Origin of the sequence: Paenibacillus spongiae (genome assembly GCF_024734895.1) — a bacterium.
Taxonomy (GTDB): domain Bacteria; phylum Bacillota; class Bacilli; order Paenibacillales; family Paenibacillaceae; genus Paenibacillus_Z; species Paenibacillus_Z spongiae.
This window is the reverse complement of sequence record NZ_CP091430.1, coordinates 6497886-6555556: the sequence shown is the minus strand read 5'-3', so window position 1 is coordinate 6555556 and position 57671 is coordinate 6497886. Positions and strand designations below refer to the sequence as shown.

The following is a 57671-nucleotide window of genomic DNA, read 5'->3' as shown; positions in this document are numbered from 1 at the left end:
TTTTGCATCCTGCACGAAATAAGTGCGATGTCAGACCGTTCTCTTCCGCAGCGGGCGGTTTATACTTCGATGTCTTCTGCTATGCGGATGTGAGGCAGCTCCTCGAGGAGTTCGCGTCCAGCGGCATCGAGATTGCGGATGGACCGCATCTGAATGATTTCTTTAGCGAGTTTACGATACAAGATCCGGACGGATACCGAATTTCATTCGGGGGATAGTGCATGCCCCACCCTGCTCCGCAACACCAGGTTGCAAAAATCGACTAACCCTCATCAACTTTAACTCGATATTGGTTTATTGAAGGGTGTGCTACGATAACGGTGAACTTAGCGTAGTAAGGAGGGGCATGGATGCTGGATAATAAGCAGATCGGCAAGCGTATTCTGATTCAGCGGAAAGGATTGAAGCTGACGCAAGCGGAGCTTGCGGATCAATTGAGCGTTAGTCATCAAGCCGTATCCAAATGGGAGAACGGCGAATGTCTTCCCGATATTGAGCTGCTGCTGCGGATGGCCCGGATGTTTCGCCTGACGGTTGAAGAGCTGCTGTTGGATGAACGTCTTTCCGGCGAGCCTGCTGTTAAAGGCGGGGGCTGTCAAGAAGACGGGAGTCTTCTATGGACGGAAGTCCTGGAAAACATAAAGAAGCAGCTGTCGACGCCAAGCTATAATACATGGTTCAGACATACATCTGCCGAATTTGACGGGGACTCTCTAATCGTGTACAGTCCCACTATTTTCGTAACAGAGTGGCTGTACAGCAGATACGCATCGCTTATTATAAACACGATCGAACAGCTGCGGGGAGAATCGGAACTGCAAATACGATTTCAAACGTCACCAGCAGCATACAGCCATTCACTGCATGGAGGCATAGACTCCAGGCGGGCAATACTAGAATAACGGTTGTTCTTATGAATCAATGCTGACAGAAGAACTGAAGCAAGTCGGCGTGCATCAGGAACGAGGCCGGGAATAGATCAGATATCAAGGAAGGACATCCCTTTCATCATGTAATTGCGGTTTCGCCACCGGCAATTAATGATGGATAGATGTCCTTCTTTATTTTCGCATATGGAGGAAGTCGTGAAGTCAATCGTTCTTCTCCGGCAGGTAAGATAGAATGATGACCCCCGATCGGGTCGTTCTGGTCTCGATCAGCTTCAGCGCCCGCGTCTCGGCTCCGTCCTGGAAGAGCCGCCTGCCGCTGCCCAGAATGACAGGATGGACCAGCAGATGATACTCGTCGATGAGGTTATACTGCTTGAGCGTGTGTATAAGGTCGCCGCTGCCGTAGATTAAGAGGCTATGTCCTGGATGTTGCTTCAGACGGGTTACTTCATCTACGATATTATCCCTGACGAGGCTGGCATTCCACTGCGCTTCCTCCAAGGTTGTCGTCGCTACGAATTTGGGCATGCTGTTCATCCTGTCCGCAAAACCTTCTTCATCGGTCATTACCGGCCATGCAGCCGCAAAGCCTTCATACGTCACTCGGCCCAGCAGAAGAGCATCGCTCGCAAACAGCAGGTCGAACTGAAAATTCGTTACTTCATCATTCAAGTATGGCCTTGTCCAGGAGGGCTCCTCCATGACGCCATCCAACGACAGATCCATCGATACGATTACTTTTCTCATAGGGGATCTCCTCTCGCGCGTCAGTCTTCTTGATTCTATCATGCACGTTGGAATGTGATTTCTTATCGATTGCGGTCATTATCATCGGCTCTAAGGAAACTGAAATAAATGAAAAGGCGGAGAACGATATGGAACGAATGAAATGGAGTTCGATTCGGGAATTTCTGAAAATTCCAGAAGAGCTTACAGGGAAAAATGTGAATATTGCCGTTATCGACGCGAGTTTTGCGGCGCATCCCGATATTGCGTCGAACGGGCGGCGGTGCACCTACCTCGTCAAGACGTCAGATCCTAACGCGGAGCCTCGCCCAGTTGAAATCAAAGAAGGGCCTTGGAACAAAGGGTCGCATGGATTATGGTGCGCTGCTTCTGCGGCCGGATCGGGACATCTGTCGAGCGGTCTTTATACAGGTGCCGCGCCAGACGCTAATCTCTACTTATTGGAGACGGGCCCATTCCGCACCGCTTGCGATATCGAAGAAAAGTTTTCTGTCGCTCTGGAGTGGTTAAAGGCAAATTGGCGGGCCTGTCGGATCCGGGGCGTCGTCTTAACCGTCACCGCCTCGCGTGACACGGGGCTGCTGCCTTGGCAGGCGGATCCCGTTCGAATTCTTTGCGAGGAGCTCGCTGAGGAGGGTCTCTTGGTCGTATCGTCCTCAGGCAATACAACCGACTTGACCTGTAATGGACCTTCGGCATCGCCCTCAGTACTGTCTGTTGGCGGTGTTATCGTGCCAATGGATGGGGACTCGCGCCATGCGACGGCCTATCACGGGTGCAGGGGAATGACGTTTGAGAAGAAAGGGGTACCGGAAATTCTCGCTCCTGCGGAAAATATCGTTATCCCGTATCCATTTCAATCCGAACAAGAGCGTTTGAACCATTATACGGCCCCCTTCGATGGATTGCCGGAAGGTTATGCGAGAACGGAAGGAACGTCGTATGCCGGTCCGATTCTGCTGGGCGCGGCGGCATGTATTTGGGAAGCGCATCCTTCGTGGACGGCTAACCAAGTGAAATCGGCTATGCTTAGCAGCAGCTTCGTCACGGAACAAGTGTGGGAGGAGTTGCGTTCCGGGCTGGTGGATGTGTCCGCTGCCGTGAATATGCTGCCGGAACAACCGCAGGCTTCACCAGAAAGTCCATATTCACGCTGGCAGAGCTGGAGAAGCAAAGATATTGCGGAGCGGATCACGTCCATGACAGGTCCGGATGAGGAGGACGTACTGGCGGCGTTGTTATCTCTCTTCCCTGAAAAGCCGTCCTTGGACGTCGCGAATCATATTCGTCCCTTATTGAAGCATGCTTCTTATCCGATCCGGGCCGCATCCATCATTCTATTGTCCGGCATTCCTGAATATGTAACGAAAGACATGCTTCAGCCATTATTCAAAGATAATAGCAGCTATGTACGGATGGGCGCTCTCTACGCGCTCAGTCAGTTTCCGGACATATGGAAGGGGTGCGCGGCGGAGCTGACCGAGCTTATGGTTGACCGTGAGTTCCCCGATATTAGCTGCTGCGCCATCACTCTTGCAGGGAGGACGAGGGATTCCGTCTATGTGAGGCCTCTAATCGAAGGGCTGCGGGAGGATGCGCTTCATCAGCGGGTCTCTAATTTCAGCGAACGCTGCATGGCATTGGAACAGATTACAGGCATGCAGTTTGAGCCGCATCCGGAATGGCGTGACGGACAGTGCTTCTATTCAGAAAGGACGACCGAATCCAGGCTGGATTTAGCGCGTCAATGGATAAGCTGGGGGCAAGGGAGAGGGATTCTGTGTCATACAGACTGATCAACGCGGTTCACTCCACGCTTGGAGAAACATTTGCGTTCACGAAGCCCGGCAGAGGAAATGTCCGACATACGAAATATTATGATACGGGATCCTGGCAGAATAACGAATAAGATGATCCATAAATTTCGGCTCTATCGTTGTATTTGTCTTTTTTGTAAAGTCGGCTGTTTGCATTGTATTTCTATTCAATTTTGCTATGATGAAATCCGTAGATTCAAGAAAACGATGAAACGGAGGCCAAGTATGGCACACCACCTGAAGCTTCGGGAAGACGGTTCTTTCACGATCGTGCAATTTACAGATGTGCATTGGCAGAACGGCGAAGAAGCCGACCTGCAAAGCGAGGAATTGATGAAACGCATATTGAACGATGAGCGCCCCGATCTCATTATGTTTACAGGAGATATGATTCATGCCAATAGGTGCGCGGATCCCCGCGAGTCCATTCGAGGCGTCGTGCGTGCGGCAGAAGCCGCAGAGATTCCTTGGGCGGCCGTCTTCGGCAACCATGACGACGAGTCGGACGTTACCCGGCATGATTTGATGGCGGTCATGCAAGAGCATTCATTCTGTATATCCGAGCCGGGACCGCAGGAAATTCACGGCGTCGGTAATTTCGTGCTGGACATTATCAATCCTGCTGACGGTTTGCCCGCCGCTTCGTTGTACGGCTTCGATTCCGGGGCCTATGCGCCTGCCCGTGCCGGAGGATACGACTGGATCCGCCGCAGCCAGATCGACTGGTATGCCGAACATTCTTCCGCCCGGGCGGAGAAAGCGGGATTCGCGCTCCCATCGCTCGCTTTCTTCCATATTCCGATTCCGGAGTATAAAGACTTATGGGATTTCCATACCTGCTACGGCTCCAAATTCGAGTCCGTCGGAAGCCCTAAAATAAACAGCGGGTTATTCACCGCCTTCGTCGAGATGAACGATGTCATCGGCACGTTTTGCGGTCATGATCACATCAACGACTATTGGGGCGATCTTCTTGGCATCCGGCTATGCTACGGCAGGGCGTCGGGATACAACACTTACGGCCGGGAAGGCTTTCCGCTAGGCGCGAGAATCATCCGGTTCGAGCCCCTTAAGCGCAGCTTCGATAGCTGGATACGGCTTGTCGACGGCACCGTCATTGGACGGCAAGAGGAGCATTCTCCCGTGTATTCGGACCGGGAACCATACATCGAAGTTTGAGATCCGATAAGAAATCGAAGATTAACGGTAAATGTCAAAGCACGTCCATGCCGGCACCGACCATTCCAACTTGCAGGTCTCGGGGCTGAACATATATTCTCCGGGAATGCGGGAAGGGCAGCTCGCTTGAATGCGGACTATGCTGTAAGCAACCGGTGCAGGCATGTAAATCTATTCGGGAGTTTCAAGATCCGGTACCGTTATGAGACTGCTGGATCTTTTTTATACGCTAGAAAAATAAGGCCCGAATCCGAGGATTCGAGCTTTTTTTTTGTCCATTACGGATTGTGAGATATACCTTACGGCAGGCGCTCATTGCGAGCTTGAGCTGTCGCACTTAGCTTGACAATCCGCCTAAAAAAATTATTCCAAATTTATGCAAAATGTGATAACATAAATAAGAACAAGTGTTCTTTATTTGGGGGGGGTAGGAAGGATGACGCAACGATATTCGGAAATTGATGAAGTAATCGCCTACATTCATCGGCATATATATGATCCGCTGCCGTTGTCCCGATTGGCGAATCATGTCGCCTACAGCCCCTATCATTTCTCACGCCTATTTAAGGAAAGAATGGGGCTCTCCCCCCTCTATTATGTCTCTTCATTACGATTACAGAAGGCGAAGGACCTGCTGCTGCAAACGAATTTAAGTGTTCGCGACATCGGATTGGAGATCGGGCAGCAAAGTCTGGGAACCTTCACGACCCGTTTCACCGAGAGGGTCGGTGTAACACCGTCAGAATTCCGTAACTCGTCCCAGCATGCCAGCAGCCAACTGCTTTCTTTGAAGCGGCTTACCGACTGGCACGCGCCGCAGTATATTTCCAATTCGCATGCCATCATACAAGGGACCGTCAGCACGGTGATCCCTTTCGAAGGCGTCATTCTGATCGGCCTCTTCGCCAAGCCGATCCCGGAAGGGCTTCCTTTGCACGGAACATTGATTTCATCGTCGGGCGATTTCTGTTTCACGGGCGTTAAACCCGGAATCTACTACCTGATGGCAACATCGGTCTCTTGGGAGATGCAGGCTGCCGATTTTATGCTTCCGCATAATACGCTGCGTACACGATCGCATGAACCGATCATCGTCGGATCCCAATCCTATGTCCCGCATCAACAAGTCATGCTGTATCCGGCCCGTATCGACGACCCTCCCATCTTGATTTCTCTTCCCCTGTTAATGAACAATTTTCTTAATCGGGTTCACCAGAGCTCGATGAAAGGCGGCTAATGCTTAGATTAAGCTTATTCGTTCATGCAGGAAAGCGATGAGACGCGGTCTCGAATGATATGTCCTGCATCAAGCTGGATTTCAGTGAAACCGGCCATTGCCCGCGGTTGGAAGTCAATGCTCTTGTCGTTGCCCATAATAATGATATTTCGTATGTCGGACATCTCCTCCGCCGGGAGCGCGAAGACCTTCGTGAACGCGAACGTTTCTCCGAGCGTGGTGTGAATCGCGTTGATCCGTCTATCGTTCTTGATTCTGCCCATCAGATTGATGAGGATCGATCCTTGGGGACGAAGCTTCTCCTTGGCTATTGCATAGAACTCCAACGTCGTCAGATGGAGCGGCGATCCCTTCTTGGTGAAAGCATCTACAATTATATAGTCATACAATCGCGGCTCTTCGTGCATGAGGAGCTGGCGTCCATCTCCGACGGCGATATTATTCTGTCGGTAATGAAACCAGATTCTGCTTAGCTCCACGACCTTCTCGTCGATTTCTGCGACGGTAAACCGCTTGTCCGAATAATGGCCGGCGATCGCGCCGATCCCATGCCCGATGACAAACACATGCTCGAACGTCGAATGATTATGCTCCATCAGATGAATCATTGCCCTTGGGTATTCAAGCACAACACGCTTCGGGTCATTCAAGTCCATTGCGCCTTGAACGGCATCATCGGAAAACTGCATGCAGCGGTATTTGCCGAGCTTGCCATCCAACTGTCCTGCCTCATATATCGTAATCTCGTTATATTTACTCGATTCCCTGGCTAGCACATGCAATTCAATAATCTCCTTTGGCCCATTGTTGATTATTATTATACCTAACTGGAGGATGGTTTTGCATGGCATGGTCTGAGGCACAACACTCCAAACAAGAACGAACGCGATGGATGCGCCGCCGCAGCATTCCTCCGGCAGATACATCCATCGCGTTGCATATTGACTCTATATCGCTTTACCGCCAATCGTGAACGGACCAAATGCGGGTCACCCAATCTTCGTAGAAGGACGGTTCGTGGGAGACGAGCAGAATCGTTCCCTTGTAGTCCTGCAGCGCTTGCTTGAGCGCTTCTTTCGCATGAATATCCAGGTGATTCGTAGGCTCATCGAGGACAAGCAGGTTGCCCGGCGTGAGCATCAGCTCCGTAAGCCGGACTTTGGCCTGTTCCCCGCCGCTTAGCGAGTCGAGCGGTTTGCCGATATGCTCTGCGGTTAAGCCGGGCATGGCGAGCGCTTGCCGGATGTCCTTCTGCAATAGGTCGGGCCGGAATGCCCATACTTTCGCGAGCGGAGTTTCGCTTGAGACTGCAGCCTCCTGTTCATAATAAGCGGCCTTCACGCTTTCCGAGATCGTTAATGTGCCGCTTATGGGCCGATGATCGCCAAGCAATGTGCGTATGAGCGTCGACTTCCCGGCACCGTTCTCACCGATGATCGCGATTTTATCGCCGCTGCGGACTTGCAATGAAACGGGCTTAAACAAAGGTTGACGATAACCGACCTCCAGCCGTTTCGCTTCCAATATCACCGCATCCGTGCCGCTCCCTTGAGCCGTAAACTTGAAGCGCGGCCGGGGGGCATTCTCCGGCATTTCCACACGAATGATTTTATCGAGCATTTTTTGCCGGCTTTTGGCTTGCTTCGCCTTGCGATTGCGGTTCTTGTCAATGAAGGTCTCGAGCTTCTTGATTTCATGGCTTTGCTTGGTATACGCCGACTGCAGCTGGATTTTGCTCAGGTCATACGCCTTCTTGAATTGCACATAGTTGCCGGTATAGCGCTTGATGGTTTGGTGAGCGAGATGAAAGATCACGGATGTGACCTGGTTTAGAAAATGTTCATCATGCGAGACGACGAGAAACGCATGCTCGTATTGCCGCAGGTAATCCGTCAGCCATTCGATATGCGCAGCATCCAAATAGTTCGTCGGCTCATCCAGCAGCAGCACATGTGGTTCCTCCAATAGCAGCTTGGCAAGAAGGAGCTTCGTGCGCTGGCCGCCGCTCAGCTTGCTAACATCCTTCGATAGCCCGATCTCAACCAGTCCGAGCCCAAGCGCCACGTTCTCGATCTTGGCCTGAAGCTGGTAGAAGCCTGCTTGCTCGAGGCTCGTCTGCAGCTCCCCGTATCTCCTCAAGAGGGCGTCCAGCTCATCTCCTGCATGAGCCATTCGCTCCGCGAGCCTGTTCATTTCGCTCTCCATCTCGTATAGCGCCAGGAAGGCCCGCTGCAAATACTGCTGGACGGTTATACCAGGCTGCAGCTCTATATGCTGTTCAAGAAAGCCGACCTGAATATTGGAGGCCCACTGGATCTGGCCTTGATCGGGCAGCAGGCTGCCGGTAAGCAGGGCGAATAAGGTGGATTTTCCGGCGCCGTTAATACCGACCAATCCAGCGTGTTCCCCTTTCAGTAAGCGGAAGGCTAGGTTGTGAAACGTGATCTGATCGCCGTACATATGCGTAAGATTCGTAACGTCTAGAACACTCATGGTATCGTTCTCTCCTTATGGTTTCATGTTGAAGCCATCAGAGAGAACAGCAGAATGATAGCTATCCAATTGTACAAGAAGAAACGGCAGGCGCCGTTCTAGGCGGCCAATGGAGTTCTTCTCTTTGAACGACAGGACGTACCGTCTTATCGTTCAAATAAAAAGTGGGTAAGGCGAATTCACCTTACCCACTTGCAGCATCAGAGTAAGAAAGGATTCGGAATCATATCGACTGTTCTCGAGATGGCTAGTTAAAAAAGGGCAGACTTCTCCCGTCTTAAGCCAATTCTCTTCTAAGAACAGTTGATAAAATTTCCATTACCTTTCCACCTCATCGTCAAATTTATCGTTACCCCCAAATTATAAGAAGTCGATTGCGCATTGTCAATCAGGCATGTGGTGGCATAATTGACTATAGTTAAAGTTAACCGGATTGAATCCAAATGCCTGTGATAACATGGATAATACATTGGAATCGTATATATTTGGGAGGGCAAGAATTAGAAATGGACGTTATGGGCGGCATGCTAGAGCTGACAAGGATTACTGAAGCTGATGTGGAATTCATATGCAAAGTGGAATGCGATGCGGACTTATGGTTTTTCGAAGAAGAAGTAGAGACCGATAAACATGCGGTACGAGAGAAATATTTGCATCGGATCAAAGAAGATGCGGAGCAAAGCCACTATGATTTCATCGTTACCTTAAAAACGGACCAAAGTATAACGCCGATTGGATTGGCGCAGGTTTGGAGCTACATCGAATTTCGGAAGAGCTGGGAGATCGGCTTCGCGATTCTTCCCGAATATTCGGGTCATGGTTATGGCCGCGAAGCCGCCAGGAGGTTGTTGAAATTTGCATTCGACGAGCTGCAGGCACATAAAGTCATTGGCATGTGCAATGCCATGAATAAACGTTCGGCAGCCTTGATGGAGCGAATCGGCATGAGGAAAGAAGGCGTGTTTAAAGAAGAGTTATTTTGGCGGGAGCAATGGACCGATCAGAACTATTATTCGATTTTGGACAACGAATTTTTGCACCGGAATAACGATAAGACGGCATAACGAAATACAAAAAACACCCCTCATATGGGGGCTGCGGCCCATGACCATGCGAAGAGGTGCGTTCGGTTCGGATGATTGCCGTTCATTATGGCGAGAAGCCTACCCGCGGCCGTTGACGTTCCTTGGTTTCGATCGATACCGATCGAATGGAGGAAATCGGGATGTAAAGCACCTGAAATTCGTCGCGGTACTTCACGAAATTGGCATCGGCCTCCTCGAGCGTACCGCTGCGGGCGCTCGTGCCATCCAGAAAATGAATGGTTACTTCTTGACCTCGTAAGCTGCTAAGCATCGCGTGATCCCACTCCTTTACCACATATTGATGTGCATGTGCCATCTTGTTAATCATACCATAATTCGGAACAGCGACAGCGGGCATCTATGTTTCCCGGATTTCCAGACTGCGCAGTGGTCTGTGTTGTACATTATATAAACGAACCGGTTCCGTGAAAGGATACGGCGATCTGTGCCGAACAGGTAATAAAAAACTTGGACAGGTCCGCCAGCTGGTATACACTGGAAAAGCATAGAGGTTTTCTTAGTTTCGAATAAGTCGAGAGGATGAGATCAATGAGTGCAGTTACACCAATTCGTCAGGTCATGCTGGAGGAGCTCGCGCATGGCGTGGCCTCCACCCAAAGGTTAATACAGTTAATTAAGGCCAACGACTGGGAGTTCCAGCCCAAAGCTAATATGCGCACCGCTGCGGAGCTTGTTTATCACCTGGTTTCCATTCCTGCAACCGATTTGGCGATCCTTCAAGAAAAGTCCGAAGCTGAAGTAAGCCAAATCGAGGACGAAATCAAAGGCATCAAGGATGCCGCGCAGCTGTGTGCGATTATGCAAAAAAACTATGAACAGCTCGAATCCTATATGATCTCGCTCAGTGACGACGATTTCTTGAACAAAGCGACCAAGGCTTTCTACTCGGACCATGCCGCGCTGCAAGTCAAGTGGCTGATGGAAATTACGACGCATACCTATCATCACCGGGCACAGCTGTACAACTATCTCAAAGAATTGGAGTATGATATTAACTTCTTCATCCTCTATTAAGACGGGCTTAAGCAGGCCTATTGTTATTATCTTCTGAACCTGACTCGAACTAAGACCGCCGGTAAGGAGGCGGTCTTTCTTCAACCTTATCGACTTTATAGGTTTCACAGAAATGAATTTCGCTCCCAGAGGGCGACGATAATCGTTTCTTCTTGTGTGGAGCAATAATTCTATGGCTGTTATTCATAGGAGGTGTATATTTGAAGCCGTTAGATGAGAATTTCATTCGCTTGCTATTCGGCGCTATCAAAGTTTATGAGACGCTAACGAACCAATGCGAGTTATATCAGAATGCGCTTCTCAACCATGAGCCGGGCTTCGAACAGTTGAAGATGATTTTTGCTCAGAGGCACTATTGTCATCCCGGCCATCCTGAAATAAGTCGACTGATAGATGAAATTCCGGGTAAGTGCATAAGTGATACCCAGCGGGTAAAATGGATCTTTCAATGGAGTCTGGCAAATTTGCATTACGGCAGAATGAGGCATCCTTTGTTCCCATTGGTCAGAACGGATATTGACGCGCAGCTGCGTTATCCGTCTTCCGGTACGCGGGTAACCGCGCGAATGACCGCATCCGGATACAGCTGGCGAAGCCGCATGGCTGCATCATCCACATTGTCAGCCTTCACATTTGCATAATACAACACACCGTAGCGGTCTTCATACTCGACGGTATACTCCGTTTGCTCCGTATTCATTAGCTTCACCTCATCGTATATTTATGTCCGTAATCCACGCGATATTTCCGGGCCAAGAATGCAAATTCATTCTCCCTGGCTTCTACAATTGTTGGCGGATAGACGACAAACTCCTGCTCTATGCCCGTTGAAGAACCATGCTCGCGGGAAAGCCCCATTTCTTTGAGCCGCGCAACGACCTGTTCGTCGATGACGAGGGCATCTATTTCATCTTCAGGTGCAATGAGCAGAGGGAGCTCTTGAACGAATGTCTGACCCTTCTCTCCGAAGATTAAAGAGACCCTAATCGCCCATTCTCCGCAAGGAACGGCCTCTTGCGTGCAGATTTCAATGAGGAGGTCGTTCACCTTGGACAGATCGAGTACAATGTTTCCGGATTCGTCTTCCGCATACCCGTTGAGGTTGGGTGACCGGTAAAGGCCGTCAGGGAGCTCCACCCGAATGGCAGCCTTGGCTGTCCGGGAAGGGAGGACGGCAGGAAGCTGGATCCACAGATGATTCATACCCTCTTCATTCTCCATGACCGACTTCGCGAATTTCATAATGAACCTCATTGACCATCCTCCTGTAAAACACGGGATACCGATTCGATCACTTTCTGTCTGGTCTCGGCCGATATTTTGGGACTGATCGTAAGAAGGACGTCCTCGCTAATCCGGAGGATTTCGTTCTCCAGAACCCGGCCGGGCCGGTAGAGGTGAAGCTGGTCTCCGATCTTGACGATTTCTTCCATAGATAGCGCCTGCAGCCGCTCTTGAATGGAGGCTAAGGTTTCGCCGGTTCTGGACAAGGTGAGTATGGCGCGCAAATAGTGCAGGTGTTGAGCTGTATAGACCCTCTTGTTCCCCGAGAGCGCAAGCGGCGGGAGCATGCCGATTTGGGTGTAGTATCGGATGGTTCTTAAATTGATTTTGGAATCGTCGTGCTGCAGGATGTCGGCCAATTGCTTCGCGGTATAATGATTCAACTCATTCCAGCCCTTCCGGTTTCGCGTTAACGCTATAGTTACAGTCTAGTGTATTGGTTACAGTTTACTGTAACATTAGGGCGGTGTCAATAATAACCAGGAAGCCTTGAATATCTTCTTTCGCGCTCGAACTTTCGCGGCAGCATAGATCAGCAGACGACCCTATGCTAAGATATGGTTACACAAGCCGAGAGTGAGGTTTCTTGGAATGAAGCATACAGCAGACATTATGGGAATACCTTTTCCAAAAATAACGATGGATCAAAGTGTTCAAATACTCAGCGAGGTCGTAGAGAAAGCGAATAAAGAGCTGTTCCATGTCGTAACCGGGAACCCGGAAATCGTCATGTCCTGTCAGCATGATAAACAATTGCGTTCCATTGTGGATGAGGCGGGGCTGGTAACCGCCGATGGCATCGGAATCGTCATGGTATCCCGCCTTCGAGGCGGCGATTTGCCGGAGCGAGTAACGGGATGCGATCTGCTCTATAAACTGCTGGAGACCGGGAATCGGAAACGGTGGTCATTCTACTTTCTGGGCGCGGACGAGCTGACGAGCCAAAGATGCGCAGAGGTGATTCGCAGCGATTATCCCAACTTAACGATAGCGGGGCGGCATAACGGTTATTTTAATGAAGCTGAAGAAGGCAGGATTATCGAAGAAATCCGTTCGGCGGCGCCGGATTTTCTCATTGTGGCACTTGGCGCGCCGTATGCGGAACGGTGGATCTATAAGCACAAAGACATTCTTAATGCGAAAATTGCGATGGGTGTCGGCGGAAGTTTGGATATTATCGCGGGTACGGTAAAGCGCGCGCCGAAGGCGTGGCAGAAATATCATGTGGAGTGGCTGTTCAGGCTAATTAATCAACCATCCCGGTGGAAGCGGCAATTAATATTGCCCCGATTCGCTGTAAAAGCGTTATTGTACAGGGAACGTAACGTATAGTCGCGCTATATAAATTATGGAGGTGGATCGATTGGCTTCCCTTCATCGAATTCAATGGCTGGATGATCGCATACGAAGAGGGCTTTACCCGAATGTCAATCAGATGATCGAGCGGTTCGAAATATCGAGGCGCCAGGCACTTCGGGACGTGGAGTATCTGCGCGATTCGCTCGGAGCGCCATTGGATTATTGCCCGAAACAGAAGGGCTACCGGTATACCCATGATGCATTCGCTGTACCGGGACAGCTCATGACCGAGGATCAGCAGGAATTGCTCTCTTGTCTGGCTGCGCATTATGAGGTGCTGGCCAGCCATCATTCGAGGTCCTCCAAGACGCTCTCTGAATTGGCATTATTGCTGCTTCGCTTGTCCGGGAGACAGAGCTCCACGGCCCAGTTCCAATCATTGCATCGAGCGGGATTGACGCCATTTCAGGCGATTTTGCAGCATACATCCGTTAGACCCGCTTCTGGCAGCGTCCCTTCCTCACTGCAGCCCTTCTATCGGGGGCGCGATGAGCATGACCAGGAAATCTATGAATTCTATGACTCTTATGAATTCCTTCCGGCGCTGCTGGCCTCCGGACGGACCTATTCAGTCGTGCATCCCAAGTGGCTGAGGCAGAAACTCGTTCAGTATTTAGATCGCATGCATTACGTGAACAGGATATAAAAGCGGATGAAGCGACGGGAGTGACATTATATGTCACTCCCTATTTGTTAGGATAAGAATATGAAAGCAAGCTCATCAACGGGAGGTATGGAAGTGACGAAATCATCCTATAAGACAGGATCGACATTGGCGAGATACGGAGGAGCCTGGACAACGTATCTGGGGTCTGCACACGGCGTGTTGACCGCCGCCCAGATGACAGATTTATCGTTAACGGAGATGGCGGGCATGACAGGAATGGCGTTTCAGCTCTACATGCATAAGCACTGCGATGCGGCATCGGTGACCGTATACGATTGGGTCAGCCGTCATCTGAATGTGCTCGACCGGATTGGAATTCTGTCGGAGGTCTACCATTATGAGCCGGGTACGCGGACGTATGAAGCGGCAAGAAAGCACGCCGTCACGAACATTCAAGCGTCTATCGATCGCGGCGTAGGCGTAGTGGCGTGGGCGATCGACGGCGGCGAGTTCGGCATTATTCACGGTTATGACGATGAAGATGGCGTATATCTGGTCGATGGCGTGGCGAAATTTAACCGTGCGTTCGGCAGCGATCCGGTGTTATACGAGAATATCGGATTGACGTTCCCGCCGGCGCCATTCCTGCATTATCAGATCCCGATCGCGTCTGTGGCATACAATCGCGAGCAGACGTACGTGGATTCCTTGAAATTCTATGTGCATGAAATGGAGAAGCAATATCATATGTCACCGGATTTTCATAGCGGATTCTTGGCGTATGACAATTGGATTCATGCATTAAGCAGCGCTTCCTACAACGCGTTCGGACTCCGATACAGCACCTCCGTATATGCGGAAGCCAAGATGTGGGCCGCTGAATATGTCCGCCTGTTGGCCAATTCATGGGGGGAGATGCCCCGCTTGTCCGACATCGCGGATCGATTCGAAGAAATAGCGAAGCTATACAGCAAGATGATGCTGGATATTCTGGCCCAGGATTGGGACGGGGCGAAGCATCTTGGCAAGCCGGTTACGACGGAGCAGGCCAATCAGCTTATTCCTTGCCTGAAGAAGGCGAAGGTACTCGAAGCCGAGGCTGTCTGTATCCTTAAAGAAGCTCTATAGCTTTGCATGGACCCATGCCGCCGCTGCAGAAAGGAGGGAGCTCCGACTGCCGCTGCGGCTTTTGTCACGTACCCATACGGAGGAACGGCCATTTAACCGACGGTTGAATTTCTGTTCAACTGTATTCGAGAACGGCTCCATTATCATGAACGGCTGCCAATGCTATGATGAATCCATCAGCTAATCGTTAATGAGAAGGATGAAGGAGATGGGACGATGAAGTTAAGCATAGGCGCCAAGATCGCGGAGCTGCGGAAGGAAAACAATATTACGCAAGAACAGCTTGCGAATGCGCTGGGCGTATCCATTGCGGCCGTTTCCAAATGGGAATGTGCCAGCACATATCCGGATATTACGCTGCTTCCTGCGATATCTTCTTATTTCAAGGTGTCGATTGACGCATTGCTTGATCACAAAGTCGACTATCAGAGCGTTCAGGACTACCGGGATAAGGTCAAAGAGCTGGCCAGGGTATCGGACTACAGAGCCGGTTTACCGATTGCAGAAGAGGCGTTGAAGAAATATCCGAATGACTTTGATCTTCTTATGGGTATGGCGACTCTTACATTAGGTGCAGGTACTTCGGGAAGATCGCCGGACAATAGCAGCGTGATCCGGGCGATCGATTATTACAGCCGGGCATTGGCTGTGCATGCTCCGAATTCTCCTACTAAGAAAGAAACGATTATGCAGAATATGTCGTTTGCTTACGGTACGATAGGCGAGTATGACAAAGCGATTGCGATGCTTGAAGAAATCAATATATACGGTTGTTTCGATCTGCAAATTGCCTATAACATGCTGAAGAGCGGCAAAAGGAGTGAAGCGAAGTCAAAGCTGCAAGGTCACTTGTTTCATATCGCATTCGGCTTTGGCACGCTAATCGATAATTTAGCAGAATGCTTTCAAGCGGAGAATAATATGCAGTATGTTGTAGACTTAAAGAAGCTTTATACGGTCTTTCTGGAAAGCTTCACCCATGATACCCCTAACTATTGTGATCTTCTATGCTCGATGGGGTATTACGAGCTTGCCAAGTGTCAAGAAGAAATGGGGGACACGGACTCCATGTGGATCAGCTTGGAGAAGTGCGTCTACCATGCGGTTCGGTTTGATAAGAACCCTTCATATGCAATGATTGCGGTCAAATTTATGGATGATCAACAAGGCAGCGTATCCAATAACTCTTCACAGAACGCCTGCCGCGGGACCCTGAACAGTCTTAAGTCCGATTTCCCGCAATATGCAGCCGATGCGAGAATGGCCGGATTCATCCAAGAGCTTGAAGCGGCGGCAACCGATAAGCGAGAGTCCGGGATTTGGAGATAAGCGGCTCCGCTTCTACCGTTACAGCGTTCGATTAGCCTTCATCCCCCCGAAAACAGGGCAGTTAAGGCCCAAAAACGGCGTTACAGCTGGGATCATCTACCGTTACAGCGCCTGCGTGCAACCGAGCCAGGCAAGCTGCCAGGGCTCAGTGGCCGCAATCTTATGGCGGGGGATGATAAATGCGCTGCGTGTCTCTTTCAAACTCTTAGAGGTCGGGCGGCTACGGCCTGCCCCCATACACGCTGGCTGGCAGCACATCGCGCTATGCGCGCTGCGAGCGCATTATCTATAGCGGCGGTTAGCCGAAAGAAAATTTATCGCAATCATGCAAAGGCCGAGCAGAATGAACGTTCTGCTCGGCCTTTTTTTTACTATCCGCTTCGTTAACAGATTCTCATTATAGTGAAGTAATCGCATAATGTTGTTAGTCATGTATAATATAGTTCATGTACTTTCTTGAATAAAAGGAATTTGTAAGGAAGTAAGGCGAAGTAAAAATAATACACTTAATCCAAAAATAAAAACATTATATAACTTCCGTTACTTCTGTAATATTGGTGTAACACTTCGTAGCTTAATGATTTGACGATTAATTAAGGAGGGCATACCCCGTGATAAAACTCATGGTAGTCGATGACGAGCATTGGATTCGGGAAGGTTTGAAACGGACCATTGATTGGAGCTCGCACGGAATCCAGTTCATCGGTGACGCCGAAGACGGTTATAAGGCGTTGGAGTTAATCGAAGCCCATGTTCCGGAAATCATTATTTCGGATATCAAGATGCCCGCTATGGACGGAATGGAATTAATTGAAGAAATTAAGAAGCGCGGAATCGATACGAAGGTTATTTTTATTAGCGGCTTCAGTGATTTTGCCTATGCTCAGAAGGCGGTCAAGCTGGGGGCGTTTGATTATATTCTCAAGCCGATCGAGGAACCGATTTTACTTGAAATTATTGAGCGCTGCAAGAGCGAAATCAAACAGAAGCAAGAAATGAACTTACGCCTGGAAGAATTGTCGGGCCGCGTGAGAGAGAGCTTGCCGCTCGCCAGACAGAAGCACTTGGAGATGTGTTTATCCCAGCCCTTGACAGAGCATGAGCTGAGGACCAAATGGGAAGCCCTTCGGATTGATCTGGATCCCAGCCGGCTGATCGTCATGTCGATGGTTGTCCACGAGTGGGGAGACCGGGAGATGGATGAGGGTGGATGTTCGCTCATGAGGTACGCGCTGGGTAACCTCGTGGAGGAAGTTTTATCTCAGGAGGATATACGCTGCTTGGCATGTCCTGTACAAGAGAATAACTTTGCGGACGTTGCGATTATCGCCTCCTTGCGGGAGCAGGAGACGGCAAGCGGCTACGAAGACTTATACCGCCATATGAATGGCGTTATTCGTGATGCGCATCAAGTGCTAGGCATTCGAATCAGCATTGGGATGAGCAGCTTAAAAAATCGGACGCAACTTTCGACCTCCTTTAGGGAAGCGCTTACAATAAGTATGAACTATTTGATTCATGGACCTGGGCAGGTTCATGCGGCTTGGCTGAGCGGCAGTTCGGCTGACAGTGAATCTGCGCTTAACGCTGCGTCACAGCTGGATTACCGTACAGCTGCATACATGGAACAACTGGCGGCAGGCGTTCCCCTTACGGCTAACAAAGCGGATTCCCTTGACTCGGCGTTGTCGAACCGGATTCTGCATGCAATGAAGCTGATGGATGCGGGCAGGCTGTCCGAATTGCTCGATGAACAGACGGGGCTGCTTCAAGAGCTCATCAAGCAAACGCCGGCGATTGCCGTCCGGTACGAGATGAACATGCACATCGGCATTCTTCTATCCAAGTGGCAGGAGCTGTGCCAGGCGAAGGATAAATCCAAGCACTCTCCCATTACGCATCAACGAAAGCTTCAGCTTTACCGGTGTTCGGTTAGTGATTGGAAGAAAGTGGTTATGAACACCTTCCTTATGAAGGATACCGATGCCCCTTCATTTGCGCATAAACGTACGATCGAAACCGCGCTGCGTTATATTCACGAAAACTATCATCTGGGGATCAGCCTTCATAACGTTGCCGAGAAGATCTATATGAATCCCTCTTATTTCAGCAGGGTGTTTCACGAAGAGGTTGGCGAAACACTCAGCCGCTATCTCATTCGAATTCGAATCTCGAAGGCGAAGGAATTGCTCGAACAGACCCCTCTGAAAATATATGAAGTCGCAGATCGCGTCGGTTATCGTGATTTTCGGCATTTCGTGAAAACCTTCAAGGAATGGGAGGGGATGACACCCGCCCAATATCGTAATTACGGAGCATAGAAGAGAGGGACATCATGAGATTGCAGTTCATCGAAAGAATCAAGTTCAATTCGGTTGGAATGAAGGTGTTCGGATTATATGTGGCCAGCATGATCGTTATTATTACGGTGATGGGATATCTCTCCTATGACAAAACCGCTCATATGATGGAGAGCAAGATCGGCGGAATGGCGCTCCAGAATGTTCAGCAAATGAGCAAGCGGCTCGATATCCTTCTGGAAGGATACGAGGATCGCTCCCTTCTTGTGGTGGGCAATAAGGAGATTCAGAAGCAGCTCATGGGAGAGTTCAGTGACGAGAAAGAACGGATTCAGAATAATAGTGCGAATACCGCCTTTCTATCGAATTTGGTGAATTCAAGAAATGATATGAATAATATTTACTTGCTCAGCGAGAAAGGTTTCTCTTACCGCTATTCTCCCAAGGAAAGCTTCCCGGTGTATAATCCTTACGCATACGGGCATTTCACGGAGGCCTGGTATAAAGAAATTCGTAAGGCTGACGGCAAGCCCGTCTATTTCGGCATTGTTCCTTCATTAATAAACGGCCCCGGCTCCGATCCCGTATTCACCTTCGGCCGAACCCAGAAAAATCTAAACGGACGCGGAGAAATCATCGGCGTGGTGCTATATGAAATCGATCCGGCGGAGGTCCAGGAGATTCTGGCGGAAATTGATTACGACGGGTCGGGTATAAACGTCATTACCGATGATACAGGTAATATCATTGGCGATAAGGATGGACTTCTCTTATCCGGCAATTTGGGCGTTCCCTTTAAAGAGGAACATCAAGGAACGTTCAGCTACGCCATAGACGGGGAAGAGATGCTGGTTGTCTACAACCATCTGGAGACGAACCATTGGAGGCTTGTCGGCATGCTGCGCAACACGGATTTAATGAAGGAAGCGAAGGATATCCGTTGGTACATGCTGTCGTTGGGCATTATTTTCTCCTGCATCGGTATTTTACTCTCGGTTATTATTGCTTCTACCGTCCACCGGCCGCTTCAGAAGATGACGCATGCGATGCGTAAAGCCCGGAACGGCGATTTCGACATTCGGATCAAAGATAAGCGCGAGGATGAATTCGGCTATCTGTTCACCCATTTTAACCAGATGGTCGCCCATATTAAGGAATTAATCAATGAACTCTATGTGCAGAAGCTGCTGGAACGGGATCTTCAGCTGAAGATGCTGGGATCTCAAATTAATGCCCACTTTCTGTACAATACCCTTGATTCCGTCCATTGGATTGCCCGGATTCATAAAGTTGACGATATCAGTACGATGATATTCGGGCTATCCAAGTATTTGCGGTTAAGTCTGAGCGAGGGCAGAGACGAAGTGCTCATCAGCCAGGTTGTACACTTAATCGACAGCTATATCATGATTCAGAAGGTCCGGTATCAGGACAAATTTACGCTTTATGTGAAAGCGGACGAATCGCTTATGGATTATAAAGTGCTCAAATTTATTTTTCAGCCGATCGTGGAGAATGCGATCTATCACGGATTGGAGCGCAAGTCAGGCAAGGGGCGGTTGGATATCGCCTTTATCCGGGAAGGCGATTGTTTGAAATTCGTCGTTACGGACGACGGTGCGGGGATTGCGCCGGATAAGCTGGCCGAATTGAAGTATATTCTGCGCGGCGAGCAGCCGAAGGAGGAAAGCAGCTTCGCGCTGCGGAATATTAATTCACAAATAAAAATTGCATATGGCGCCCAGTATGGGATCGAGATTGAGAGCAGCTATGGGGAAGGAACCAAAGTGACCATGACGATCCCGCTCACGAAGAGAAGTCCTGCCCAGCAAGTCAGTTGAACGTACTTCATGTGTCAACATGCCTAGATGATTACAAGAGAATGTTAAAGGGGGGGAGGTAACGATGAAAGTGTTTTTGAGTCGTCGAACGATGCCTGTTCTTTTCAAACTTGTTCTCCTTATCGCCGTAATCATGGTAGTGAACGCTTGTGTCAGCAAGGGAGCCATATTTAACGTTAACTCCGGGTCAGCGGGTAAAAATGCAGCGAGTAATGTGAAGAAAAACAGCGGCCCTGTCACGATAAGCTTCTGGTATTCGTGGGTTGGAGGGTTTCAGGACGAATTCTACGATACGGTCGTGAAGCCGTTCGAGGAGGCCAACCCGGATATTAAGGTTCAGATGACCTTCATCGAGAATTCGGACAATTCGCAAGGCTCGGACAAGCTATTGACGGCGATTGCAGGAGGCAAAGCGCCGGATGTAGCGATGATCGACCGGTTTATTGTGGGCGAATGGGCCGCGATGGGCTCCATTGAAGACATCTCGGCTTATGCGATTCGTGAAGACATGGCTAGCATCTATTACAAGGGCGTGTGGGCGGAATCGCAATACAACGGCAAAACGTATGCCCTCCCGTGGAATACGGATAGCCGCGCCATGTTTTATAACAAAACGTTGATGAAGCAGGCGGGATTCGATCCCGACAGGCCCCCGACAACCATTGCCGAGCTGGATGCCATGGCGGAGCAGATGTTCAAAACGAACAGCGACGGCGCGTATGAACAAGTCGGCTACATCCCTTGGACGGGTCAAGGCTTCTTGTACACGCATGGCTGGAACTTTGGCGGCGAGTGGGAGCGCAGCGGAGAGCTGACGCCGAACGATCCGCAAATCGTCAAGGCGCTGGAGTGGGTGCAGGGCTATGCCGAGAAGTATGACGTGAAAAAGCTGACGAAATTTTCGGAGACGATGAGACAAACCGGAAGAAATTCCTTCTTGTCCGGCAAGGTCGGATTTGTCTACGAAGGCAATTGGCTGCTTAATGAAACGGAAGATTTGGATTTCGAGTGGGGCGTGGCACCGATGCCTACAATAGATGGCAACGAGTCGGTTACATGGTCGGGGGGCTGGTCGTTCGTGATGCCCAAGGGAGCGAAGAACAAGGAGCAGGCCTGGAGGTTTATGAAGTATATAGCGGGCAAGGAAGGTTCGCTTCTATGGGCCGGCCGCAAAGCCGGCAAGAATGATTTGATGTGCATTCCGGAAGTGAATGAAAAGCTTGGGTTCTATAAGAAGGAGCATCTGAAGGTATTCACAGGCATGCTGGAGCATGCCTACATCCGGCCGGTAACGCCTGTGGGGGGATATATGTGGGATGAGATGCTCCGCGTGCAAACGCTGGCCGTTAATTTGCAAGGAGAACCAAGAGAGCTCTTGGAGGAAATGAAGAAGAACATCGATGCCGAGCTGGCTGAGTTGATGGGGGTACGCAAACAGCAGGACAGCGGATCGCCAAGGCCGCTATATGCCTACAAGTAGCTATGAAAGTGTCTGTCATTCTATGACGGACACTCTTTTTTTTTGACCTCGGATTGAATCGCGAAGCCGATGGAACCCCTTCCCAAGGTAGTAAAAATAGTACACGAAATACAAAGACAGTCACATTACTCCCTCTCATAAAAGCGTTTACACTAAGAAAGTATTCCCATTTTAAACATTGCGTAAGGGAGGCATGTAAGTGGATAAAAAGAAGGGCACTCTTCATCTGAGAAAAGGTATGCTCAAGTATCTGGTTGCCGCATTATCGGTATGTTTGGTATTAACAGGCTGTGGGGGCACGAATGGATCCAATGGAGGAACAAACGGATCCAATGAACCGGCCAATACGAACCAGGGCGCTGCGAACAAAACGAACGATACCAGCGAGAAAAGCACCGATACCGACAAAAGCAGCGGCGAGAAAGTAACGATTGAGCTCTGGGGCTGGGGAGGCACGTTCCAGACGAAATATGCGGAAATCGTCCTCAAAGAATTCGAGAAAGAGCACCCGAATATTAAAGTGAAATATACCGTCGACCAAGGGGGCACGGACAAGCTGACGACGCTGATTGCCGGCGGTACGCCTCCGGATGTAGCCATTCTCGACCGCTTCATGGTAGGACAATGGGCGGCTAAGGGATCGCTGGAGAACTTGCAGCAATTCGTCGATATCGATGACGAAGTCAGCGCCGACGATTATTATCCAGGCGTCTGGGCGGAAGCGAATTACAAGGATCAACTCTATGCATTGCCGATGAGTACGGACAACCGGGCCATTTACTATAACAAAACGTTAATGAAGGAAGCGGGTCTTGACCCGGAGAAGCCGCCGGTTACCATTACGGAATTGGATTCGATGGCGGAGAAGATCTTCAAGAAAACAGCCAATGGCAGCGGCTATGAACAGGTCGGCTTCATTCCTTGGATGAATCAAACCTACTTGTACACGCAAAGCTGGAACTTCGGCGGCGAGTGGACGAAGGGCGATGAATTGACTCCGAACGATCCGCAAATCGTGAAAGCGCTTGAGTGGATGGTAGGCTACGCCAAAAAGTACGATATGGCAAAAATCAACAAGTTCAACGACGTCATGGGCAAAACCGGCATCAATCCGTTCTGGACGGGTAAAGTTGGATTCGTCGTGGACGGCAACTGGATCTTGAATGATTTGACCAGCAATGCAAAGGTAAAGCCGACATTCGAGTGGGGAGTCGCACCGATGCCTTCCGCGGACGGATATCCTCAAACGACTTGGGCCGGCGGCCACTCCTGGGTAATGCCGAAGGGAGCCAAGCATCCGAAGGAAGCATGGGAGCTCCTGAAGTTTATCGGCGGTTATAAAGGTACGCTGCTCTGGGCCAAGCGGGCGGATGCAGGAAACGATATTTCGGCTATGCCGGCGGTTAACGACGAAATGAAAATTTCGGAAAATCCGAATCTGAAAGTATTTGTCGATTTAATGCCTGTGGCGCACTATCGCCCCGTTACCCCTGTAGGTCAATTCCTGTGGGATGAAACCTTCCGCGTTCAGGGGCTGGCCTTGAACGGAAAGGGCGAGCCGAAGAAGCTGCTTGACGAAGTCAAGAAGAATGTCGATAACGAGCTCAAGAAACTGGAATCCAAGTGATGACGGTGGAACGTTGAATAACGGGAGGGGCAGGATCGCCTGCCCCCTTCTTATGACGCGGGACAAGGACAGCATAAGCGACAGCCTGATGAATTGAACGACAAAGAGGTGACGGTGCTTGAAATGGCGTTGGAATGATGCATTAAAGTGGAAGAAAGTCATGCTTATATCGATCACTTTTCTTGTCTTTTCGATGACCTTCGGTGAGAGCTTTCATTCTTATGCCAACGAACGTTTGCGGGACCGCAATCAGAATCAAGGCGCTGCGCTGGCCGATGACCAACTGGCCATTAACAGTATCATGGAGCCGACTTATGCGACTACGCTAGCCGGGTATAAGAAAGAGGGCTATCAGCCGGCCGACCAACCGGAAATCGTGATGAAAGCCGATCAGCATTCGGCGTTCGGAGGCACGAAGCCGGTTACGGAAACGGTAGATGGTCTTTCCGCACTTGTATGGGACAGTACGACCCCATGGATCGAATGGACGGTCGATGTTCCGCAGGACGGCCTGTACAATCTGGGCTTAAGCTATTATCCGATTTCGGGAAAAAGGCTGCCGATCCAGCGGGAGCTGCTTATAGACGGAGAAAGTCCGTTTCGCGAGGCGCAGCGTCTCTACTTCTACCGCAATTGGGTCGATCGGGGCGATCCGGCCCAAAACAACCAGGGAGATGATGTAAGACCCAAGCAAATCGAGAAGCCGCAATGGATGGACATTCCGGTCTCGGACGGGAACGGTCTATATCCGGAACCCTTCCAATTTTATTTGACTGCGGGTAAGCATGTCATTCGAATGAATTTTCTAGTCGAACCGATGGCGATTGACGAGATCCGGTTAACGGCGCCGGCGCAATTGCCAAGCTATGCGGAAATGGAACAAACCTATACCGAGCAGGGCTATAAGCCTGCCCAGCAGGTCAATGTGAAAGTGCAAGCGGAGAATAATCCGATGAAATCCGATCCGACGATCCGCAGAGAATCGAATGGCGATCCATTGATGGAGCCGGCAGGCGATGGACGAATCCGGCTGAATGCATTTGGCGACTGGCGCTGGAGGAAAGGCGGTCAGAAGGCATCATGGACGTTCTCGGTTCCGAAGGACGGGTTGTACAAGATCGGCCTGAAATTTGGACAATGGTGGGGCGATGGGCTTCCGTCTTATCGTCAAATTCTTATAGATGGGAAGGTTCCGTACAAAGAGCTGGAGCTGTACCCTTTTACCTACTCGCGCAACTGGCGAATCGAAACGCTGCATAAGGATAACGAGCAGACGGGCAAGGCCGACCCCATGCTCGTGTACTTAACGGAAGGCGAGCATACGATTACGATGATCGCCCAGGTCGGGCCGTATCAACCGATTATGGAAGCATTAACGGCCGATACCCAGAGGCTTTCCGACCTGTACAGACGCATTATTATGGTCACGGGACCGACTCCGGACCCTAACTTCGAATATGAGCTGGGCAAGAAGGTGCCGAAGCTTATTGAGGACTTGAAGGTCATCGCGGACGATCTGCTCGTTCAGATGGATGCGCTCAATGCTCTCTCGGATGTAGAACCGAGCACCGTGAACAGTCTGCGGATGATGAACCATACGTTCGAGAAAATGATCCGCAATCCCGATTCGATCCCAAGACAATTATCGGAGCTCAGCAACAGTCAAACGAGCCTAAGCACGCTGCTGATGGGCTTGCAGAATGTGCCGCTTGTGCTGGATTACATCCTGGTCAGCTCTCCGGATACGACATATCCGAAGGTGAAGTCCAACGTTATCCAGAAATCCGTCAGCACGTTCAAAAATTTCATGGCGTCCTTTACGAAGGATTACACAGGCGTAGGCAGCGTATATGACAAAGAGACCGGGCAGGAAACGGAAGCGAACCCGGTTATCGAGGTATGGGTGTCCCGAGGCAAAGAGTGGGCGGAGATTATGAAGGAAATGGCGGAGGAAGATTTTACGCCCAAAACCGGCATCCGCATCAATATCAATACGCTCCCTGCCGGCCAATTAAACTCGGGATCCGTCAATACGCTTCTGCTGGCGGCCAGCTCCGGGAGAGCTCCGGATGTGGCAACCGGCGTCGATGCGCATCTGCCCGTCGAATTTGCGATTCGGGATGCTTCCGTCGATTTAACGCAGTTTCCCGACTATGAAGAAGTCAGCAAACGTTTCCTCGCCGGCTCGCTGATTCCATTCAAATACAACGGCGGGAACTATGCGCTGCCGGAAACGCAGGATTTCAACTTGTTAGTCTTCCGGAAGGATATCTTGAAGGAACTGGGCGTTAGCATCCCGCAGACATGGGAAGATGTCTACGCGCTGCTGCCGATTCTCCAGCAGAACGGGATGCAGATGTACTACCCGGTCACCCAGCTCGGATTTGTGCCGTTCCTCTACCAGAATGGCGGCGATTACTACAAGGAGAACGGCATGAAGTCGGCTCTGGATTCGCCGGAGGCATTCCAGGCCTTCACGGAATGGACGGAGCTGTATACCAATTATAAATTCCCGGTTATGGCGAACTTCTTCAACCGGTTCCGTACAGGGGAGATGCCGATCGGGATCGTGGACTATCTTACCTATGTACAGCTCTCTACGGCAGCGCCCGAGCTTATCGGCCGGTGGGGCGTCGCCCCGTCACCCGGTCACGAGAAGTCCAATGGAACGATTGACCGTACGACCGGAGGAGCGGTTCAGTCCGTTGCCATCTTCAAGCAATCGAAGCGCCAGAAGGAAGCTTGGGAATTCCTGAAATGGTGGACCAGTACAGAGATCCAGCTGCAGTTCGGTCAAGAGCTGGAGGCGCTGCTCGGCGTCGAAGCCCGCTGGAATACGGCGAATATGGATGCCTTATCGCAGCTGCCATGGCCGGAGGACGACCTCAAGGCATTGAAAGAACAATGGAAGTATTACAAAGAGCAGCCGTATGTGCTCGGAGGGTACTTCACGGGGCGGAACATCGATAATGCCTGGAACCGCGTTGTTCTGGGAGGCATGAACATTAGAGAGTCGCTGGAGAAGGGCATCAAGGATATTAATAAAGAACTTGAAGCCAAACAGAAAGAATTCGGTTTTATACCGGATAATTAAAGGCGGCGGAAGGAGGAGCGGTATGCAAAGCAGCGTGGAGGTTAATAGTCCGCTTCAGCTGGCACCGCAGAAGGCTAGCCGATTCAAATTGACCAATGCGAGGAAGAGGGCTGCACTCGGTTATTTATTTCTCAGCCCTTTCCTCATTCTCTTCATCGTCTTCACGGTTATACCCGTCTTGCAGTCGGTCTATCTCAGCTTTACCTATTACAACATGCTTCAGCCGCCGAGATGGGTAGGCTTATCTAATTACAGCGTCTTGTTTCTGGAAGACGACATCTTTCTCACATCGCTCAAGAATACGTTTATCTTCGCCGTTATCGCCGGGCCGCTAAGCTATTGCTTATCCTTTATGCTCGCGTGGGTCATCAATACGTTGAAGGCCAAGATGGTGTTCTCGCTGGCCTTCTACGTCCCGTCCATTACGAGCGGAATCGCTTTATCGATCGTCTGGCTGTACATATTCTCCGGAGACCGCTACGGGTTATTGAATAATTTGCTGCTGGATTGGGGCATGATCAGCGAACCGATTCTCTGGAATACGGATCCGGATACCATCATGCCGGTCATCATCGTCGTCTCCTTATGGATGAGCATGGGGACGGGTTTCCTGGTATTCCTGGCGGGCTTGCAGAACGTATCGCCCGAGCTATATGAAGCGGGGGCCATTGACGGGATTTCCAGCCGATTCCAGGAATTGTGGTACATTACCCTGCCGCTGATGAAGCCGCAGCTGCTGTTCGGAGCGGTCAATGCCATCGTGGGCGCCTTCGGGGTGTTCGACATTGCCGTGGCCATCTCCGGCATGCCAAGCCCGAACTATGCGGGCCATACGATTATAGCGCATCTGTTCGATTATGCCTTTATCCGGTTCGAACTGGGATACGCTTCGGCCATTGCCGTCTTCCTATTCTTAGTTACGCTCGGCTTAGGCCGCATCGTGATGCGACTATTGTCGTCCAAAGATGAATAAGGGGGGCCTAAGGACGTGACGATGAACTTTTCAAAATTTGTCGCCCGCTTCAACAGGGGATTGTTATATGCGTTTATGATCGCTTTGGTCGGATTTACGGCCCTGCCTATCGTGTACATGGTTTCGACGGCTTTCAAGCCGCTCGACGAGCTCTTCCTGTACCCGCCGAGATTCTTCGTGATGAAACCGACCTTGCGCAGCTTCTTCGATCTGCTTACCGCGACGGACAGCTCGATCGTCCCGTTCTCGCGGTACATCTTCAATAGTTTATTCGTCTCGGTGGCCGTCGTGTTTTCCAGCTTGTTCGTGTGCTGCCTTGGCGCCTATGTGCTGTCCAAATTCAAGCCGCCGGGTGCGGGCTTCATCTTCGCCATCATCTTATCGGCCCTGATGTTCTCGCCGCAGGTGACGCAGATTCCGACCTATATGATCGTATCGAGCTTGGGCTTGGTCAACACCTATTGGGCGTTAATTCTGCCGAAGATCGCCGTAGCCTTCAATATCTTCCTAATGAAGCAGTTCTTCGATCAAATACCCGATGCCTTGATCGAGGCCGCGCATATCGACGGCGCATCGGACTGGAAGATCTTCTGGAGGGTCATTATGGCGGTCAGTAAGCCGGCTTGGGCGACGTTAATCATCTTCTCCTTCATCGGGAACTGGAATGATTACTTCTCGGCGCTCGTGTTCACCACAAGTGAATCGATGAAGACGCTGCCGCTCGCGATCCAGACGCTGGCCGGGGGACCGGGCGTCGTTGCGCGGACGGGGGCGCTGGCTGCCGGAACGTTCTTAATGACTCTTCCTCCGATACTAATCTTCCTGGCGTTCCAGAAGCTGGTTATGAATACGATGGTTCATTCCGGGATCAAATAATAGGGGGCGGACATGGTGTATAAACGAATAACAGCGGGTATCATCGGCAGTCTGCTGTTTCTGATCTGCAGCTTGCCTGTCCATGCTCTCCCGAAAATGTCCTATACGCTCGATCCGATGTATGGCTATCGGATGCCGATTCCGCTGACCTATACGGTAGAAAAGGTCATTCTGGATGTAGGCGAGCCCGGTTTGAATAAACCGAGCGATTTATTTATCGACGAGAAGGGGCTCTTATATGTAGCCGACACGGACAATAACCGAATTGTGAAATTGGACGGCGAAGGGAAAGTATTGGGCATCTTCGGCAAGGAACAAGGCGTCGAGCTCGATCGACCGAGCGGAATCTATGTCGATAACCTGGGTCATATGTTCGTAGCGGATACGGGCAGCGGCAGGGTTATCCATCTCTCCCCGGAAGGGGCGTTCATCGAAGAATTCGTCAAGCCGAAATCGTCCTTGCTGAGCGAAGATTTGGATTTTTCCCCGGACAAAGTCATCATGGACCGGCGCGGCTATCTGTATGCGCTCAATAAGAACGATTACAGCGGCTTCATGATGATCGATGCGATGAATCAGTTCCGCGGATACATCGGCGCCAATCGCGTTCCGTTCGACTGGACCAAGCTTCTCATCCGGTTATTGGCGACGCCGGAGCAGCGGGAACAGCTGAACAATGCGGTTCCTCAGCAGAATTCGAATATTACGATCGACAGCAAAGGGTTTATCTACACCCCTACGGTTCTGATCGATGCCGATCAGATCAAGAAGTTCAACGCCATGGGCGAAAATATTTACAAGAAGAAATTCTTCGGCGAATCCTCGATCGAGAGCGGAACGCTGGAGAATCCATATTTCATCGATATGGCCGTTGACCAGTATGGGATTGTGAATGCGCTCGATGCGATGTCGCGGAAGATCTATCAATACGATCAGGAAGGCAATTTGCTGGCCGTATTTGGCGGTCAAGGCGATGTGAAGGGCCGCTTCGAATATCCGACGAGTATCGTCATCGATAAAGCGGGCAAGATCTACGTGCTGGATCGGGACCGGAACAATATTCAAATTTTCCAGCCGACGAAGTTTGCGGAATTGGTTCACCAGGCGAGCCAGCTGCACTTCAACGGGCGTTACCAGGAGGCGATGGTCCCCTGGAAGGAAGTGCTGAAGATCGACGAGAACTATCCGCTTGCCCATCGCGGCGTGGCGAAAGCGCTGATGAAGGAAGAGAAGTGGAAGGAAGCAATGAGGGAATTCAAGCTGGGTAACGACCAGGAGGGGTACTCGCTCGCCTTCGCCGAGTACCGGCATGACATCATGCGCGAATATCTGGGCTGGATCATCATTGCCGTCCTTCTCGTCGTCGTAACCATTTATTACATCGTCAAATTTATGATCCGTATCACGAATACCGTCATAAGGAGGTATGGCTATTGAACAGTGCAGCGGAAATAAAACAAACAGGGCTTCGGTCACTGCGGCTTGGAATAGCAATACTGTTCCATCCTGTGGACGGTTTTGAGGAGCTGCAGAAAAACCGGCATCTGGCGGCGGCATTCGTCTTAATCCTTCTGACCATCAGCGTCAGAATCATCACGATTTATATGACGAGCTTTCATATTACGTCCCTTCAGCCGAAGGACGCCAATTTGAATTTGGAAATCATCCGCTTTGTCGTACCGTTGATATCCGGCGTTATCGCATGTTACTTAATTACGGCGATTATGGACGGCGAGGCTTATTTCGGCCAGGTCTTGACCGCCATGTCTTTCGCCCTGATTCCGTACATCGTATTTGCCATCCCGCTGGCTGCGGTTTCCTTGGTCATGTCGAGAGGCGAGCTGGGGCTGTATAACAGCATCAATTCGATTATATGGTTATGGGTCGCCTTGCTTATCTTCATTCAACTGAAGGTGCTGAACGATTATACCTTTAAGAAAGCGGTCGGCGTCCTTCTCTTATCGATCTTTGCCTTTATTATATTCTGGGGCACGGTCGGGCTAGTCTTCGCCCTGACGAATCACGTTCTTCAATTTGTGCGTGAAGTGGGCGTAGAAATCAGATACTTGTGGGAAAATTGAGGGGGGTACCATGAAAACGAGACTCGCCAAGCGATGGATCTACTATTTAACCGTCAGCGTAATCATTGTTGCGCTCGTGCTTCTGGTCTTACCCTCCCTGCAAAGGGCCGTTGAACGGGCAAAAGAGGAAATGAGGCCGAATAAGAACCAAGTCGTGGAAGGTGAGCAAGAACCGGCCGCTGAGGAGGCCGGGCAGCCGCAGGAGGCAACCAGCTTTGAGAAAATCGCTGAAACCGACCGTCTGGAGCTGCTGTTCCGCTCTTCCGATTCCGCTATAACGGTGATCGATAAGACCAACGGCTATCGATGGGAATCGTCCGTCCCGCTCCAAGATGTCGAGACGGACGGGAATGAACTGTGGACGGCCAGCAGCCAGTCGATCTTCCATATGACCTACACGGATCCCCATTTGCCGGCGCTGGAAACACAGGAAACGAACTTCGCTCTTGAGCAGCCGAAGATGACGACGACTTCACTGGAGAACGGGATTTCGGTCCGTTATGAGCTGCCGAGACTGAAAATCAGCTTCGACATGAGCTTTCAATTGAAAGGGAATGCCTTGGAGGTTACCGTACCCGGCCAGTCCATCCAGGAAGGGAAGGATAACTGGCTGATGGCGATTGCTCCGCTTCCATTCTTCGGAGCGGCATCGGATCACGATAAGGGGTATGCGGTCTATCCAGACGGCCCGGGTGCGCTGTCCTACTTTAAGACAAACCACCCGACTTACTTGAATCCATACCGTGCCAGCGTTTATGGTGCGGATACGATAACATTCAACTATTTCGGACGGGAACAGAACGCGATGCTGCCCATATTCGGCCTGAAGGTGAGCGATAATGCTTTTATGGGGATCGTCACACAGGGTGAATATGACTCGAATATTCTCTTTTCGCCAAGCGGCTATCTGATCAATTTGAACCGTGTATCATCCGAGCTTGTCTACAGGCGCGAGTATGAAGCGGTGAAGAAAGACGGCAATTTAACGAAGAAGCCCGAGAAGGATCTGATCCGGGAAGACCATACCATCCGCTACGTCTTCTTCAGCGGCAATGAGGCCGATTACAGCTACATGGCTTCCGCCTACAGGGACTACTTGGTCAGCGAGCAAGGCGTGGTTCCGAAGGTGAAGAAGGATGAAGCGGTTCCTTTCGGACTTGATTTGCTCATGGGCATTAAGAAAGATCAGATCTTGATCGATCACTTCATTCAAAATACGACCTTCTCGGAAGCGCAGGAAATCATGGAGGACCTCAGCAAGCGCGGGGTGCAATCGATCTCGGCCAATCTGCTCGGATGGACGGGCGAAGGTTACTTGAGCTATCCGTCCGGCTATAAGCCTTCCCGTAAACTGGGCGGCATAAGCGAGCTTACGAAGCTGAGCGAGTATGCGAAGGAGAAGAACTACCAGCTGTTCCTGCAGGACAACTATGTCGAGGCATGGAAGGGCAATGACGGGTTCTCGTCGCGCAAAGACGTCGTTTTCGGGGCCAATCATTTTGTCGTCACCGATCGGTATAGCGAGCTCTTCTACTTGAATGCAGGCAAGCAGAATGCGCAATTCCAGAAGGAGGTGCTGAATCCGCTGCGCAAGCTGGATATAACCGGCATTAACTTCGATGGCATCGGGTATCAGCTCTACTACGACTATAACGAGGATTTCCCGCTGACGCGCGGCGGAACGGCCAAGCAATGGACAGAGATGATGGGGAAATCGATCGAACAATTCGGCGGTGCGGCATCGATCGGAGGCAATGGATACAGCCTGAAAAATTCCTCCCGTCTGTTCGGCATACCGATGGAGGACAGCGGCTTCTTCTTTACCGATGAGACGATCCCTTTCTTTCAGATGGCGCTTCACGGCGTTATTCCTTACTCGGGCGATCCGCAGAACTTGTTCTACGATCCGCAGCTGCAGTATCTCAAGATGGTGGAATACGGCTACATGCCTTATTACCAATTGACGAAGAACTACTCCGAGGATCTGAAGGATACCTTCTACGCCGATCTGTTCAGCTCGGCCTACAGCAATTGGGTGGATCAAGCAGTCAATTACTACAAGGAAATGAACGACAAGCTGAAGCCGGTATGGTCGCAGACGATGAAGGAGCACCGCAAGCTGCAGCATGATGTCTATGAGGTTGTGTACGAGGACGGGACTCGCGTCATTGTCAATTATACGCCGCGTGAGGTAAGGATCGATAATCATTTGGTTCCGGATAAAAACTTCATCGTGGTGCCGAAGGGGGGATGAGCATGAGTGGGAAAAGATTGAGTCTGGAAAGAAAGAAAATGCTGGCAGGCTATGTTTATATCGCTCCGTGGGCGATCGGTTTCGCGTTGTTTATGCTCTATCCCTTGATCTACTCCCTTTGGCTGGCCTTCCATGAGGTTGTTGGCGTCGGTAATTTCGACCTGGAGCCCGTTGGCTGGGGGAACTTCAATAAAGCGTTCGTGCTGGATACGCAGTTTATTCCTTTGTTTATTTCGGTGGTGCAGGATGCCGTCATCAATACGCCGCTTATCCTGGTCTTCTCCTTGTTTATCGCGATCTTATTGAATCATAAGATCCGCGGGCGCGCTTTCTTCCGCGCAGCGTTCTTCTTGCCCGTATTGATCGGCTCAGGCCTGGCGATGCAGCAGCTGCTGTATGCCGGTGTCGGCAGAGACACGCTGGTCAACGGAATCGGCGTTCCGGAAGAAGTGTTTCTGTATATGGGCCCGACATTCTCGCAGATCGTCTTTGATATGTTAAGCCGGCTTACCGTGGTCTTCTGGAAGACGGGGGTGCAGATTCTGCTCTTCCTGGCCGGGCTTCAAGGGATTTCCCTATCGCTCTATGAATCCGCAAGATGCGACGGAGCAACCGAATGGGAGATGTTCTGGAAAATCACGCTGCCGCTTATCTCGCCGATCATCCTGCTTAATCTGGTCTATACGTGCGTGGATTCCTTCACGGATATCAATAACAGGATGATGGTCTATATCAAAGATACGGCCTTCACGAAGATCGAGATGGGTTATGCGTCAGGTATGGGTTGGATCTACTTCATGTTCATCTTCCTGCTGCTCATTATCGTATTTGTTGCTACCAGACGCTTCGTGGTTTACACAGGTGAAAAATGAGAATGAGAAGCAAGGAGGTCGTGCAGCATGAAATCGATTCCGATTTCAAAGTCCAAGCAGCGGTTGGCTGAGCAGCCCACAAGCATCGCGAGCAAAGCGAAAGCGTTAAGGAATAATAGCCTATTAAGCCGAATCAGCAGCAAAAGCCGCTGGTTCTCCTTGATCTACCGGATATTCGTCTATGTGATTCTGATTGATTTGGCCTTTGTCTTTCTCTATCCGTTTCTCTATATGATTACGACCTCGCTGAAGCATCCGGTGGATCTGATGAACTTCACGATCAAGTGGATTCCGACGAGTCTGGCGTGGGAAAATTTCTACTACGGCATGAAGGGGCTGCAATTTTGGACGCATTTCAAAAACTCGGCCTTGATATCCGTACTGAGCGTGGTCGGTCAAGTGTTATCCTGTTCCTTCGTCGCCTATGGCTTCGCGCGTATTAAATTTCCCGGACGAGAGGTCCTGTTCGTATTGAGTATGTTCACAATGATCATTCCTCCGCAAACGATCATTGTGCCTCTGTTCATGCAGTACAAGACGATCGGATGGCTGGACAGCATGCTGCCGCTTATCGTTCCATCCTTCTTCGCCAATGGGCTAAGAGGCGCCTTATTCATCTTTATCTTCCGCCAGCTGTTCCGCGGGCTTCCGTGGGAGCTGGAGGATGCGGCAAGGGTGGATGGCTGCGGAAGCTTCCGCGTATACTGGAAGATTATTCTGCCGCTTACGCCGCCCGCGATTGTCGTAACGACGCTGCTTTCCATGGTATGGCATTGGAATGACTTCTTCGAGCCGTCGATCTTCCTGACATCGGAAGAGAAATTCACTCTGCCGATGATGCTTCCGCGGCTCTACCAGTCGCTGGATACATTGACGGGCAGCAGCTTTGAAGTATTCAGCTTGCCTGTCGTCATGGCCGCTACATTCCTTGCGCTGGTTCCGATGCTGCTTGTCTATCTCTTCCTGCAGCGGTACTTCATTCAAGGCGTGGAGCGCTCCGGGTTGGTTGAGTAAGAGTAAGCGAAACATCCACAAACTCATAGACCATGCTTACGAAGCAAGTTTGTTCCATTCGCTCCTGCGGGAGCGAAATCATTCACAAACTTAATAGTCCATGCTTACGAAGCGAGTTTGTTTCATTCGCTCCTATGGCAGCGAAACATCCACAAACTTAATAGTCCTATGCTTACGAAGCGAGTTTGTTTCATTCGCTCCTACGGCAGCGAAACATCTACAAACTTTTAGGAGGTTATCGAAATGAGTAAAGTGCGTATTGGCTTCATCGGTACGGGAGGCATTGCGGGGCTGCATGCCAGACAGCTGCTGGAATTGCCATATGTGGAAATTAAGGCGCTAGCGGATACGAGCGACCAGAACCGCGGCAATTTCGTGAATCGGTTCGGCCTCAAGGATGTGGCTCAATTCTCGGACTATAAAGAGATGCTGGATCAAGCGGAGATCGATGGCGTTGTGATTTGTTCCCCGCATACGCTGCATTTTCAGCAAGCCTATGATGTGCTCAGCAGCGGACGGCATGTGCTCATCGAGAAGCCGATGACCTGTTCATCCGCGGAAGCGGAACGGTTGATTGAGCTGGCGAAGCTGTCGGGCAAAATCATGCAGGTATCCTATCAGCGGCATTTTCAGCCGGAATTTATCTATATCCAAGATGCCATCGCCCGGGGGGAGATCGGGAAGATCACTTCGGTTACGGCTTCGCTCTATCAGGAGTGGAGACAGGGAACGCCCGGCTCTTGGCGGGCGAATCCGGCGCTGTCCGGCGGAGGGTTCCTCATGGATTCGGGCAGCCACATCATTGATGTACTGCTGTGGACGACGGGGCTGACGCCGGTAGAAGTGAAGCCGCAGCTGCATATGCACGGGGCGGACGTGGAGATCGATACCTTCACTTCGATCCGCTTCGCCGAAGGAGCCGTTGCCGGGTTGAATTTGGTTGGCTACTCCCCATGCTGGCACGAAACGTTCGCGTTCTGCGGGGAGAACGGCGGCATCTTCTACGATAACGGCAAGATTACGCTCCGCCGCTTGAGGCAGGAGGCAATCGTGCCGGAGCTTCCGCCGCAGACGACCAATCAGGATAAGAGCTTTATCGATGCCATCCTGGGGCAGCATGAGGTCATGGTGCCGGGCGAGTTTGCGTTGAAGGTTGTTAAGCTGTCGGAGATGATCTACCAGGCTGCCGGATATGATCCGATTGAAGCCCTTAAGTCGAAGGAGGAACACTCGGTATGAACGTCAAATTAGGCATGCGGATTCCGCCCAAAATCGGGTCGGAAGGAATGAAAGAGACGGCTCAGTGGGCGGCTGAAATCGGTTTGGATGTTCTGGATATCCCTAATTTGACTCCTCAATGGAAGGAAGCTTGCGATCAAGCGGGAATTGGGATCGGGTCGATCGACGCTCATCACACGTCCCGGCTATTAAGCCGCGACGAGACGCGCCGCGCGGAAGCATTGGAAGCCGCGAAGCAGCAAATGTCCGCCATTTCCGCTCTGGGCGGAAGCATCCTGTTCATGTGTCTTGTGCCGGAGGATCACTCGCTTCCGCGCAAGGAAGGGTTCGCGATCTGGAAGGATACGTTCCCTGAGCTTGTACGTCATGCGGAGCAGACGGGAATCTACATTGCCATCGAGGGTTGGCCTGGCCCTGCGCCGTATTACCCAACGCTCGGCTGTACGCCTGAGATGCTACGGGCGATGTTCGAAGCAATCCCGTCCAAGCATTTTGGCTGGAACTATGATCCATCGCACTTGGTTCGTCTCGGCGTGGACTATCTGCGCGCACTGAGTGAATTCGGGGAGCGCGTCAATCACTGTCATGGCAAGGATACGGAAATCCTGCACGATGAACTGTACGAATGCGGCGTGATCACGTCGACCTTCGGCGAGAAATACGGGTTCTCCGAAGGCTCCTGGCGGTATACTATTCCCGGACACGGCGATGTCGACTGGGGCAAGGTGGCGGTTCGTCTGGACCGGCTCGGTTATTCGGGAGCCGTTAGCATCGAGCTTGAAGACCACCGCTTCTGGGGCTCATTGGAAGCCGAGCGGCAAGGGGTTATTAAGGCAGCGGAGCATTTAGCCAAATTCTTTAGATAGATAAATAGAGAGAGAAGCAAAGCCGGTCATCCTGCGAGATGGCCGGCTTTGGTTTGTTTGCTGCGCGCCTTCTGCTAATGGGAGCTGCGGACTGTTAGCTGGGCTCGCGCTGTAAGGATGGAAAACGGCGTTACAGCCATCGCGCGATGGGAGACTGTATCTCTGTCAAGAAAGTGGACACAGTTTTTAAGCGATCTGGAGTTGCTCATAGTATCTTTTCTCGAACTGATGCGGGGTCAGGTAGTGAATGGACGAATGGATCCGGATACGGTTGTACTCGAGTTCAATGTACTCGTAAATCGCATCGTATGCTTGCTTGCGGGTCTTGAAGGTGGTTTGGTAGATGAGTTCTTTCTTAAGGACACTGTGAAAGGCCTCGATGCAGGCGTTATCGTAACAATTTCCTTTTCGACTCATGCTTCCAATCATCTCATTCGCCGCCAGTCGCTCGCAGTATTCCGTCGAGGCATACTGTGAACCTCGGTCCGAGTGGTGGATTAACCCTTTCGGCGGCTTTCGATGTAAGACAGCCTTGTCAAAGGCGTCTAGCACCAGCTCCTTGGTCATGCGTTCGCCAAGCGACCAGCCCACGATCTTGCGAGAGTAAAGATCCATAATACTCGCTAGATATACCCAGCCTTGCCGCGTGGCAATGTAGGTGATGTCGGCTACCCAAACTCGATTGGGTGCATCCGGTTTGAACGCACGATTCAGCACGTTTTCAAACACGGCCATGTTGTGCTTCGAGTTCGTTGTTGCTTTTTGCTTCTTCACTGTAATCGAGCGAAGTCCCATGTCCTTCATGTAACGACTCACCGTTTTGGTGGAGACTGTCCAGCCTTCTTCGCGCAGCTTTTCAGCGATCTTATCGCTCCCATAACGTTGCTTGAAGCCATCGAAGTGGTGCCTGATGCGTTTCTTCAGCTTCTGACGGCGTTTCTCCTGCTCGCTTGGTTTTCGCTTGACCCACTTGTAATAACCGCTTCGGGATACATTCATGACACTGCACATCTTCTCAACACGAAACTGGAAGCGGTGTTTATGAATAAATGAGTAAATCAGTCTCGGTTTTTCGTGAAGAAGTGCATCGCCTTTTTTAGGATTTCATTCTCTTCTTGCAACTCGCGATTCATTTGTTCAAGTTTATTCAAACGCTCGTAGTCGACGAATAACTGGGACTTCTCCCCAGTATCGGCAAACCTCTTTCTCCAGGCGCGGATGGTACTTACCGGGATATCCAGCTCCTTTGAAACTTCAGACGGGGATTTCCCTGTTTCTTGCATGTGCTTTACGGTTTGACGTTTGAACTCATCATCAAAATGTTGGCGAATATCTCCCATGACACACCTCGACCCTTATTGTTAGTTTTATTGTAACAGGTCGCTACTACGGTGTGTCCACTTTCTAGTCTAGCTGCAGACGGTGGTCTGTAAGTCCGTTTTAGGGACTTACAGAAGCAAAAGTCGAGGGGAGGGGATCGAGGGGCGCGCTGTAAGGATGAAAAACGGCGTTACAGACATCGCGTGAAGGGAGACGGTGGTCTGTAAGTCCGTTCTAGGGACTTACAGAAGCGAAGGGCGTGGGGGTGGGAGTTAGGCGCGCGCTGTAATGGGGAATAGGCTCCTCTATGCTTTCGGATTTGAGTAGACCCGCACATTCTTGGCAGTGCCAACGGTCACAAAAGAATTCATCGTAATTCGACCTCCTCGATTTGGTTATGGCGAAGGCGAGAGATCATGCTTGCCATCGAGTATGGCTGATCACATCCAACGATAACATACGGGCCATCCGTTATTATAAAAAAGAGGCTTCGACATCAAGGCCATCCACCGGCACGCCATTCCGGAAGCAAGAAAGATTAAACCATCGATCCCTGATCGGACTGGAAGGTATACCTGTTCAACATGAGATCGGGTTTGAATATTTACTTGTAAATAATGGATCTTGCGAGTAATATACGAGTTAAGAGTGAGCTGTGTGTGACTGGCGGAGCATGGGGAACCATGAGGGAGCACATGGAATAGCGGCCGTACGCCTGGGCAAAGTATTCGGATTAGATCCGGATGCTTTTTTTCGTTTATATAGAAACAGGGAGGAGCTATTGTGGTGGAATCAATTCATCTGCGCCATGGAATGAACCCGCATCAGTTGAACGCAACATTATTTGCCGTAGGGAAGTTACCGATCCGGATCTTGAACGGCCAGGCGAGCTATATCAATCTATTGGATGCCTTGAATGCCTTCCAGCTGGCTTCGGAATTAAGAAGATGCATCGGCCAGCCGGCTGCGGCTTCGTTCAAGCATGTTAGTCCTGCCGGCGCAGCCGTCTATTCGCCGCTCGGGGACGCTCTACTTCAAGCCTATTTCGTCCAAGGGCTGGAGCTCTCTCCATTGGCCGTAGCATATGCTAGGGCAAGAGGGGCGGACCGGATGTCTTCATTCGGAGACTGTGCAGCTTTCAGCGATCGGGTCGATATAAGCGTCGCGAATTTGCTGAAGAAAGAGGTGTCGGATGTTATCGTTGCACCTGGCTATGACGCGGATGCGTTGAGCCTGCTCAAAGAGAAAAAGAGCGGCGGCTACCTCATTATCGAGATCGATCCCGACTATATCCCGGATCCGATTGAGCGGCGAACCGTATTCGGCATTACATTCGAGCAGGAAAGAAACAAGGCAGCGATTTCGGAAGAGCATCTGCAGCATATTGTCACGGTTCAGGACCGGATTCCTGCAGCATCCAAGAGAGATCTTCTGATCGCCATGATTACCTTGAAATACACGCAATCCAATTCCGTGTGCTTTGCGCTTGACGGTCAGACCATCGGCATCGGTGCCGGTCAGCAATCCCGGATCCATTGTACGCGGCTGGCTGCGGATAAAGCGGATAACTGGCGGTTAAGACAGCATCCTGCCGTGCAACAGATGCGTTTCCGTACAGGTCTGACGCGTGCGGAGATCAATAATGCGATTGACGGCTGGATCAACGACCATTTTACATCCAATGAGGAGCAGCAGTGGAGACGGCACTTTCATATCGTGCCTGATCGACTTGCAGAGGCAGAGAAACAGCAATGGCTAGCGGGTTTAAAAGGCGTATCCTATGCTTCCGATGCGTTCCTCCCGTTCCGCGACAATATTGACCGGGCGGCTCAAAGCGGCGTTAAATACGCCGTTCAAACCGGCAGCTCGACCCGCGACGCTGAAGTTATCGAAGCGGCCAATGAATACGGAATGGTAATGGCTTATTCCGGTATCCGTTTGTTCCATCATTAACTGATCGGAGGTACGAGCGCTATGGAGGTTATGTACAAGAATTATGTGATCAGCGACGACAAGACAAGGATCAACGTTCAGACCGTGATCGATTATTTGACCAGAAGCTATTGGGCTCATAATAGACCGATAGAGAAAATTAAGAAATCGATTGCGAATTCGGCGTGCTACGGCGTGTATGATGGAGAGCAGATGATCGGTTTTGCGCGAATCATTACGGATGGCGCCACGATGTACTATTTATGCGATGTGTTTATTTTGGAGGCGTACCGAAAACAAGGGATTTCGAAGAAGCTCGTCGAGACGATTACGAACGCTCCTGAGTTCGAGTGGATGACAGGATTACTCGGGACGAAAGATGCTCATGGACTTTATGAACAGTTCGGATATCATAAAGAGGGAGAGCGCATGATGAGAAGAATCCCGCAAGCGATCAAGAAGTAGACGGAGGTCACAGACGACTCTCGTCTTCAGTTCCACTTAGGAGTGTTGGGTTTGGGTGAGTATCTATTTGTATGGTTAGTGGGATTGGCGGCCGGGGCGGTCAGCGGCGTTATTGGAACAGGCTCGTCCATTATGCTGCTGCCCGTTCTCGTCTTTACATTCGGACCCAAGCAAGCCGTGCCCATTATGGCTATCGCTGCGGTTATGGCGAACATCTCCAGAATGATCGCCTGGTGGCGCGAGGTCGACTGGCGGGCTTTCGCCGCTTATTCGCTTACGGGCGTGCCTGCCGCAGCCATCGGGGCCCGAACGTTGTGGATCTTGCCGACGCATATGGTCGATATCGGCCTAGGCATTTTTTTCCTGGCTATGATTCCTGTACGGCATTGGCTTGATGCACAGCGAATACGCATTCGCTTATGGCAGCTGTCCGCCGCCGGTGCCATGATCGGCTTCTTGACCGGCGTCGTGCTCTCAACCGGCCCTCTCAGCGTGCCGGCGTTCACTTCCTACGGATTAATGAAAGGCGCCTTTCTTGCCACGGAAGCCGCCAGCTCGCTTGCCATCTATGCAAGCAAGGTTGTGACCTTCCATGAGCTAGGCGGTCTTCCGATTACTGTGATGACTCAAGGCATTATCGTAGGCGTCTCGCTCATGCTCGGAACATTCGTCGCCAAACGGATTGTGCAGCGTATGAGCGTGATCTCCTTCCGGTATGTGCTCGATGTGCTCCTTCTGGGATCCGGGGTTTCAATGTTGTGGACGGCGCTTCACCAGCTTCTTAGCGGCTGATCCAAAGAGGCAAAAGGAATGAATTTTAATCCGCATGGCGAAGCCGAGCATTTTCTTATATGAGCTCGTATCACTTCTCTCACTAGATGAAAGGAAGAGCTGGCATTTGGGGACTGAGTATGGAGGAGGGCTTCAATGATTCGTTTAGCTGCGGCAGATGACGCGCACTTGGTACATCACTGTATGATCAGGGCTTTCGAGGAATATAGGTATGCCGACATTCCTTCAAGCGCGCTTGATGAAGCCGTTAACTCGATTGAAGAGTCGTTCAGGAGCGGTATGGAACAAGCCTTGGTGTATGTGGAGGATGGAATTCCGTGGGGATCGGTCAGGTTCAAGACAGATGCGGACTCGTTGTACTTCTTCCGGTTATCGGTATGCCCTGAGGCTAGAGGGAGAGGGATTGCAAAATCCATGCTGGCCTGGCTCGAAAATATGGCTCGCGAGCAGGAGAAGACAAAGCTGTGGTGCAGAGTCCGAATGTCGGTACCCCAGAATATTCTGCTGTACCAATCCATGGGTTATCAGGTACATAAGGAAGAGGTCGTTATAAACCCTAACGGCTTTCCCGTGAGAACAGTCCTGATGCAAAAAGAAATAAGCTAGAGACGGCTGCCTCGGGGCAGTCGTTTTTGCGTTCTTATGGCAGATTCCGATGCCGACAAAATATGTTGGCTTCAGCCGAAGGGTTTTTGCAGCTGCAAAGCCGAAAAAGGGCGTTACAGCGCTCGAATCGGTCGCGGTCGAAGAGGTTTTGCAGCCGTAATGCCGAAAAAGGGCGTTACAGCACCAGCATCTACTCGACCAACATATCTATTGACAATATATTACCAGTCACTATATTGTATTAATATTCAAATGAATGAATAAAAATGCAATACAGGGGGTAGTGAATGAAGCATCTCTTGACGCTAAAGGAACTGGATAAGCAAACCTTGACCGCCATCATTCAACAAGGCATCGAGATAAAGAACAAACCTGAACGATACTACCGCGCGTGCGAAAGAAAAGGGCTGCTGATGCTTTTTCAGAAAACGTCGACCCGAACGAATCTGTCCTTTCAATCCGGCATACAGCAAATGGGCGGCTATCCCGTCACGATGGACTGGAATTCAAGCAACTTTCGTATTTCGCCCATCAAATATGAAGCGCGTTACGCTTCAAGGAACTGCGATTTTATTATGGCGAGGTTGAAGAATCATTCGGATTTGCTGCAATTAGCCGAGCATTCCCGTGTTCCCGTAATAAACGGCTGCTGCGAGAAATATCATCCTTGTCAGGCATTGGCGGATTTCATGACGATCTACGAGGTGAAGGGGACCTTTCTCCGGTGTGACGCTGACGTATGTGGGAATCCACAATAATGTTGCCAACTCTTTGATAGCGGGCTGCATGACATTGGGTATTCATCTTCAGCTCGTGACGCCTATTATCAACGATGCTTCATGGGATGAAGAGCTGATGGAGACGGCCTATCGGAGCGGGTATGTCGAGAACGTGGGAAGCATTTCCGAAGCTCTTCCGGGGACGGACTTTATCTATACCGATACATGGGTGGATATGGAACACTACCAAACGGATCACTACGAGGATGAAAAGAATCGAAGAATCCAGCTGATGATGCCGTTCCAGATCAATAAGCAAAACCTGGGCAGCTTCACCCCCTACATCATGCATGATATGCCCATACATCCCGGATTTGAAATCGAAGAGGATCTGATCGAATCGGATCAATCGATTATATATCAGCAGGCTGAGAACAGGATGCATGTTCAGAAGAGTTTGCTGCTGTATTTGCTTGAGGACTAAGGGAAGAGATGGATACAGCTATACTTTCCCTAGACATCCTAACATGCAGGAGTTAGTATAAATGAACATTAATGGAAATGGAGTGATAGCGATGAATGCGAAACGAGCGGCAATGGCGGATATCCGTAAGAAATCCGAGGTGCGGAAGGGATAATCGACCTGCGTACACCTTCCGTGTCGTAAGAAAATTCAATACATGGAGGGAACTAGATGTTGGATACGAATGGGAACTACCGGGGCTATGTTGCCGAAACGTATGATATATGGTGGAATGGCGACACGTTCTTTGATACACAGTTCTATAAAAGGCTCATGGATGAAGTGCCGGGAATGGCTCTGGAGATCGGCTGCGGAACAGGACGATTGCTATTGCCTTATTTAAGTGAAGGGTATGAGGTTGAAGGCGTTGATTGCTCTGATGAAATGCTGGATTCTTGCCGGAAAAAGGCCGCAGAGAAGGATCTGTCTCCTGTCTTGTATCGACAATATATGCAGGAGCTCGATTTGCCCAAGAAATACTCAACGATCTTCATCCCCTTGGCATCTTTCATGCTTGTAGCCGACCGTAATGAAGCCATGCAGGCTCTAAGCAAGTTATACGCCCATCTTGAAGAGGGCGGGCAAGTGATCATTCCGTTGTTTATCCCCCAGAACGCAAACAAGAAGGAATGGACGGCCGCCCATTCGGGTAAGCGCCATGACGGTTCGGATATTCTGGTAAGCTCGACATCGTCGATCCATCTTCATGAACAAGTTCAGACCAAGATCGAACGATATGAAATTATACAAGGCCACAGTCTTGTGGAAACAAAGTTCTACACAATGAAGCTGCGATGGTATTACAAGTATGAATTCACGATGATGCTGGAAAAGTTCGGGTTCCACGATATTTCGATCTACGGCGGGTATGATGGTCAGCCCATGAATGACGACCAAACCTTCTTCATATTCAGAGCAAGAAAGCAGCATGGGTGAAGGCCGGTATGTAGAGGCTTGACAGCGGGCAAAGATATGGTGGCAAGGTTACATCACGGTTGAGAAATTTGCAGAAGCTGTCGGCGTTCGGAAAAAGTTGAATGCAAGGACAGCTAAGGGGCATGTAAGAATGAAAGATCATGAGGTTCAATTAGTAGAAGAAACCATCAAACGGCATGTTTCATCCGAGGCCGCCGTGATAAGCATCGAAAGTCGGCCTATCGGCATGGGCTTGCAGGCCGTCGACTTGGTGCGGCACAACGTCAGGCTGCAAGTGAACCAAGAAGAGATAGGCATCTCTCTCATTACGAAGAAAGCCACATACATCGAGCGGTCGACGATCTCCCTATTATTTTCGCAATCGGCCAACGTGCCTTATAGTCTATCTTCGCATCCGGACTCCCTGGACAGAAGCTTGATGTGCATACAGGATGTAGATTACGAGACGGATTACAGCAAGCTGGACATTGATGCGCTTCAGCAGAAAGAAATGCAAGCTTTGGCTTGCATCCATAGAACCAACATCGGAAAAGAGGCGGCATTGCCATGGTTACCGCGCGTCGATCAAGCACATATAAGCGAAATGCTGAACACGCGCTGGAAGCCTTCTTGGGAGGCCGCCAAAGATAATCAAGCATTCATAGAAGAGTTTGGCGCATACACCGTATCCGCGATTGAGGAGACAGCGCATCATATCGTGAAGGATATTGAGGCCGTCATTCAGGATGAACGAACTTATACATTAATCCATAACGACCTCAATCCGGGAAACGTTCTCGTTCATCGTAACGAAGAGGTTTATTTTATCGACTGGGAGGAAGCGCGTTACGGCTCCCTATTCTTCGATATTCCGCTTCGGTGCAGCAGCTTGAAGCTGGCAAACGATTATCGGGATCTGCTATGCTCCTTAGGTATTGAGATCCCACAAACCCGGTATGAACAGCTCTTCGCCATCGCGTCCCGATACTTGGGCATTCGTTACATGAGCTGGAACCTCAGCGCTTGGCAGCATAATCAACAGGCGAAGAACGACTTGAAGAAATATATCGGGATGGTGATCGACCCGTTGTTTTGACGGGGTACCGGGTTGGAGGGGGGAGTAGGATGATTCCAGATCATATCAAGGCGCAAGCGTTCGCCCTGCTCGGCTGTCAGCCTGCCGAAGCTAGACTGTTGGGAGGCTACGATAACAACGTATATGAGATCAATCGGGGCGGCGAGCCTATCGTTGTGAAACTATTAGACAGGTCAAAGGCGGCCGAGAGTCAAGTTCGAGCCGAGATGGAATGGCTGGAATACTTGGTTTTGCACGGGTTGAAAGTGGCTAGGCCAATACGATTGATTGAAGATACATACATTAAGCCCATTTCGGATGATATCTATTGTATCGCCTATCACAAGGTGAACGGGGGGCATATCGATCCACAGGACAATCATGTCTGGAATTATGCGCTGTTCGAACAATGGGGAGAGCTGATGGGGAAGCTGCACGTTCTCGCCAAAACCAGAACCGATCAAGCTGTTCATCCTCTAAGGATGATTACGGCTTCATTCATGGCGATTTGCATCATCACAATCTATTGCTTAGCGGCGATGAGTTAACGCTCATCGATTTCGGAGATTGCGAGTATCATTGGTTCGCTTATGATATCGCGATCGTTATCTACCATGCTGCCCAAACCGTGCGAGCAGGACGGGCAAGGGAAACGTTCACCAGATCCTTCTTCTCCTCATTCATGCAAGGATATAGGGCGGGTAATCCCGTCATTCCGGCTTCTTTTCTCCCTCAGATCGATTATTTTATCGACTACAGACGCTTCTACTCTTACGCCTACCACAGCGTTTACGCCGACAAGAGCCACCTCACGGAACAACAGCTGTGCCTCCTCCATGAGATGAGATTATCGTTGATGAAGGGAGAATCGTATTTAGGAATATCGATTGTGCCTATGTAAACGATTTGAAGAGAGGGGATGGAGAGATGAAAACCGTCATCTATATGGTCAGGCATGCCGAATCGCCATATGTGCATGGAGAAGAAAGAACCAGAGGGCTATCGGAAGCGGGACACCGAGAAGCCAAGCGGGCCGCAGAGGCGCTGCGGGAGATGGAGATTCATTATGTGGCTTCCAGTCCGTATGCGCGTGCTGTACAAACGGTACAAGACATCGCGAGCGATCGTTCTCTTAGCGTCGACGAATATGAAGACTTGAAGGAAAGGTCGATTAAGGGGGAGAATGAGACGGATTCTTGGGAGGTACTGGAGGAAGCGATCCGCAGATCCTTCGAAGATAAAGATTATGCCCTGGACGGAGGCGAATCTACCCTTCAAGTGCAGCGGAGGTCCGTTCCGGTAATTGGGAAGCTGCTTGACGAGCACCAAGGAGAGAATATAGTCATTGGAACACACGGCAATATTATGACGATCATTATGAATCATTATGATGAACGGTACGGATATGAGTTTTGGCGGCAGACCTCGAAACCGGATATCTATAAACTTGTATTTGACGGGCAGCGGCTGGAAGCTGTCGAGCGAATTTGGCATTGATGATCGCCTCTTATTACCTAAATTGAATATTGTTGACAAAGTTTATGCGCGTTACTATACTGAAATTGATTTTGATATTGTCTACAATATTCGTTTTGATCAATTCAACAATGAATAAGGGGATAGTACAATGTTGAATGCGAAGCAGCGATTTCTCATGGATACATACGGCTATGTTGTTGTACCGAATGTGGTAGAAGAAGATTTAATGAGCCGAGTCCGTCAAGCGATGGACCGGATGGACCGGGAGCTTCCGGTCCATCAGCTTAATGAGGAGCCTTGGCCGCCCGGGAAGCCGCGCAAATCCACAGGAACGCCCTATTTTTCAAAATTCGGCCCGTGCATCGAGTACGATCCTTCCTTCCTGGAGATTGCGATGCATCCTAAAGTAATGGCCATTGCAGAAGATATTGTCGGCGGGCCCGTTCGCTATGAAGAGCAGGAGTGCTCCATCAATAGCAAGCATCCCGAAGACGATCATATCGATGTGAAGAAGCTGGGGTGGCACCGCGGGATCGGGACGGATTTCTCCGTATTCAACGGCGAAGGCAGGAAGCATTACTTATGGATCAAAGCCATCGTATTCCTGACGGACATCGGCCCGGAAGATGGCGGAACGAGCGTAATCCCCGGAACCCAGAATAAGGGAACGGTTGAAGATCTCATCCCCGACCTGGAGCCGTGGATGGTTCATCGGGCTCAAGGTCCGGCGGGCAGCGTGCTCTTCTTCTCGGAAGCGCTTATCCATTCCGTCACCCCGATTCTGTCGGATAAGAAGCGCTACATTATGATTACCGGCTATGTGCCGCCATTCATGCGGGAATACAGCGCGGAAGACTGGGTTAGCGAGGCATTCCTGGAGAAGGTTGGGGAGAAGGAACGGATCTTCCTGACGGGCGATCATCCGAAGAGAAGCCGTTACAGTTACCGCCGATTATAAAACGAGAAGTGGGAGCCGAACGCCGCTGCGCAGCCGCGTTCGGCTCCCACTTCTTTTGACCTTAAGCGCAGGGGCAGCAAGAAGGCGATAAGGGAGCCTGTCGACTAAGCCTGGGCAGCGCAGCAAACGAATGAGCCCTCCTCATGTTTTGAAAGGGCTCTTTGGTCGATTATTGACCGACATTTCGGGCGTAATCAAGTACACCGTCTTATGCAACTCATGGGTCTCAAAGCGATCTTTGAAGCCCAATTCGAACAAACAGCTCCAAGCCCAGTATACTTGCCTAATTTGCTTCGCGGCTTAACACCGCATGCTGCACAGGCAGAAATCCCTACGACCGGTTGCTGTTGCCGGATGCTTGCATGCAACCACTATCGTGCAGATACATGAATGATGAGGTTTAATGTTGTATTTTATACAACATCATTTCTTTATAAAGCCCCCAATTGCCGAAATGTTGTATTTTATACATCAATGTAGTGATGAAATCAGGGATTAGCCGTATTCAGGAGGAATTCTTGTACAAAGTGCAACAATATCCGGATTATCAAGGTTTTTGCTATAGCAATGTTGTATAAAATGCAAGATTACAAATCCTCACCTATATATGTAACCCTATCCAATCCCGCACACAGCTCCTAGCCCGCGGAGTCTCGCTGCATGACGGCGGTCGGTTGACCACATGCGGGAACGCATGCGCGGCGTCGGTTGTAATCTGGAATAAACTGACTTACGCCTGTGGATAATGGAGTAGCCAGGACGGGGTGACCGACCTCCTGTGGTTTTTTTGCTTCTTGCTGTGCCTTGCTCAGATGTGAGTCATATTAGCAAATACCTTTCCAAGCCTTTTCAAAGGACGGCGACAACTGTTTCACCTTCAGATCTATCGCCATTTGCTTTCATCAAAAATCGGCCCTTAAAAAAGGAAATACATACGTCGCGGTGAAGTTTTACAGGGCATCTTGATGGCAGCTGAATGGATGTGGAAATGGAAATGGAAATGGGAATGGGAATGGGAAGGACACTAATCGGCGTGAGGTGCTCGCTTGCCGGGCACTTCGATGACGCGAGAACTGGAGATGAATGCGATGGAGATCCAAGCACTGACGTCTGCGATCAGAGATCCTCTGATCAAGCGAGGCGTGGAGGAGGCAATCCGCAAGACTTTGCTGCCCGCGCTGCGAGAGGAAGCGTTTCGCGGCCATTTTATCGTCGATGCAGACGGAACGCACTTCGGCAAGGAATCGGTATTTCCCGGTTTGGATGCTTGGGAGATCGCCGGGGCTTATCTATGTCTCGGCAAGACGCGCAGCGTGCTCGATTTCTTCGAGTTCGTTCAGGCTTCCCAGCGTGCCGACGGACATATTCCGTTCGCGGTGTTTCCCGACGGACCCAATCTGGACCTCACCACCCATCTGCGCGGGGTCGACTATCCGGCCGATGTCTTTACATACCCTTCGCCAGATTGGGAAGGGCACCCGCTGGAAGCTGGCTTGCGGCGCTGGGTCCGGTTATTTAAGCACTGGGTTCCGACCAATCCGCTCGGCGTGCTGGCGCCGGTCAGCTATATTTTGATGGCGGAGGAGATCGTCCGGCATACCGATGACGTTCATTGGCTGCTGGAGAAGCTTGATTCGCTTGATAAGGCGGCCGAATATATTCGCTCGCGAAAGTCGGAGAACGGACTGATCGATGGAGCCGGCTTCTACGTTGAATTACATTTGCGCTACGAATGGGACGGGGTTACGCAATGCTATACGATCCACGTCTTTCGCATGCTTGCCCGTCTTCAACGATTAGCGGGAAATCCGGCACGCGCGGACGATTGGGAACGGGAAGCCGCGGTACTGGAGAACGATTTTCAGAAGCTATTCTGGCAAGGCGATCATTTCGCGGAATACATCCATCCCGAATTTGGTTTAGTGGACTTTCACGGCCTGACGGATGTGAATTGGGCTGCGATCGCATTCGGGATCGCAACCGATGAGCAAGCCGCCGCGGTGTGGCCGTTAATGAAAGCGGAGGAACGGCTATGGCGCGGCGACATGCCAAGCCAGACGGTCGCGGTGCATTATTTGTTTCAAGCATGGGAGCTGCACGAACGTCTTCCTTTCGAGGGACGCAATATGGGCCCGCTGCATGATGTCTCCGCCATGGGACGCGTCTGGTATTTGGAAGCGCTTGCATGCTTGCGGATGAACGATACCGAACGTTTGATGACCTCCATACGTCTCGTTTGCCAAATGGGCGAACGGCACGACTGGTTCTGGCATGAGCGCTATCAACCGATGCAGACGTGGGATGTGCAGCCGACAGGGGCTTATAAATATTGCGAATATGCAGCGATCCTGGTGCGGCTCGTGCTTAGTAACCCCGAGTTGTTCCGGTAATTCGGTTCATCATTTTCATAACGGGAGATGAGATAGGTGAGAGATACAAGTTTATCGTACGCATTGACGGAGTTGTTGGAAGATGCAGCCGACAGGCTGTTAGCCGGAGATATCCTTGGCACGGCCGATCCTCGGAATATCGCCGCTGCCATCGATGAGTTCTGCAACCGACGCTTGAATAGTCCCGTTAAGCAATGCCTGTATGCCGGCTTCAGCGTCGGCGCGTCGTTTGGGCTGGAGCTCGCGGACAGCAGGCAGGTGTTCATGAAAGTCCATAAACTGACCGGTCCGGAAACGATAACGGCCAATTCGAAACAATCGCTAACCGCTTCTTCGACGGTACAGAAGCATTTGGCGGAAAGCGGCTTTCCATGCCCGGAAGTGCTCATTATGCCGGAGGAATTCGGAGCCGGCATCGTAACGGTCGACGCCTATGCCACGCCGGGCGAGCAGCAAGACGCGCACGATCCGCTGATTCGCAGAGCGATGGCGGAGTCGCTGGCGGAGCTGATCGAGCGGGCGCGTCCCTACCGATCACTGCCGGGACTGAATCCAGGCGCGTTCTGCGCGAGCCGGACGCTCTATCCCGTTCCGCACAATGCTCTGTTTGATTTCGATAAAGCCTATAAAGACTCGGATTGGATAGACGCGATCGCCAGATCGGCCAAAGACGAAATCGATGCCAACCGCTCGAATTATAATCTGGTGCTGGGACATGTCGATTGGTCCGCCAAGCATTTTCGCTTCGAGAACGGGAAGGTCGCCATGATTTACGACTGGGACAGTCTGAAGCTGGAGGATGAGCTTCATCTGCTCGGTCTCGCGGCGGCGACCTTTCCGACGAACTGGGATATTCCCGTCGTTATCACGCCCTCACAGGAAGAATCCGCATGGTTCGTCAGAGAGTATGAAGCGGCGCGCGGGATTCCCTTTACAACGCAGGAGTTGGCGGTCATTTCCGCTGCAGCTACGTATGTGATGTCCTACGTCGCCAGATGCGAACTGGCGATCAATCCGAACAATGAGCGGTATGAGGGCAGTTTCCGTGAAGCGCTTCAGACGATGAAAGGAAACCGCTTTATTGCCTGGTAAACGGTGCCGCCAGCGTGTTGGAGAGGAGTTTCCAATGAGAGCGAAGCTGAAGTTTCCGTCCTTATCGCTGTATTATCGGCTTGTTCTGACGTTTCTTCTCGTGCTGCTTCCGCTATACGGGTTGACCTTGATAATGAGCGAAATCAACTCGAATGTCGTACAAGACGAGGTTACGAAATCGATGACGTCGCGGGTCCAGCTGTATCTGGATCTATTGGAGGAGGATTTCGATCGGATCCTCAAATTTCAACAGGAATTCGTCAACAACGAGGATTTGATTAAATTAAGCACGGCCGCGAATATCATGTCGGATTTCGAGAAGTCACAGGCGATCCTGCGGCTGCAGAGCCGGTTGTATCTGATTAAAGATTCGAGCCAATTCATCGAGAATGTCAGCGTGAGTATTCCGCTGCTCGACCGGACGATTTCTTCCAATGCCAAATACGTCGAGCCGTTTGACACGGAGGAATACGAAGGGCTGGTTACGCAAAGCAACCGGTACGTGTCTCCTTTCGTATATTGGCGGGACCGGCTGTACATCAGCAATTTCTATCCGTTATCCGCTTCATTGACCCAGCAGCCGCCGATCTTTGTCGTCGGCATTCAACTCTCCAAGGATGAAATCCGTCAAGCGCTGCAAAAGTTTACGATCGACGGCAAGGGCGGGGCCGTACTGATTTACGATCAGGAAGCCGATTTGATCTTCGCCAATCACGAAACCGATTTCCGAGAAACAGAGATCAATGCATTTCTTCAGGGCCGCGCCGACGAGCACAAACCGAATCTAACGCTTGAATCGATGGTCGTCGGCAATGAGCCGTACTTCGTCGTCTTCGACCGCTCAAGCCAATTCGGCTTTATGTTGATGATGTACGTCCAGGAGAAGCATATTCTCGGTCCGCTGCGAACGTTCCGGATCGGCTATTGGCTGCTGTCCGGCGTTTCGGTCATCATCGTCGTCATCTTCTCCTATCAGATCTTCAGGATGATCCATCAGCCGTTGACGTCGCTGGTGCATTCGTTCCGCAGAGTCGAAGACGGCAATTTCGGCATGATCAAACCGCATCAATTCAAGCATGAATTCCGCTACTTGTCCGATCATTTCAATTCGATGGTGATGCGGCTTAACGTGCTCATTCACGAAGTATATGAGCAGCGTTACCGGGCAAGTCTCTCCGAGCTTCGACACCTGCAATCGCAGATTAATCCCCATTTTTTGTACAACAGCTTCTTCCTTCTCTATCGTATGGCAAAAATGCAGGATTTTGACGTCATTACCCGGTTCACCAAATATTTGGGCGAATATTACCAGTTTCTCACGCATAGCAACACGAGCTCTGTCACACTGCAGGCGGAGGTCAATCACGCCCGGACGTATACGGAAATTCAACATTTCCGCTTTCATGACCGCATTACGGTGGAATTCGCCGAATTGCCTCCCACATTCAACGCTGTCCAGGTGCCCAGGCTGATCGTGCAGCCGATTATCGAGAACGCTTATGTCCACAGCTTGGAGCGAAAGGAAGAGAACGGACTTCTGCGGGTCTCGTTCGCCGAGGAGGACCGATGCATCATTATCACGGTGGAAGACAACGGCGAAGAATTGAGCGCCGGGAAGCTGGCCGATATGGATGCGCTTCTGCACATAATCGATCCTGATGAGACTGAAAGCGCAGGCATCTATAACGTTCACCGAAGGCTGCAGATCGAATTCGGAATCAAGGGCGAATTGCGCTTTACCGTGAGCTCGCTTGGCGGCTTGCGGGCAGACATCGTCATTCCTTTGACCCAGGAAGGAAAGGAGGCCGATTGACATGTACCGCGTGTTGATTGTCGATGACGAGAAATATACGGTTGACGGACTCTACGAAATGCTGCATGAGATCGATCATATCGAGCTGGACATCTACAAGGCCTATTCGGCGAAGCAAGCCTTGCAATGGCTGGATCGGACGAAGATCGACATCGTTCTGTGCGATATCCAAATGCCGGGCATGAACGGCCTGGAGCTGCAGCGGGTCATCAATGCCCATTGGCCGTACTGCAAGATCATTTTTCTGACGGGTATTAACGATTTCAACACATCCCAGGCCGCGTTCCGGGGAGGAAGCGTCGATTACATCCTGAAGACGGAAGGCGACGAAGAGATCGTCAAGGCGCTCGAGAAGACGGTCGCCAGCCTCTCCGAACATTTCAGGAACGAACAAATCCTGCTTAAAGCCGCGGAACAGCTGTCTGCTGCAATACCGGCGCTGCAGAAAGAGTTTCTCACGAGCTTACTGGAGAACGAAGAAGCCGCCCTTCGTTTGAAACAAGAAGATTTCGATCAGGCATACATTCCGCTGTCTGCGGGCATGCCCGTCGTTATCGTGTTAGGACGGGTGGATCGCTTTAGCCCTCATCTCAACACGTCGGAACGAACGATTCAGCTGTATGCGATTCGGAATATCGCGAAGGAGTATTTGAGCGGTTTGCAGCTTGCGGCAGTCATCCTTGACGAGGCGCGGTTCGCTTGGTTCATTCAACCGGAAGAGGCCGGCGAAGAACCGGATCGGGCCCGCTGCATCCGCTTCATTCACGGGACGATGGAATCGATTCAGCGGACGTGCAGGGAGCTGCTGCAGCTTCCTGTTTCCTTGATCCTCGGCGATTCGTTTGCCGCTTGGCCGAATGTCGCATTGACATTCAAGCACCTGGAGAAGCTGTTGATCGTCGGCATGGGGCATGGGGGCGAAATGCTGCTCACCACCCAGACGCCGGATAAGGCGCCCGCCGGGGCCGAGCCGGCAAGGACCAAGCCGGATTTGCGGGGCAAACCGTTCTATCCCGAAACGCTGCATGCGCTCCTTGCCCAGGAACAGGAGAAGGATTTCCTCCGTGTCGTCGACGACTACATCGGAATGGACAAGGTGCTCTCCTACAATCACCACGATTACCTCGAAGCCTATTACGGCATGTCGACGACGTTTCTCTCTTATATCAACCAATGGGAGCTGGCGGGTCGGATCGCCGGCGATATCGACGTGGACAAACTGATGAATCTTCAGGCGCACCCGTCCAAGGAAGAGGCGCTAACTTATTTGCGATTCGCGGCGAAAGTGCTGTTCAAACAAAAGAAAGACGAGCAAGCCCAGCGCACGAACAAAGTGATCGATCAGATTAATCAATACCTCATGTCGAACCTGGGGAAGGATCTGTCGCTTGCCCGGCTGTCCGAGGTCGCCTATCTGAATCCGTCTTATTTGTCGCGCCTGTACAAGCAGCATACCGGCATCAACTTATCCGAGGCGATTATCGATTTGAAAATTGCGAAAGCTAGAGAACTGCTCGCAAATCCGGTTTATAAAATCCATGAGATCGGAGCGATGCTCGGATTTGAGAACGCTGGCTATTTTACGCGGTTCTTCAAGAAAAACATGGGTATGGCGCCGCAGGAATTCCGCGACCGGGGAAACAGGTAAAGAAAGGAGAAGAAACCGCAACATTGTGAAATAGGAAGGACGATGGGGCTGTTCTATAATGAAACCGTATACATTTTGCTTCCTGCGGAAGCTGATGGAGGGAGATACGGCAGGCATGGAGGAACTAGAATCGAACAAGCAGGAGGGGTCCGGCTCATCCGTCTTTGAGATGGATTTTTCCAGCTTCAAGCTTTCGGATGAGCAGAAGTTTCTGTTCGATCTGAAAGGCTACTTGGTCATTCCAGGCGTATTCAGCGAGGCGGAGACGGCGGCCATGCGGGAGCAGGTGTACAAGATTACGCATGAACCCGGCAATCTGGCGCCGCATGAGAAAACGGTACCCGGAGGCGCTTCGGAAGTCGTTCTACGCAATCCGGCCGTCAAAGGGGCGCTGAACACGTTGATCGGACCCGATGTCCGGCTGGACAATCAATTCGTCGTCTGGCGCGAGAAAGGCATGGGGGACTCGCAGGGACCGCATCAAGGGGGACCAGAGCGCAATCCGCATTTTCATTATCATGTATCGGACAGCCAGATCTACTCCGCGTTGACGCGCATGGTCGTCGAGCTGAACCCCGTCGGCAGGAGAGACGGCGGAACGGTGTTTCTACCGGGCAGTCATAAATCGAATTTCCGCATTCCGGCTTCCGTCCGAACGAAGAGAGATGACATGTACGAGCCGCTATTCGACGCCTATGAATGCCCGGCAGGCTCGCTGGTCTTCTTCAGCGAGAATACCTGCCACGCGGGCCCGGTCTGGAACAATCCCGACCATCCACGGGTGGCAATCTTATTCGCCTTCAACCACATCGGCTGCCGTTGGCACCGCCACCATAATGTGGCCCCCGAGGTGATCGAAGGGCTTGGTCCGGAAGCAAGGTGGTATTTCCGCGATATTTGGCCTTGGGACAACAATGACAAGTCCGGCAGGTTCGGCGGCCGGAACGTCGTGCAGGTGCATGCGGACGGTTCGCTGACGGCATCGCCTTAAACGTTCTGACGAAGGATCACGCGTTACTGACCTGCTTATACATCAATATAGGAGGGGTATAGGATGGCCTTCAAACAAAGATATTTGCTTGCGATCGTCTTGGTATTCTTGCTGATCGCTGCCACAGCGTGCAGCTCGGGAAACGGCAATAACGGGGGAAATAACGGCGCGAAGCCGGATAACGGAGCGCCCGTCAATTCCGGAGGGAACGCGTCCGAAGGAAATGCGGCGGGTGACGGCGGCAACGCGCCGGAGGCGGCGATTGAGCCGCTCGGGAAATACGATCCGCCTATCGAAGTATCCACGGTGCGGATCATCAATGATACGTACAAATTCGCCGAAGGCGACACAATCGACAACAACGTCTGGTACAAGGCCTACGAAGAAGAATTGGGCATCAAGATCAAGAATGATTGGGTTGTCAGCGGCGACGGCGTCGGCGGTCCGGGTGAGCAGAAGATGAACGTGTCCATCGCTTCCGGCGATCTGCCGGACATCATTCCGGTCAATGCGAACCAGCTGCAGCAGCTGATCGAAGCGGATCTGGTCATGGACATGACGGACGTATTCGAGAAGTACGCGTCTCCGTTGACCAAGGAAATCATGAACGCGGACGGCGGCTACGCGATGAAATCGGCAACCTCCGGCGGCAAGCTGATGGCGCTGCCGAATACGGGCTCCTCCATGGACGGGGCGGCGATGATCTGGCTCCGTTCCGATTGGCTGAAGAAGCTGAATCTGCCGGAACCGGTGACGATGGACGACGTGTATCGGATCATCGATGCTTTCACGAACCAAGATCCGGACGGCAACAACAAGAAAGATACGGTAGGGATCGCGCTTAACAAAGATATTATGGGCGGCTATGCGGGCTTGGACGGATTCTTCAACGCCTTCCATTCCTATCCGGGCATCTGGTTCAAGGACGCGAGCGGGAAGCTGGTTAACGGCAGCATACAGCCGGAAACGAAGGCGGCTTTGGCGAAACTCGCCGAAATGTACAAAAACGGCCAAATCGATAAAGAATTTGGCGTCAAGGACGCCGGCAAAGCGGGCGAGTCGCAGGGCGCCGGCAAGAACGGCTTCTCCTTCGGCCAGATGTGGAACCCGCTGTGGCCGATGGTATCGAGCAAGGATAACGATCCGAACGCCGAATGGCAATCGTATCCGCTCGTGTCCGTCGACGATCAACCGGCAAGGCCGCAAGTGTCCTTGGCCGTGGGCGGTTACTACGCGGTCAACAAGGATGCGAAGCATCCGGAAGCAGCCGTCAAATTGATGAATATGTTCATCGAGAAGAGCTACGGAGAAATGGCCGATCCGAATAAATACGGCAATGCCAACGGACTGGAAGTATTCAAGTATGCGGTTGAGATCGCCGCGCCCGCTACGAAGAACCTGGACGCCCATAAGGCTGTCACGGCAGCGATCACGAGCGGAGACGCCTCCAAGCTGAATCCCGAACAGAAGTTGTACTATGACAAGATCAGCAGCTGGTTGAAGAAAGAAGACGGCACGAACGAACGCTGGGCATACGACCGCGTATTCGGCGAGACGGGATCGTTCGTTGTCATCGACAAGTACGTGAGCGACAACCTGCTGATGAATAACGAGTTTTTCGGGGCGCCAACGCCCACTATGGTATCGAAAGGGTCCAGCTTGAAGAAGATGGAGCTGGAAGTATTCACGAAAATCATTATGGGTTCTTCCCCGATCGACGATTTCGACAAGTTCGTTAAAGATTGGAACAGCGTCGGCGGCGAGGCGATCACCAAGGAAGTCAACGAGTGGTATCAAGAGCAGCAATAATACAGCGGCCAAGAAAGCGGATAGCAGGCTAAAAGCAGACGGGGGAAAGTTCGAGGGCGACTTGTTTCACCTTATAGAATGTATATGTTTCACAACATACTCATTCCTATAAGGTCTATGGAAGAAACTAACTTCGCCGTCAGAGACGGCGATAGTCGTTTCTCCTTGTTTCCCCTTTTTGCATGCCGTGACACAGATCATTCGGCAGACGGGAGGATTGCAGCGTGGCAACAAAAAAATGGAGAAGGGAATTGCCATTGCACCTGATGGTGATTCCCGGCCTTATCCTGGTTCTTATTTATCATTACGGGCCGATGGCCGGGATTACGATCGCGTTTCAGAAGTTTATTCCAGCCAAGGGGTTCTTCGATTCCAAATGGATCGGACTCGAAAACTTCCGCTACGTGATGTCGCTGCCCGACACATGGCAGATTCTG

Annotated in this window: 52 protein-coding genes, 2 pseudogenes and 1 riboswitch (2 of these 55 cut by a window edge); of the genes and pseudogenes, 45 read left to right on the top strand and 9 right to left on the bottom strand. The window is 51.0% G+C overall.

Annotation, left to right across the window (positions count from 1 at the left end; genetic code table 11):
- Positions 1–218: the 3' portion of a VOC family protein gene (locus L1F29_RS29485; protein WP_258385575.1), read on the top strand. Its footprint begins 157 nt before the window's first position; only the last 218 of its 375 coding nucleotides appear in the window; its start codon lies beyond the left edge, outside the window; the stop codon is at positions 216–218.
- A 132-nt stretch (positions 219–350) separates the two neighbouring features.
- Positions 351–902, top strand: coding sequence for a helix-turn-helix transcriptional regulator (locus L1F29_RS29480; protein ID WP_258385574.1), 552 nt, complete (start codon positions 351–353; stop codon positions 900–902).
- 189 nt (positions 903–1091) lie between these two features.
- Here the strand turns inward: L1F29_RS29480 and L1F29_RS29475 are convergent, their stop codons facing one another.
- Positions 1092–1637, bottom strand: coding sequence for a dihydrofolate reductase family protein (locus L1F29_RS29475; RefSeq protein WP_258385573.1), 546 nt, complete (start codon positions 1635–1637; stop codon positions 1092–1094).
- 128 nt (positions 1638–1765) lie between these two features.
- Here L1F29_RS29475 and L1F29_RS29470 point away from each other — a divergent pair, with 128 nt between their 5' ends.
- From L1F29_RS29470 to L1F29_RS29460, 3 genes are all read left to right on the top strand, one after another.
- Complete coding sequence (locus L1F29_RS29470) at positions 1766–3433, top strand: S8 family serine peptidase (RefSeq protein ID WP_258385572.1); 1668 nt, start codon at positions 1766–1768, stop codon at positions 3431–3433.
- 246 nt (positions 3434–3679) lie between these two features.
- Complete coding sequence (locus L1F29_RS29465) at positions 3680–4633, top strand: metallophosphoesterase family protein (protein WP_258385571.1); 954 nt, start codon at positions 3680–3682, stop codon at positions 4631–4633.
- A gap of 436 nt (positions 4634–5069) precedes the next feature.
- Complete coding sequence (locus L1F29_RS29460) at positions 5070–5870, top strand: helix-turn-helix domain-containing protein (RefSeq protein ID WP_258385570.1); 801 nt, start codon at positions 5070–5072, stop codon at positions 5868–5870.
- A gap of 14 nt (positions 5871–5884) precedes the next feature.
- Here L1F29_RS29460 and L1F29_RS29455 read toward each other — a convergent pair whose 3' ends face one another.
- The gene (locus L1F29_RS29455) at positions 5885–6652 is read right to left on the bottom strand and encodes a spermidine synthase (RefSeq protein ID WP_258385569.1); all 768 of its coding nucleotides are present in this window, start codon (positions 6650–6652) and stop codon (positions 5885–5887) included.
- A 175-nt stretch (positions 6653–6827) separates the two neighbouring features.
- Positions 6828–8363, bottom strand: a complete 1536-nt coding sequence (locus L1F29_RS29450) for an ABC-F family ATP-binding cassette domain-containing protein (RefSeq protein WP_258385568.1) — start codon at positions 8361–8363, stop codon at positions 6828–6830.
- A gap of 506 nt (positions 8364–8869) precedes the next feature.
- Between L1F29_RS29450 and L1F29_RS29445 the strand changes: the two genes are divergently transcribed.
- On the top strand, positions 8870–9427 hold the full coding sequence (locus tag L1F29_RS29445) for a GNAT family N-acetyltransferase (protein WP_258385567.1): 558 nt from the start codon (positions 8870–8872) through the stop codon (positions 9425–9427).
- 85 nt (positions 9428–9512) lie between these two features.
- Here L1F29_RS29445 and L1F29_RS29440 read toward each other — a convergent pair whose 3' ends face one another.
- Positions 9513–9719, bottom strand: a complete 207-nt coding sequence (locus tag L1F29_RS29440) for a hypothetical protein (RefSeq protein WP_258385566.1) — start codon at positions 9717–9719, stop codon at positions 9513–9515.
- 278 nt (positions 9720–9997) lie between these two features.
- Between L1F29_RS29440 and L1F29_RS29435 the strand changes: the two genes are divergently transcribed.
- Positions 9998–10483, top strand: coding sequence for a DinB family protein (locus L1F29_RS29435; RefSeq protein WP_258385565.1), 486 nt, complete (start codon positions 9998–10000; stop codon positions 10481–10483).
- A 532-nt stretch (positions 10484–11015) separates the two neighbouring features.
- Here the strand turns inward: L1F29_RS29435 and L1F29_RS29430 are convergent.
- The 3 genes from L1F29_RS29430 to L1F29_RS29420 are packed head-to-tail and all read right to left on the bottom strand — an operon-like array spanning position 11016 to position 12150.
- Positions 11016–11183, bottom strand: a complete 168-nt coding sequence (locus tag L1F29_RS29430; protein WP_258385564.1) for a hypothetical protein — start codon at positions 11181–11183, stop codon at positions 11016–11018.
- Positions 11184–11188: 5 nt separating this feature from the next.
- Positions 11189–11737: a hypothetical protein gene (locus L1F29_RS29425; protein WP_258385563.1), complete on the bottom strand. Its 549-nt coding sequence runs from the start codon at positions 11735–11737 to the stop codon at positions 11189–11191.
- Complete coding sequence (locus L1F29_RS29420) at positions 11734–12150, bottom strand: MerR family transcriptional regulator (protein WP_258385562.1); 417 nt, start codon at positions 12148–12150, stop codon at positions 11734–11736. Before L1F29_RS29420 ends, L1F29_RS29425 begins: the two co-directional genes overlap by 4 nt.
- 208 nt (positions 12151–12358) lie before the next feature.
- Here L1F29_RS29420 and L1F29_RS29415 point away from each other — a divergent pair, with 208 nt between their 5' ends.
- The 18 genes from L1F29_RS29415 to L1F29_RS29330 all read left to right on the top strand — a co-directional run bounded on the left by L1F29_RS29415 (position 12359) and on the right by L1F29_RS29330 (position 36707).
- Positions 12359–13099, top strand: coding sequence for a WecB/TagA/CpsF family glycosyltransferase (locus tag L1F29_RS29415; RefSeq protein WP_258385561.1), 741 nt, complete (start codon positions 12359–12361; stop codon positions 13097–13099).
- Positions 13100–13130: 31 nt separating this feature from the next.
- On the top strand, positions 13131–13772 hold the full coding sequence (locus L1F29_RS29410; protein WP_258385560.1) for a hypothetical protein: 642 nt from the start codon (positions 13131–13133) through the stop codon (positions 13770–13772).
- A 93-nt stretch (positions 13773–13865) separates the two neighbouring features.
- Positions 13866–14861 carry a hypothetical protein gene (locus tag L1F29_RS29405; RefSeq protein ID WP_258385559.1) on the top strand — a complete coding sequence of 332 codons (996 nt, stop codon included), beginning with the start codon at positions 13866–13868 and terminating at the stop codon, positions 14859–14861.
- Positions 14862–15077: 216 nt separating this feature from the next.
- Entirely contained in the window at positions 15078–16190 is a 1113-nt protein-coding gene (locus tag L1F29_RS29400) for a helix-turn-helix domain-containing protein (RefSeq protein WP_258385558.1), read from the top strand.
- 611 nt (positions 16191–16801) lie between these two features.
- Positions 16802–18511 carry a response regulator transcription factor gene (locus tag L1F29_RS29395; protein ID WP_258385557.1) on the top strand — a complete coding sequence of 570 codons (1710 nt, stop codon included), beginning with the start codon at positions 16802–16804 and terminating at the stop codon, positions 18509–18511.
- Positions 18512–18525: 14 nt separating this feature from the next.
- Positions 18526–20331, top strand: coding sequence for a cache domain-containing sensor histidine kinase (locus L1F29_RS29390; protein WP_258385556.1), 1806 nt, complete (start codon positions 18526–18528; stop codon positions 20329–20331).
- A gap of 64 nt (positions 20332–20395) precedes the next feature.
- A complete protein-coding gene (locus L1F29_RS29385; RefSeq protein ID WP_258385555.1) occupies positions 20396–21811 on the top strand; it encodes an ABC transporter substrate-binding protein in 1416 nt (471 codons plus the stop codon).
- 199 nt (positions 21812–22010) lie between these two features.
- Complete coding sequence (locus tag L1F29_RS29380) at positions 22011–23438, top strand: ABC transporter substrate-binding protein (protein WP_258385554.1); 1428 nt, start codon at positions 22011–22013, stop codon at positions 23436–23438.
- Between the two features lie 118 nt (positions 23439–23556).
- Positions 23557–26532 (top strand): extracellular solute-binding protein, encoded by a 2976-nt coding sequence (locus tag L1F29_RS29375; protein WP_258385553.1) that lies wholly within the window; start codon positions 23557–23559, stop codon positions 26530–26532.
- A 22-nt stretch (positions 26533–26554) separates the two neighbouring features.
- Positions 26555–27505: a carbohydrate ABC transporter permease gene (locus L1F29_RS29370; protein ID WP_258385552.1), complete on the top strand. Its 951-nt coding sequence runs from the start codon at positions 26555–26557 to the stop codon at positions 27503–27505.
- A gap of 21 nt (positions 27506–27526) precedes the next feature.
- Positions 27527–28381, top strand: a complete 855-nt coding sequence (locus tag L1F29_RS29365) for a carbohydrate ABC transporter permease (protein ID WP_258389850.1) — start codon at positions 27527–27529, stop codon at positions 28379–28381.
- A gap of 12 nt (positions 28382–28393) precedes the next feature.
- Positions 28394–29818, top strand: a complete 1425-nt coding sequence (locus L1F29_RS29360; RefSeq protein ID WP_258385551.1) for an NHL repeat-containing protein — start codon at positions 28394–28396, stop codon at positions 29816–29818.
- A complete protein-coding gene (locus tag L1F29_RS29355) occupies positions 29815–30462 on the top strand; it encodes a Yip1 family protein (RefSeq protein WP_258385550.1) in 648 nt (215 codons plus the stop codon). The genes L1F29_RS29360 and L1F29_RS29355 overlap by 4 nt, the downstream gene beginning before the upstream one ends.
- Positions 30463–30472: 10 nt before the next feature.
- A complete protein-coding gene (locus tag L1F29_RS29350; RefSeq protein ID WP_258385549.1) occupies positions 30473–32716 on the top strand; it encodes a DUF5696 domain-containing protein in 2244 nt (747 codons plus the stop codon).
- Between the two features lie 2 nt (positions 32717–32718).
- Positions 32719–33588, top strand: coding sequence for a carbohydrate ABC transporter permease (locus L1F29_RS29345; RefSeq protein ID WP_258385548.1), 870 nt, complete (start codon positions 32719–32721; stop codon positions 33586–33588).
- 27 nt (positions 33589–33615) lie between these two features.
- Positions 33616–34602 (top strand): carbohydrate ABC transporter permease, encoded by a 987-nt coding sequence (locus L1F29_RS29340; RefSeq protein WP_258385547.1) that lies wholly within the window; start codon positions 33616–33618, stop codon positions 34600–34602.
- Positions 34603–34845: 243 nt separating this feature from the next.
- The gene (locus L1F29_RS29335) at positions 34846–35841 is read left to right on the top strand and encodes a Gfo/Idh/MocA family protein (protein WP_258385546.1); all 996 of its coding nucleotides are present in this window, start codon (positions 34846–34848) and stop codon (positions 35839–35841) included.
- Positions 35838–36707 carry a sugar phosphate isomerase/epimerase family protein gene (locus L1F29_RS29330; protein WP_258385545.1) on the top strand — a complete coding sequence of 290 codons (870 nt, stop codon included), beginning with the start codon at positions 35838–35840 and terminating at the stop codon, positions 36705–36707. Before L1F29_RS29335 ends, L1F29_RS29330 begins: the two co-directional genes overlap by 4 nt.
- Before the next feature lie 186 nt (positions 36708–36893).
- On the opposite strand, the pseudogene L1F29_RS29325 reads toward L1F29_RS29330, so the two are convergent.
- Positions 36894–38047: pseudogene (locus L1F29_RS29325) on the bottom strand (IS3 family transposase).
- Between the two features lie 377 nt (positions 38048–38424).
- Here L1F29_RS29325 and L1F29_RS34560 point away from each other — a divergent pair.
- From L1F29_RS34560 to L1F29_RS34555, 11 genes and pseudogenes are all read left to right on the top strand, one after another.
- A complete protein-coding gene (locus L1F29_RS34560; protein ID WP_373876447.1) occupies positions 38425–38661 on the top strand; it encodes an N-acetyltransferase in 237 nt (78 codons plus the stop codon).
- 15 nt (positions 38662–38676) lie between these two features.
- Positions 38677–38755: riboswitch (ZMP/ZTP riboswitch) on the top strand.
- Positions 38756–38810: 55 nt separating this feature from the next.
- Positions 38811–39980 (top strand): phosphoribosylaminoimidazolecarboxamide formyltransferase, encoded by a 1170-nt coding sequence (locus tag L1F29_RS29315; protein ID WP_258385543.1) that lies wholly within the window; start codon positions 38811–38813, stop codon positions 39978–39980.
- Positions 39981–40001: 21 nt separating this feature from the next.
- Complete coding sequence (locus L1F29_RS29310) at positions 40002–40424, top strand: GNAT family N-acetyltransferase (RefSeq protein WP_258385542.1); 423 nt, start codon at positions 40002–40004, stop codon at positions 40422–40424.
- Positions 40425–40475: 51 nt separating this feature from the next.
- Positions 40476–41216 (top strand): sulfite exporter TauE/SafE family protein, encoded by a 741-nt coding sequence (locus L1F29_RS29305; RefSeq protein WP_258385541.1) that lies wholly within the window; start codon positions 40476–40478, stop codon positions 41214–41216.
- A 135-nt stretch (positions 41217–41351) separates the two neighbouring features.
- Complete coding sequence (locus L1F29_RS29300; RefSeq protein ID WP_258385540.1) at positions 41352–41822, top strand: GNAT family N-acetyltransferase; 471 nt, start codon at positions 41352–41354, stop codon at positions 41820–41822.
- A gap of 287 nt (positions 41823–42109) precedes the next feature.
- Positions 42110–42580, top strand: coding sequence for an ornithine carbamoyltransferase (locus L1F29_RS29295; protein WP_258385539.1), 471 nt, complete (start codon positions 42110–42112; stop codon positions 42578–42580).
- Positions 42549–43025 carry a Rossmann-fold NAD(P)-binding domain-containing protein gene (locus L1F29_RS29290; protein WP_258385538.1) on the top strand — a complete coding sequence of 159 codons (477 nt, stop codon included), beginning with the start codon at positions 42549–42551 and terminating at the stop codon, positions 43023–43025. Before L1F29_RS29295 ends, L1F29_RS29290 begins: the two co-directional genes overlap by 32 nt.
- Positions 43026–43235: 210 nt before the next feature.
- The gene (locus tag L1F29_RS29285; protein ID WP_258385537.1) at positions 43236–44000 is read left to right on the top strand and encodes a class I SAM-dependent methyltransferase; all 765 of its coding nucleotides are present in this window, start codon (positions 43236–43238) and stop codon (positions 43998–44000) included.
- A 130-nt stretch (positions 44001–44130) separates the two neighbouring features.
- Positions 44131–45075 carry a phosphotransferase family protein gene (locus tag L1F29_RS29280; RefSeq protein ID WP_258385536.1) on the top strand — a complete coding sequence of 315 codons (945 nt, stop codon included), beginning with the start codon at positions 44131–44133 and terminating at the stop codon, positions 45073–45075.
- A 29-nt stretch (positions 45076–45104) separates the two neighbouring features.
- Positions 45105–45602, top strand: coding sequence for a phosphotransferase (locus tag L1F29_RS29275; RefSeq protein ID WP_258385535.1), 498 nt, complete (start codon positions 45105–45107; stop codon positions 45600–45602).
- Positions 45563–45685 (top strand): annotated as a pseudogene (locus L1F29_RS34555) (phosphotransferase); the annotation flags it as partial. The gene L1F29_RS29275 and the pseudogene L1F29_RS34555, both read left to right, overlap by 40 nt.
- 45 nt (positions 45686–45730) lie before the next feature.
- Here L1F29_RS34555 and L1F29_RS29270 read toward each other — a convergent pair.
- The gene (locus L1F29_RS29270; RefSeq protein ID WP_258385534.1) at positions 45731–45874 is read right to left on the bottom strand and encodes a hypothetical protein; all 144 of its coding nucleotides are present in this window, start codon (positions 45872–45874) and stop codon (positions 45731–45733) included.
- A gap of 107 nt (positions 45875–45981) precedes the next feature.
- Between L1F29_RS29270 and L1F29_RS29265 the strand changes: the two genes are divergently transcribed.
- The 9 genes from L1F29_RS29265 to L1F29_RS29225 form a co-directional block, all read left to right on the top strand.
- Positions 45982–46551, top strand: a complete 570-nt coding sequence (locus tag L1F29_RS29265) for a histidine phosphatase family protein (protein ID WP_258385533.1) — start codon at positions 45982–45984, stop codon at positions 46549–46551.
- 130 nt (positions 46552–46681) lie between these two features.
- A complete protein-coding gene (locus tag L1F29_RS29260) occupies positions 46682–47491 on the top strand; it encodes a phytanoyl-CoA dioxygenase family protein (RefSeq protein WP_258385532.1) in 810 nt (269 codons plus the stop codon).
- Between the two features lie 1088 nt (positions 47492–48579).
- On the top strand, positions 48580–49881 hold the full coding sequence (locus L1F29_RS29255) for a glucosidase family protein (protein ID WP_258385531.1): 1302 nt from the start codon (positions 48580–48582) through the stop codon (positions 49879–49881).
- Positions 49882–49917: 36 nt separating this feature from the next.
- Positions 49918–50973: a hypothetical protein gene (locus tag L1F29_RS29250; RefSeq protein ID WP_258385530.1), complete on the top strand. Its 1056-nt coding sequence runs from the start codon at positions 49918–49920 to the stop codon at positions 50971–50973.
- Between the two features lie 34 nt (positions 50974–51007).
- Entirely contained in the window at positions 51008–52786 is a 1779-nt protein-coding gene (locus L1F29_RS29245) for a sensor histidine kinase (protein ID WP_258385529.1), read from the top strand.
- 1 nt (position 52787) lies between these two features.
- Positions 52788–54434 (top strand): response regulator, encoded by a 1647-nt coding sequence (locus L1F29_RS29240; protein ID WP_258385528.1) that lies wholly within the window; start codon positions 52788–52790, stop codon positions 54432–54434.
- A 58-nt stretch (positions 54435–54492) separates the two neighbouring features.
- Entirely contained in the window at positions 54493–55425 is a 933-nt protein-coding gene (locus L1F29_RS29235; RefSeq protein WP_258385527.1) for a phytanoyl-CoA dioxygenase family protein, read from the top strand.
- A 63-nt stretch (positions 55426–55488) separates the two neighbouring features.
- Positions 55489–57234 carry an extracellular solute-binding protein gene (locus L1F29_RS29230; protein ID WP_258385526.1) on the top strand — a complete coding sequence of 582 codons (1746 nt, stop codon included), beginning with the start codon at positions 55489–55491 and terminating at the stop codon, positions 57232–57234.
- 224 nt (positions 57235–57458) lie between these two features.
- Positions 57459–57671: the start of an ABC transporter permease gene (locus tag L1F29_RS29225; RefSeq protein WP_258385525.1), read on the top strand. It continues 687 nt past the right edge of the window; 213 of the gene's 900 nt are visible here — the first part of the coding sequence; its start codon is at positions 57459–57461; the stop codon falls past the right edge of the window.

Excerpts from the sequence above, each read along its gene's own strand:
- L1F29_RS29330 (WP_258385545.1), top strand. The coding sequence starts at position 35,838 with ATGAACGTCAAATTAGGCATGCGGATTCCGCCCAAAATCGGGTCGGAA.
- L1F29_RS29475 (WP_258385573.1), bottom strand. The coding sequence starts at position 1,637 with ATGAGAAAAGTAATCGTATCGATGGATCTGTCGTTGGATGGCGTCATG.
- L1F29_RS29265 (WP_258385533.1), top strand. The coding sequence starts at position 45,982 with ATGAAAACCGTCATCTATATGGTCAGGCATGCCGAATCGCCATATGTG.
- L1F29_RS29340 (WP_258385547.1), top strand. The coding sequence starts at position 33,616 with ATGAAATCGATTCCGATTTCAAAGTCCAAGCAGCGGTTGGCTGAGCAG.
- L1F29_RS29350 (WP_258385549.1), top strand. The coding sequence starts at position 30,473 with ATGAAAACGAGACTCGCCAAGCGATGGATCTACTATTTAACCGTCAGC.
- L1F29_RS29310 (WP_258385542.1), top strand. The coding sequence starts at position 40,002 with ATGGAGGTTATGTACAAGAATTATGTGATCAGCGACGACAAGACAAGG.
- L1F29_RS29280 (WP_258385536.1), top strand. The coding sequence starts at position 44,131 with ATGAAAGATCATGAGGTTCAATTAGTAGAAGAAACCATCAAACGGCAT.
- L1F29_RS29385 (WP_258385555.1), top strand. The coding sequence starts at position 20,396 with ATGAAAGTGTTTTTGAGTCGTCGAACGATGCCTGTTCTTTTCAAACTT.
- L1F29_RS29345 (WP_258385548.1), top strand. The coding sequence starts at position 32,719 with ATGAGTGGGAAAAGATTGAGTCTGGAAAGAAAGAAAATGCTGGCAGGC.
- L1F29_RS29300 (WP_258385540.1), top strand. The coding sequence starts at position 41,352 with ATGATTCGTTTAGCTGCGGCAGATGACGCGCACTTGGTACATCACTGT.
- L1F29_RS29285 (WP_258385537.1), top strand. The coding sequence starts at position 43,236 with ATGTTGGATACGAATGGGAACTACCGGGGCTATGTTGCCGAAACGTAT.
- L1F29_RS29460 (WP_258385570.1), top strand. The coding sequence starts at position 5,070 with ATGACGCAACGATATTCGGAAATTGATGAAGTAATCGCCTACATTCAT.
- L1F29_RS29245 (WP_258385529.1), top strand. The coding sequence starts at position 51,008 with ATGAGAGCGAAGCTGAAGTTTCCGTCCTTATCGCTGTATTATCGGCTT.
- L1F29_RS29425 (WP_258385563.1), bottom strand. The coding sequence starts at position 11,737 with ATGAGGTTCATTATGAAATTCGCGAAGTCGGTCATGGAGAATGAAGAG.
- L1F29_RS29240 (WP_258385528.1), top strand. The coding sequence starts at position 52,788 with ATGTACCGCGTGTTGATTGTCGATGACGAGAAATATACGGTTGACGGA.
- L1F29_RS29275 (WP_258385535.1), top strand. The coding sequence starts at position 45,105 with ATGATTCCAGATCATATCAAGGCGCAAGCGTTCGCCCTGCTCGGCTGT.
- L1F29_RS29370 (WP_258385552.1), top strand. The coding sequence starts at position 26,555 with ATGCAAAGCAGCGTGGAGGTTAATAGTCCGCTTCAGCTGGCACCGCAG.
- L1F29_RS29435 (WP_258385565.1), top strand. The coding sequence starts at position 9,998 with ATGAGTGCAGTTACACCAATTCGTCAGGTCATGCTGGAGGAGCTCGCG.
- L1F29_RS29390 (WP_258385556.1), top strand. The coding sequence starts at position 18,526 with ATGAGATTGCAGTTCATCGAAAGAATCAAGTTCAATTCGGTTGGAATG.
- L1F29_RS29360 (WP_258385551.1), top strand. The coding sequence starts at position 28,394 with ATGGTGTATAAACGAATAACAGCGGGTATCATCGGCAGTCTGCTGTTT.
- L1F29_RS29295 (WP_258385539.1), top strand. The coding sequence starts at position 42,110 with ATGAAGCATCTCTTGACGCTAAAGGAACTGGATAAGCAAACCTTGACC.
- L1F29_RS29230 (WP_258385526.1), top strand. The coding sequence starts at position 55,489 with ATGGCCTTCAAACAAAGATATTTGCTTGCGATCGTCTTGGTATTCTTG.
- L1F29_RS29415 (WP_258385561.1), top strand. The coding sequence starts at position 12,359 with ATGAAGCATACAGCAGACATTATGGGAATACCTTTTCCAAAAATAACG.
- L1F29_RS29470 (WP_258385572.1), top strand. The coding sequence starts at position 1,766 with ATGGAACGAATGAAATGGAGTTCGATTCGGGAATTTCTGAAAATTCCA.
- L1F29_RS29450 (WP_258385568.1), bottom strand. The coding sequence starts at position 8,363 with ATGAGTGTTCTAGACGTTACGAATCTTACGCATATGTACGGCGATCAG.
- L1F29_RS29335 (WP_258385546.1), top strand. The coding sequence starts at position 34,846 with ATGAGTAAAGTGCGTATTGGCTTCATCGGTACGGGAGGCATTGCGGGG.
- L1F29_RS29400 (WP_258385558.1), top strand. The coding sequence starts at position 15,078 with ATGAAGTTAAGCATAGGCGCCAAGATCGCGGAGCTGCGGAAGGAAAAC.
- L1F29_RS29365 (WP_258389850.1), top strand. The coding sequence starts at position 27,527 with ATGAACTTTTCAAAATTTGTCGCCCGCTTCAACAGGGGATTGTTATAT.
- L1F29_RS29260 (WP_258385532.1), top strand. The coding sequence starts at position 46,682 with ATGTTGAATGCGAAGCAGCGATTTCTCATGGATACATACGGCTATGTT.
- L1F29_RS29255 (WP_258385531.1), top strand. The coding sequence starts at position 48,580 with ATGGAGATCCAAGCACTGACGTCTGCGATCAGAGATCCTCTGATCAAG.
- L1F29_RS29440 (WP_258385566.1), bottom strand. The coding sequence starts at position 9,719 with ATGCTTAGCAGCTTACGAGGTCAAGAAGTAACCATTCATTTTCTGGAT.
- L1F29_RS29430 (WP_258385564.1), bottom strand. The coding sequence starts at position 11,183 with ATGAATACGGAGCAAACGGAGTATACCGTCGAGTATGAAGACCGCTAC.
- L1F29_RS29480 (WP_258385574.1), top strand. The coding sequence starts at position 351 with ATGCTGGATAATAAGCAGATCGGCAAGCGTATTCTGATTCAGCGGAAA.
- L1F29_RS34560 (WP_373876447.1), top strand. The coding sequence starts at position 38,425 with ATGGCGAAGGCGAGAGATCATGCTTGCCATCGAGTATGGCTGATCACA.
- L1F29_RS29465 (WP_258385571.1), top strand. The coding sequence starts at position 3,680 with ATGGCACACCACCTGAAGCTTCGGGAAGACGGTTCTTTCACGATCGTG.
- L1F29_RS29235 (WP_258385527.1), top strand. The coding sequence starts at position 54,493 with ATGAAACCGTATACATTTTGCTTCCTGCGGAAGCTGATGGAGGGAGAT.
- L1F29_RS29445 (WP_258385567.1), top strand. The coding sequence starts at position 8,870 with ATGGACGTTATGGGCGGCATGCTAGAGCTGACAAGGATTACTGAAGCT.